Source organism: Streptosporangium sandarakinum, assembly GCF_013409935.1.
Classification (GTDB): domain Bacteria; phylum Actinomycetota; class Actinomycetes; order Streptosporangiales; family Streptosporangiaceae; genus Streptosporangium; species Streptosporangium nondiastaticum.
Genome location: NZ_JACCCO010000003.1, coordinates 1 through 57,671, shown reverse-complemented (window position 1 = coordinate 57,671; position 57,671 = coordinate 1). Strand labels below are relative to the sequence as shown.

General features: G+C 71.7%; 45 protein-coding genes and 1 pseudogene (1 of these 46 running past the window's edge). 23 read left to right on the top strand and 23 right to left on the bottom strand.

What is annotated here, in order from left to right:
• Nucleotides 1–37: the 3' end of a hypothetical protein gene (locus HDA43_RS26860; RefSeq protein ID WP_179826630.1), read on the top strand. 1,781 nt of this gene lie to the left of the window's left edge; the window shows 37 of its 1,818 coding nt (coding positions 1,782–1,818); its start codon lies beyond the left edge, outside the window; its stop codon occupies nt 35–37.
• A gap of 33 nt (nt 38–70) precedes the next feature.
• Here the strand turns inward: HDA43_RS26860 and HDA43_RS26855 are convergent, their stop codons facing one another.
• The 4 genes and pseudogenes from HDA43_RS26855 to HDA43_RS26840 all read right to left on the bottom strand — a co-directional run bounded on the left by HDA43_RS26855 (nt 71) and on the right by HDA43_RS26840 (nt 7,509).
• Nucleotides 71–1,345: a cytochrome P450 gene (locus HDA43_RS26855; protein ID WP_218912653.1), complete on the bottom strand. Its 1,275-nt coding sequence runs from the start codon at nt 1,343–1,345 to the stop codon at nt 71–73.
• Between the two features lie 1,099 nt (nt 1,346–2,444).
• Nucleotides 2,445–4,058 (bottom strand): annotated as a pseudogene (locus HDA43_RS26850) (TlrC/CarA/OleB/SrmB family ABC-F type ribosomal protection protein); the annotation flags it as partial.
• A 637-nt stretch (nt 4,059–4,695) separates the two neighbouring features.
• The gene (locus tag HDA43_RS26845; protein WP_179826623.1) at nt 4,696–5,436 is read right to left on the bottom strand and encodes a GNAT family N-acetyltransferase; all 741 of its coding nucleotides are present in this window, start codon (nt 5,434–5,436) and stop codon (nt 4,696–4,698) included.
• A gap of 531 nt (nt 5,437–5,967) precedes the next feature.
• Entirely contained in the window at nt 5,968–7,509 is a 1,542-nt protein-coding gene (locus tag HDA43_RS26840) for a GMC family oxidoreductase (protein WP_179826621.1), read from the bottom strand.
• Between the two features lie 176 nt (nt 7,510–7,685).
• Between HDA43_RS26840 and HDA43_RS26835 the strand changes: the two genes are divergently transcribed.
• From HDA43_RS26835 to HDA43_RS26825, 3 genes are all read left to right on the top strand, one after another.
• The gene (locus HDA43_RS26835; protein ID WP_179826619.1) at nt 7,686–9,221 is read left to right on the top strand and encodes a long-chain-fatty-acid--CoA ligase; all 1,536 of its coding nucleotides are present in this window, start codon (nt 7,686–7,688) and stop codon (nt 9,219–9,221) included.
• Nucleotides 9,222–9,614: 393 nt separating this feature from the next.
• Nucleotides 9,615–11,429 (top strand): hypothetical protein, encoded by a 1,815-nt coding sequence (locus HDA43_RS26830; RefSeq protein WP_179826617.1) that lies wholly within the window; start codon nt 9,615–9,617, stop codon nt 11,427–11,429.
• A complete protein-coding gene (locus HDA43_RS26825) occupies nt 11,422–12,903 on the top strand; it encodes an ABC transporter substrate-binding protein (protein ID WP_179826616.1) in 1,482 nt (493 codons plus the stop codon). Before HDA43_RS26830 ends, HDA43_RS26825 begins: the two co-directional genes overlap by 8 nt.
• A 31-nt stretch (nt 12,904–12,934) precedes the next feature.
• Here the strand turns inward: HDA43_RS26825 and HDA43_RS26820 are convergent, their stop codons facing one another.
• The 4 genes from HDA43_RS26820 to HDA43_RS26805 all read right to left on the bottom strand — a co-directional run bounded on the left by HDA43_RS26820 (nt 12,935) and on the right by HDA43_RS26805 (nt 18,345).
• Nucleotides 12,935–14,194, bottom strand: a complete 1,260-nt coding sequence (locus tag HDA43_RS26820) for an SAM-dependent methyltransferase (RefSeq protein WP_179826614.1) — start codon at nt 14,192–14,194, stop codon at nt 12,935–12,937.
• A gap of 11 nt (nt 14,195–14,205) precedes the next feature.
• Nucleotides 14,206–15,564 (bottom strand): FAD-binding oxidoreductase, encoded by a 1,359-nt coding sequence (locus tag HDA43_RS26815; protein WP_179828700.1) that lies wholly within the window; start codon nt 15,562–15,564, stop codon nt 14,206–14,208.
• Nucleotides 15,565–15,674: 110 nt separating this feature from the next.
• On the bottom strand, nt 15,675–16,661 hold the full coding sequence (locus HDA43_RS26810) for an NAD(P)-dependent oxidoreductase (RefSeq protein WP_179826612.1): 987 nt from the start codon (nt 16,659–16,661) through the stop codon (nt 15,675–15,677).
• A gap of 1 nt (nt 16,662) precedes the next feature.
• The gene (locus HDA43_RS26805; protein ID WP_179826610.1) at nt 16,663–18,345 is read right to left on the bottom strand and encodes a serine/threonine-protein kinase; all 1,683 of its coding nucleotides are present in this window, start codon (nt 18,343–18,345) and stop codon (nt 16,663–16,665) included.
• Nucleotides 18,346–18,586: 241 nt separating this feature from the next.
• On the opposite strand from HDA43_RS26805, the gene HDA43_RS26800 reads away from it, so the two are divergent.
• The 5 genes from HDA43_RS26800 to HDA43_RS26780 all read left to right on the top strand — a co-directional run bounded on the left by HDA43_RS26800 (nt 18,587) and on the right by HDA43_RS26780 (nt 22,379).
• Nucleotides 18,587–19,720: a CaiB/BaiF CoA transferase family protein gene (locus tag HDA43_RS26800; protein WP_179826608.1), complete on the top strand. Its 1,134-nt coding sequence runs from the start codon at nt 18,587–18,589 to the stop codon at nt 19,718–19,720.
• A 107-nt stretch (nt 19,721–19,827) separates the two neighbouring features.
• Nucleotides 19,828–20,670 (top strand): ABC transporter ATP-binding protein, encoded by an 843-nt coding sequence (locus HDA43_RS26795; RefSeq protein WP_179826606.1) that lies wholly within the window; start codon nt 19,828–19,830, stop codon nt 20,668–20,670.
• The gene (locus tag HDA43_RS26790) at nt 20,667–21,587 is read left to right on the top strand and encodes an ABC transporter permease (protein WP_179826604.1); all 921 of its coding nucleotides are present in this window, start codon (nt 20,667–20,669) and stop codon (nt 21,585–21,587) included. Before HDA43_RS26795 ends, HDA43_RS26790 begins: the two co-directional genes overlap by 4 nt.
• A 16-nt stretch (nt 21,588–21,603) precedes the next feature.
• Nucleotides 21,604–21,843 carry a helix-turn-helix transcriptional regulator gene (locus HDA43_RS26785; protein ID WP_346023179.1) on the top strand — a complete coding sequence of 80 codons (240 nt, stop codon included), beginning with the start codon at nt 21,604–21,606 and terminating at the stop codon, nt 21,841–21,843.
• Complete coding sequence (locus HDA43_RS26780; protein WP_179826600.1) at nt 21,843–22,379, top strand: hypothetical protein; 537 nt, start codon at nt 21,843–21,845, stop codon at nt 22,377–22,379. Before HDA43_RS26785 ends, HDA43_RS26780 begins: the two co-directional genes overlap by 1 nt.
• 52 nt (nt 22,380–22,431) lie before the next feature.
• Here the strand turns inward: HDA43_RS26780 and HDA43_RS26775 are convergent, their stop codons facing one another.
• Nucleotides 22,432–22,896, bottom strand: a complete 465-nt coding sequence (locus tag HDA43_RS26775) for a GyrI-like domain-containing protein (protein ID WP_179826598.1) — start codon at nt 22,894–22,896, stop codon at nt 22,432–22,434.
• Between the two features lie 134 nt (nt 22,897–23,030).
• On the opposite strand from HDA43_RS26775, the gene HDA43_RS26770 reads away from it, so the two are divergent.
• The 4 genes from HDA43_RS26770 to HDA43_RS26760 all read left to right on the top strand — a co-directional run bounded on the left by HDA43_RS26770 (nt 23,031) and on the right by HDA43_RS26760 (nt 28,523).
• The gene (locus tag HDA43_RS26770) at nt 23,031–24,473 is read left to right on the top strand and encodes a GuaB1 family IMP dehydrogenase-related protein (protein WP_179826596.1); all 1,443 of its coding nucleotides are present in this window, start codon (nt 23,031–23,033) and stop codon (nt 24,471–24,473) included.
• 137 nt (nt 24,474–24,610) lie between these two features.
• Entirely contained in the window at nt 24,611–25,456 is an 846-nt protein-coding gene (locus HDA43_RS26765; protein ID WP_179826595.1) for a YflT domain-containing protein, read from the top strand.
• Between the two features lie 701 nt (nt 25,457–26,157).
• Nucleotides 26,158–27,528 carry a GH1 family beta-glucosidase gene (locus tag HDA43_RS34515; RefSeq protein WP_218912652.1) on the top strand — a complete coding sequence of 457 codons (1,371 nt, stop codon included), beginning with the start codon at nt 26,158–26,160 and terminating at the stop codon, nt 27,526–27,528.
• Nucleotides 27,525–28,523: a LacI family DNA-binding transcriptional regulator gene (locus HDA43_RS26760; RefSeq protein ID WP_218912941.1), complete on the top strand. Its 999-nt coding sequence runs from the start codon at nt 27,525–27,527 to the stop codon at nt 28,521–28,523. The genes HDA43_RS34515 and HDA43_RS26760 overlap by 4 nt, the downstream gene beginning before the upstream one ends.
• A 29-nt stretch (nt 28,524–28,552) precedes the next feature.
• On the opposite strand, the gene HDA43_RS26755 is transcribed toward HDA43_RS26760, so the two are convergent.
• From HDA43_RS26755 to HDA43_RS26740, 4 genes are all read right to left on the bottom strand, one after another.
• Nucleotides 28,553–29,548, bottom strand: coding sequence for a LacI family DNA-binding transcriptional regulator (locus HDA43_RS26755; protein ID WP_179826591.1), 996 nt, complete (start codon nt 29,546–29,548; stop codon nt 28,553–28,555).
• Nucleotides 29,549–29,618: 70 nt separating this feature from the next.
• Nucleotides 29,619–30,422 (bottom strand): carbohydrate ABC transporter permease, encoded by an 804-nt coding sequence (locus HDA43_RS26750; protein ID WP_179826588.1) that lies wholly within the window; start codon nt 30,420–30,422, stop codon nt 29,619–29,621.
• A gap of 91 nt (nt 30,423–30,513) precedes the next feature.
• Complete coding sequence (locus HDA43_RS26745) at nt 30,514–31,497, bottom strand: carbohydrate ABC transporter permease (protein ID WP_179826587.1); 984 nt, start codon at nt 31,495–31,497, stop codon at nt 30,514–30,516.
• Nucleotides 31,498–31,678: 181 nt separating this feature from the next.
• Nucleotides 31,679–32,971: an ABC transporter substrate-binding protein gene (locus HDA43_RS26740; protein WP_179826585.1), complete on the bottom strand. Its 1,293-nt coding sequence runs from the start codon at nt 32,969–32,971 to the stop codon at nt 31,679–31,681.
• Between the two features lie 459 nt (nt 32,972–33,430).
• Between HDA43_RS26740 and HDA43_RS26735 the strand changes: the two genes are divergently transcribed.
• The 3 genes from HDA43_RS26735 (at nt 33,431) to HDA43_RS35415 (ending at nt 36,898) form a co-directional block, all read left to right on the top strand.
• Nucleotides 33,431–33,805 carry an FKBP-type peptidyl-prolyl cis-trans isomerase gene (locus HDA43_RS26735; protein ID WP_179826583.1) on the top strand — a complete coding sequence of 125 codons (375 nt, stop codon included), beginning with the start codon at nt 33,431–33,433 and terminating at the stop codon, nt 33,803–33,805.
• Nucleotides 33,806–34,024: 219 nt separating this feature from the next.
• Entirely contained in the window at nt 34,025–35,551 is a 1,527-nt protein-coding gene (locus HDA43_RS26730; protein WP_179826581.1) for an ATP-dependent DNA ligase, read from the top strand.
• Between the two features lie 480 nt (nt 35,552–36,031).
• Nucleotides 36,032–36,898, top strand: a complete 867-nt coding sequence (locus HDA43_RS35415) for a septal ring lytic transglycosylase RlpA family protein (protein ID WP_246424731.1) — start codon at nt 36,032–36,034, stop codon at nt 36,896–36,898.
• 169 nt (nt 36,899–37,067) lie between these two features.
• Here HDA43_RS35415 and HDA43_RS26720 read toward each other — a convergent pair whose 3' ends face one another.
• The gene (locus tag HDA43_RS26720) at nt 37,068–37,697 is read right to left on the bottom strand and encodes a DUF1707 and DUF4870 domain-containing protein (protein WP_179826579.1); all 630 of its coding nucleotides are present in this window, start codon (nt 37,695–37,697) and stop codon (nt 37,068–37,070) included.
• A 144-nt stretch (nt 37,698–37,841) separates the two neighbouring features.
• Between HDA43_RS26720 and HDA43_RS26715 the strand changes: the two genes are divergently transcribed.
• Complete coding sequence (locus HDA43_RS26715) at nt 37,842–38,180, top strand: hypothetical protein (protein ID WP_179826577.1); 339 nt, start codon at nt 37,842–37,844, stop codon at nt 38,178–38,180.
• Nucleotides 38,181–38,204: 24 nt separating this feature from the next.
• Here HDA43_RS26715 and HDA43_RS26710 read toward each other — a convergent pair whose 3' ends face one another.
• The 5 genes from HDA43_RS26710 to HDA43_RS36530 all read right to left on the bottom strand — a co-directional run bounded on the left by HDA43_RS26710 (nt 38,205) and on the right by HDA43_RS36530 (nt 43,093).
• Nucleotides 38,205–39,332 (bottom strand): DUF4192 domain-containing protein, encoded by a 1,128-nt coding sequence (locus HDA43_RS26710; protein WP_179826575.1) that lies wholly within the window; start codon nt 39,330–39,332, stop codon nt 38,205–38,207.
• A 202-nt stretch (nt 39,333–39,534) separates the two neighbouring features.
• Nucleotides 39,535–40,305, bottom strand: a complete 771-nt coding sequence (locus tag HDA43_RS26705; protein ID WP_179826573.1) for an EI24 domain-containing protein — start codon at nt 40,303–40,305, stop codon at nt 39,535–39,537.
• Between the two features lie 75 nt (nt 40,306–40,380).
• A complete protein-coding gene (locus HDA43_RS26700; RefSeq protein ID WP_179826571.1) occupies nt 40,381–40,974 on the bottom strand; it encodes a Maf family protein in 594 nt (197 codons plus the stop codon).
• A 126-nt stretch (nt 40,975–41,100) separates the two neighbouring features.
• On the bottom strand, nt 41,101–42,042 hold the full coding sequence (locus HDA43_RS26695) for a hypothetical protein (RefSeq protein ID WP_179826569.1): 942 nt from the start codon (nt 42,040–42,042) through the stop codon (nt 41,101–41,103).
• A 223-nt stretch (nt 42,043–42,265) separates the two neighbouring features.
• Nucleotides 42,266–43,093, bottom strand: coding sequence for a peptidyl-tRNA hydrolase (locus tag HDA43_RS36530; protein ID WP_312873558.1), 828 nt, complete (start codon nt 43,091–43,093; stop codon nt 42,266–42,268).
• An 801-nt stretch (nt 43,094–43,894) separates the two neighbouring features.
• On the opposite strand from HDA43_RS36530, the gene HDA43_RS26685 reads away from it, so the two are divergent.
• The 6 genes from HDA43_RS26685 (at nt 43,895) to HDA43_RS26660 (ending at nt 51,031) form a co-directional block, all read left to right on the top strand.
• Nucleotides 43,895–45,607: an ABC transporter family substrate-binding protein gene (locus HDA43_RS26685; protein ID WP_312873557.1), complete on the top strand. Its 1,713-nt coding sequence runs from the start codon at nt 43,895–43,897 to the stop codon at nt 45,605–45,607.
• Nucleotides 45,608–45,762: 155 nt separating this feature from the next.
• Nucleotides 45,763–47,271, top strand: a complete 1,509-nt coding sequence (locus tag HDA43_RS26680) for an ABC transporter permease (protein WP_179826565.1) — start codon at nt 45,763–45,765, stop codon at nt 47,269–47,271.
• A 19-nt stretch (nt 47,272–47,290) separates the two neighbouring features.
• Nucleotides 47,291–48,250 (top strand): ABC transporter permease, encoded by a 960-nt coding sequence (locus HDA43_RS26675; RefSeq protein ID WP_179826563.1) that lies wholly within the window; start codon nt 47,291–47,293, stop codon nt 48,248–48,250.
• Nucleotides 48,250–49,407: an ABC transporter ATP-binding protein gene (locus tag HDA43_RS36525; RefSeq protein WP_179826562.1), complete on the top strand. Its 1,158-nt coding sequence runs from the start codon at nt 48,250–48,252 to the stop codon at nt 49,405–49,407. Before HDA43_RS26675 ends, HDA43_RS36525 begins: the two co-directional genes overlap by 1 nt.
• Nucleotides 49,404–50,438: an ABC transporter ATP-binding protein gene (locus HDA43_RS36520; RefSeq protein ID WP_218912650.1), complete on the top strand. Its 1,035-nt coding sequence runs from the start codon at nt 49,404–49,406 to the stop codon at nt 50,436–50,438. Before HDA43_RS36525 ends, HDA43_RS36520 begins: the two co-directional genes overlap by 4 nt.
• A gap of 203 nt (nt 50,439–50,641) precedes the next feature.
• The gene (locus tag HDA43_RS26660; protein ID WP_179826560.1) at nt 50,642–51,031 is read left to right on the top strand and encodes a DUF3224 domain-containing protein; all 390 of its coding nucleotides are present in this window, start codon (nt 50,642–50,644) and stop codon (nt 51,029–51,031) included.
• Between the two features lie 96 nt (nt 51,032–51,127).
• On the opposite strand, the gene HDA43_RS26655 is transcribed toward HDA43_RS26660, so the two are convergent.
• The 4 genes from HDA43_RS26655 to HDA43_RS26640 form a co-directional block, all read right to left on the bottom strand.
• Nucleotides 51,128–54,034, bottom strand: a complete 2,907-nt coding sequence (locus HDA43_RS26655) for a DUF5682 family protein (RefSeq protein ID WP_179826559.1) — start codon at nt 54,032–54,034, stop codon at nt 51,128–51,130.
• Nucleotides 54,031–55,146 (bottom strand): ATP-binding protein, encoded by a 1,116-nt coding sequence (locus HDA43_RS26650; protein WP_179826557.1) that lies wholly within the window; start codon nt 55,144–55,146, stop codon nt 54,031–54,033. Before HDA43_RS26650 ends, HDA43_RS26655 begins: the two co-directional genes overlap by 4 nt.
• 29 nt (nt 55,147–55,175) lie before the next feature.
• The gene (locus HDA43_RS26645) at nt 55,176–56,660 is read right to left on the bottom strand and encodes a vWA domain-containing protein (RefSeq protein ID WP_179826555.1); all 1,485 of its coding nucleotides are present in this window, start codon (nt 56,658–56,660) and stop codon (nt 55,176–55,178) included.
• A partial coding sequence (locus tag HDA43_RS26640; protein WP_179826553.1) for a hypothetical protein occupies nt 56,657–57,671 on the bottom strand: 1,015 nt, incomplete at its 5' end. The genes HDA43_RS26640 and HDA43_RS26645, both read right to left, overlap by 4 nt.

The following is a 57,671-nucleotide window of genomic DNA, read 5'->3' as shown; positions in this document are numbered from 1 at the left end:
CACCGTGTTCAAGTCGATCAAGCCCGCGGCCTCGTGACCTGAAGACCCCGGACCCCCGGGGTCTTCAGGGTCAGAACTCGCAGGTCATGTGCTTGATGCCGTTGATGAAGCTGGAGTAGAGGCGCTCGGGCCTGCCGCCCTCGATGTTCGGCACCCGGCGCAGCAGCTCGCGGAACATCACGGTGATCTCGCGGCGGGCCAGGTGGGCGCCGAGGCAGAAGTGCGGGCCCGGCCCGCCGAAGCCCACGTGCGGGTTGGGACTGCGGGTGATGTCGAAGCGGAGCGGGTCGGCGAAGACGCTCTCGTCGCGGTTGGCCGCCCAGTAGTAAAGGACCACCTTCTCCCCCTCGCGGTAGAGGTGGCCGTTCATCTCGTGGTCCCGCGTCACCTTCCGGCGCATGAAGTTCACCGGCGAGGCCAGGCGGACGATCTCCTCCACCGCGCCGGGCAGGCGGCCGTCGAGGTCCGCGAGGAGCAGGGCGCGCTGGTCGGGGTTGCGGGTGAGCAGGCGCAGGCCGTGCGAGATGGCGTTGCGGGTGGTCTCGTTGCCGGCCACGACCAGCAGGATGAAGAACGAACCGAGCTCCTGCGCGGTGAGCTTCTCGCCGTCGATGTTGGCGTTGACCAGCGACGAGGTGAGGTCTCCGGTGGGCTGTTCGACCCGCGAGGCGGCGAGGTCCTGGACGAGCTGCTGCAGCTCCATCCCGGCGGTGAGCAGCTTCTCGGCGACCGAGGTCGCGTCGCCGCCGCCGTACTCGGGGTCGAAGCCTCCGAGGATCACGTTCGAGCGGTCGAAGACGAAGCCGTACCGGTCCTCCGGGATGCCCATCATGTCGCAGATGATCTTCAGTGGGAGCTTGGCCGCGACCTCGGTGACGAAGTCGCAGCCCGGACCGGTGGCGATCAGGTCGTCCACGATCCGCTCGGCGGCCGCCTCGACGTCGACCTCGAACTGTTTGATCATCTTGGGGGTGAACGCCCGGGAGACGATCCGGCGGAGCCGGGCGTGCCGCGGGTCGTCCATGTTGATCATGGACCCGAAGTACTCGGTGAACTCCGGCGGCATGTCCGGGATGTTGGTGGCCCCGCCGTCCCCCGAGCAGAAGACCTCGGGCGTACGGCTGGCCTCCAGGATGTCGGCGTGCTTGACCAGCGCGTAGTAGCCGAGACCGCGCGGCGCGAAGGAGACCTCCGGCTCCTGGTAGAACGCCGGATGAGGAAGCTCGCGCAGCAACCGGAAGGCGTGCTCCCGCTCCGCCATGGGCCTGGCCCAGAAATCGTAGTCGGAAAGATCGAAGTCGCTCGCGGAGACGATCGGCTTCCGCTCGGCTGGCGTCACGCTCATAGTGCCCATCATTTTCGCAGGTCTTGATCGGGTCAATGGAGTGTCGTCAGAAGTCGCAGGTGAAGCGCTCGACGCCGTTGACGAGGCCGGCGCGGAGGCGGTTCGGGGGGCGCGGGACGGCCCGCCGTTTCAGCGAAGCGGACCGGCGGCGGCCGGGCGCGCGGCGACGCGAACATCCCTCGCCGCCGACGACCCGGGGAAAGCGATGTCCAACGGACCGGCATCTTCCGGTGAAACCGCCACACCAGCCTCCACTAGAACAGAGTTCGGTTTTTCGATCCTGCCACACGATCTTCCGGTCGGCCAGACCGGGACGGCCGAAACCCCGAGGCAACGGGTCCCGCCCCGGCGTGACGGACGGTGGCCCGCGGGGTTCGTACGGCTTTACAGAAGCCGCCCTCATGACAGCCTTCCGCCCGCCGACGTAGGGCATATGCACGCCGGGTCGATGGCTTGGGGGGTCGCTGGTACGTGCTGCGGTGGGTGTTTCGGGCCGCTCAGGCTGGGGGTTTTCCCACTTGAGGGCGTTTCCCTGTGTTTGAGCGGGTCGGTGGTTGCCGGGTTGGTGGGTGTTTCGGGCCGCTCAGGCTGGGACTTTTCCCTGTTGGGGGGGTGTCTTCCTGTGTTTGGGCGGGTCGGTGGTTGCCGGGTTGGTGGGTGGTGCGCGCTGCGGTGGGTGGGTGTTCCGGCCGGCGTTGTGGTTGCTGTCTGGTGGTTTCCGGCCTTCGGCCTGGCCTCGGGCGCGGTGGTTTCTGGCGTTTTGAAGCCGGCCGGAACACCCACCCACCTCCGCGCCAAGACTTGCCCGGCCGTACGGCCTGCTCGCCGTAGCTTCTTCCTTTCCGTCGGCCCATGGTTCCCGCCGCCGCTGAAGCGACCCTTGCTCCCGGCCGGGGGCGGGTCGCCGTAGCCTTGCGGCCACACTGGCGGGGGAGAGCGCAGGGCCGGGCGCCGTAGTCGGTCACGTCGAGCTCAGCCTGCCCCCGCTCCCTGACGTGACCTTGTGTTCCGCCACGGCGCCTCCCCCTGTCCGACTCGCGTGGCAGGCTCGCGATACGTCCGGGAATTCCCGCCGAGTGCCCGGGGCCGGTGAGCGCCGACGTCCCTCGGCCAGTTCGAGGCGGGTGCCGGTGAACGTGGCCCGCAGACGCCGATCGTGCGTGACCACGACCAGCGCGCCCTGGTAGGACGCCAGAGCCTCCTCCAGTTGCTCCACGAGCATCGGTGACAGGTGGTTGGTCGGCTCATCGAGCAGGATCAGGTCCACGGGCTCGCTCACCAGCCGTGCCAGCTCGACCCGGCGCCGCTGCCCGTGAGACAGCTCCCCGAGGCGCAGCCCCAGGTCGGACGGCCGGAACAGGCCCAAGGCGAGCAACGCATCCGCGTGCTCATCCGGGCTTCCGGGACGCCCGTGCGCGTAGGCCTGCAGCACGGTCCGGTTCGCCACGCCGGTCGGCCCGTCCTGCCGGAAGAACCCGACCCGGCCGGCCCGTCGTACCTCGCCCGCATCCGGTCGCAGCTCTCCGGCGAGCACCCGCATCAGAGTGGTCTTGCCCGCTCCGTTCGGGCCGGTGACGAGCAGCCGCTCACCGGCGTGGATGGTGAGGGATTCCAAGCAGAGCCGTCCCGCCACCACCACGCCGTCGAGCGTGGCCACTTCGTCCCCGGCGGCGCCCGCAGTGGCGGGGATGGTGGTGAAGCGCAGCGGCTCGAGCGGCGGCACCGCCGGGTGCTCGGTGAGCCACCGCAACCGCTGCTGGGACTGCCGGATGCGGCCGGCGGCCCCGTGGGTGCGTGAACGCGCCCGCCAGGTACCGGTGCCCATCCCCGCCTTGGCCGCCTTACGCGGGATCGCGGCCAGCCGGCCCGCATTGGCCGCCACCAGCGTGGCATGCCGGTCCAGCTCCGTCTTCCATTCCTCGTGAGCCCGTGCCTGAGCGGCGCGTTCGGCGGTCTTGGCGGCGAGGTATCCGGCATACCCGTCGCCGTAGCGGCGCACCTGCCCGTCGGCCACCTCGAGGATGGCGGTGGTCACCCGATCCAGGAACATCCGGTCGTGCGTGATCGCCACGACCGTGCCCCGGTGGGCGAGCAGGCGCTGTTCGAGCCAGGCCGTGGCCTGATCGTCCAGGTCATTGGTCGGCTCGTCGAGCAGCAGCAGTTCGGGAGCGGACGCCAGCGTGGCGGCCAGGGCGAGCCTGGAGCGTTCGCCGCCGGAGAGCGTGCCCAGTGGGCGGCTCCGGTCGAGCCCGGGCAGCCCGAGCCCGTGCAGTGCGACCTCTACGCGGACGTCGGCCTCGTAACCGCCCCGCGCCTCGAACTCGGCCACAAGTTCCGCGTAGGCACGCATCGCCGCGGGCTCCTCCTTGCCCGCCGCGCCGAGCGAGCGTTCGGCCGCCCGCATCCGGGCTTCGAGCCCACGCAGCTCGGCAAGTGCCAGGTCAACGGCATCGGCGACGGTGGCGTGCGACGGTAGCGCGAGCGACTGCGGCAGGTATCCGACGCCGCCGGGTGCGACGACCACGAGCTCGCCGTTGTCCGGACGTTCGGCATCCGCCATGAGCTTGAGCAGTGTGGACTTGCCCGATCCGTTGTCGCCGATCACTCCGAGCCGCTCGCCGGGCTTGACGGTGAGCGACACCCGGTCCAGAACGACGCGGGTGCCGTAGCGCTTGGTGATCTGATTGAGTGCCAGTTGGGCGGGGGTGCGCAGAGTGCCCCACCTCCTCTTGTCAGCGCGGACGGAACATGACTGCGTACCTGGTCGGCCTTCGCGAGCCTCGTACGGTTCGACTCGGGAACCCGGGGCCGAGGTACTCCGGCCCGGCACTCCTTCACGAGGAGGGAGCCGGCGTTCTCGGCCCGCATATCGACCAGCCGGATTCGACGCTCCGGTGATGAACCGTTCGCCGGTGGTCATCAGCGATCTCCCCACTTTTAAGACGAGACGGTTCGTCTCGATAGAGAGGAGTATGGAGGCACATCGCTTCTTAGTCAAGACGAACCGGTCCGTCTCGATTGATGCCACGGTTCCGGACGTGTCCGACACCGGTGAACCGAACCCCGTACAGCGCGGCGAGCGATCCCGGCGGGCCGCGCTGACGCCTCCGCAGGGGATGGCGCGCTACGGGCCTCGTCAACAGCGGATCGGCAGGAGCGAGCTTCCGGCCACGAGAATCCTCCCCCGCGAGCACCCCGGTCAGCGGACGCGGCTCGTTACGGGAAGGGAGGGGATGCCCTGCGAGGTGAAGCCGTTACGAGGAGAGGGTCTCCGGCCGCCTACGTGCCGACCGTCCTGAGTCCGCTTCCCTCAGTGGCAGGCCGCAAGGAGAGGAGCCGGGTCCGGGAGGTCAGGACCACCAGGTGGCCTGGGTGATCACGTCGAAGCCCAGGGAGTCGTAGAGCGGCTTGCCGGCGGTGGCCGCGGTCAGGGTGACGGGGAGGCCGGACAGCCGTTCCAGTACGGCGTGCATGAGCGCCCGCCCGACCCCGCGGGACCGGTGCTCGGGCAGGGTGGTCACCCAGTAGACGCCGCCGACCGCGCCGTCGAGGATCACCATGCAGGCGCCGGCGGGCACGCCGTCCCTGGTGATGAGAAAGAACTCGACGTCCCGCCGTTCCAGCATGGTCCGGGGGAAGACCTCGCCCGGATGCCATGGCAGGAAGCCGCTCAGCGGAAATCCGTGGGCCACGACCCGCTCCACGGTCTCCAGCAGATCCGGCGAATCCGCTCGGACGACCTCCATGGCGGATGACGAGGGGGACGTACCGCCGGCACTCCCCGGCGGAGCGGTGTCGCGGATCATGACGGGCAACCGGCGGGGGGTCAGGCCCAGGTCTCCCATGTCGACCGCGCCGAACTGGTCCTCGACGACCACCTTGCCGTCACGTCGGCTTCGGACCAGCTCCGTCAGCGCGGCGAGGTCGCCCTCATCCGGGTCCGGGCCGAGCAGCAGGATCCGCGTCCCGCCGCGTTCACTTCCCCTCACCCCGACGAAGCCGGGCCGCTGAACCAACTCGTTCCCACGGGCCTGCGCGAGCGCCGTCCAGAGGGCGGCGGCGTTCCGGTTGGCCAGGAGGAGGGGGCTCATACGTCCATCGGGAGCGACATCTGTCAGCGCACTGCTCATGCCCGCAACCCTAAGGGCCCACCGAATCCAGGCTCAGATCCAATACCGAACAAGCCGAAGGGAAGGGGCGGGGACCGTGGGCGGCCCGAAAGCGAGCGGCTACGGCGCCCGGCCCTGCGCTCTCCCCTGTCAGTGTGGCCGCAAGGCTACGGCGACCCGCCCCCGACCGGGAGCAAGGGTCGCTTCAGCGGCGGCGGGAACCATGGGCCGACGGAAAGGAAGAAGCTACGGCGAGCAGGCCGTACGAATCGGTCAGTCATGGCGCGGAGGTGGGTGGGTGTTCCGGCCGGCTTCAAAACGCCAGAAACCACCGCGCCCGAGGCCAGGCCGAAGGCCGGAAACCACTAGACAGCAACCACAACGCCGGCCGGAACACCCACCCACCGCAGCGCGCACCACCCACCAACCCGGCAACCACCGACCCGCCCAAACACAGGGAAACGCCCTCAAGTGGGAAAAGCCCCAGCCCCATCGGTTCCTGTCAGGGCGGACTCAGGCGGTGGCGATCAGGTCGGCGGCCCGTTCGGCGATCATGACGGTGGGGGCATGGGTGTGGCCCCGGTTGATGGTCGGCATGACCGAGGCGTCGGCGACCCGGAGGCCCGCCACGCCGCGGACCCGCAGCGACGGGTCCACCACCGACTCGTCGTCGGCCCCCATCCGGCAGGTGCCCACCGGATGGTAGAGGGTCTCGCCGCGTTCGCGGATCCAGCGAGCGAGTTCCTCGTCTGTCTCGGCGCCCCAGTAGGGGTCCATCGGCGGTCCGGCGTACGGCTTGAGCGCCACGGTGGCGAACAGCGCCTTGGCGGCGCGCAGCCCGGCCACCAGCCGCCTGACGTCGGCCGGAGCCGACAGGTAGGCGGGGTCGATCACCACGTCGCGGCCGTCGAGGCGGATCCGCCCCCGGCTCTCCGGCCGCAGCAGGATCGCGCCGATGGTCAGGCCGTGGCCCTTGGGACGGGTCAGGCCGTGGTCGACGAAGGGGACGGGGGCGAAGACCAACTCGATGTCCGGGGCGGGCTCGTCGGGTGAGGTCCGGATGAAGGCGACGGCCTCGCCGACGTTGGAGGTGAGCATGCCGCGTCGGGCGAGCAGGAAGCGCAGCAGGTTGCCGGTGGTCTCGGCACCGGTCAGGGTGATCGGCTCGGGGCAGTGCAGGATGATCGCCGACGCCAGGTGGTCATGGAGGTTGCGGCCGACCTGGGGCAGGTCGTGGACCGGCTCGATCCCCTGGGCGGACAGCTCGTCGGCGGCGCCCACGCCGGAGAGCATGAGCAGGTGGGGCGAGCCGATCACCCCGGCCGACAGGATCACCTCCCGGCGGGCCCGCGCCACCGCGCCGTCGCCGTACTCGACGCCGACGGCGCGGCCGTCCTCGATGAGGATGCGGCGGGCGGGGGCGGCGGTCAGGATCGTGAGGTTGGGGCGTTTCGCGGCGGGTCCGAGGTAGGCGTCGGCGGCGCTGCAGCGCCGGCCGCGGTCCTGCGTGACGGGGGTGGGGCAGCAGCCCTCGTTGGAGGGGCCGTTCAGCTCGGGGAGGCGCGCGATCCCCGTCTCCTCGCAGGCGCGCAGGAACGCGGCGGTGGCCGGATTGGGGCTGCGTAACTCGGAGACGACGATCGGGCCGTCGGTGCCGTACACGCCGCCGTGGTTGGAGCCGACGCGGCGTTCGGCCCGCCGGAAGTACGGCAGGACCTCGTCGTAGGTCCAGCCGGGCACGTCCCAGCCGTCGTAGTCGGCGCGGTGGCCGCGCACCCACATCTGCGCGTTCATCGAGGAGGAGCCGCCGAGCATCCGCCCGCGCGGCCAGTACAGCCGCCTGCCGGACATGCCCGGCTGGTCGACGGTGGAGAAGTCCCAGTCGCGGGAGGTCTTGAAGAGCTTGGGGAAGGCGACCGGAACCCGGACCTCGAAGGCGTCGTCCCGGCCGCCGGCCTCCAGGAGCGCCACGGTCACCGCCGGGTCGGCGGAGAGGCGGCCGGCCAGCACGCAGCCGGCGGATCCGGCCCCCACGATCACGTAGTCGTACATCATGCGCCAGCACCCTTCGGCATACGGACGGTGTCGGCTCGCTTCCCCCGTGTGAGCGGGCTCACATCTGCATACTCCTTCGTCGATTTCCCGTCAATTTGTGACCTCGCTTACCTACCGGCAGGTATCCCGAACTGCGAGTATGGGCGCGTCAGAAGCCTGTCCGGAGGAGGAAGCCCATGCTCAATCTGTCGATCGTGTTGGAGGACAGCGCCCGGCAGCAGCCCGATCGCACCGCTCTGGTCTTCGGCGATCTGCGGCTTCCATACTCCCTGGTCGACACCATCGCCAACCAGGTCGCCAACCTGCTGGTCTCCCGCGGGATCGGCCGGGGCGACAAGGTCGCGCTGGCCTGCCCGAACCTGCCCTACTTCCCGTTCGTGTACTACGGCATCCTCAAGGCCGGCGCGGTGGTCGTGCCGCTCAACGTGCTCCTGCAGTCGCGGGAGATCACCTACCACCTGGAGGACTCCGAGGCCAAGGCGCTGTTCTGCTTCGAGGGCACCCCGGAGCTGCCGCTGGGCGCGCGCGGCCGGGAGGGGTTCGAGGGGGCGGCGGGGGCCGAGCACTTCTTCGTGCTGCCGGCCGCCGCGTTCGCCACCGAGTCCGAGTACGGCGAGACCCTGTGGGCGGCGCTGGACGGTGTGTCGGGCGAGTTCGAGACCGTGCAGACCGCGCCGGACGACACAGCGGTGATCCTCTACACCAGCGGCACCACCGGCCAGCCGAAGGGCGCCGAGCTGAGCCACCAGAACATGGTGCTCAACGCCATGGTGTCGGACGAGATGTTCCCCCGGGGCGACGAGGGCGACGCGTTCCTGGCGGCGCTGCCGCTGTTCCACTCCTTCGGCCAGACCGTCGTGATGAACCTCGGGTTCCGGCGCCGCGGCACCGTCGTGCTCATGCCGCGCTTCGACCCGGGTGAGGCGCTGGCGCTGATGCGCGCGGAGAAGATCACCCTGTTCGCGGGCGTGCCGACCATGTACTGGGGCATGCTGACGAAGATCCACGCCGACGGCGACGAGGTGCCGACCGCGCTCCGGGCGGCGGTCGCGGGCGGCGCGTCCTCCCCGGCGGAGGTGCTCAGGGACTTCGAAGCCACTTTCGGCATCGGCATCCTGGAGGGCTACGGCCTGTCGGAGACCTCTCCGGTGGCCTGCTTCAACCAGCCGGGCCGGCCGACCAAGCCCGGAACGATCGGCACGCCGATCTGGGGCGTGGACATGAAGCTGGTCGACGCCGACTGGAAGACGATCGAGGGCGAGGGCCCCGGGGAGATCGTGATCCGCGGCCACAACGTGATGAAGGGCTACTACAACCGGCCCGAGGCGACCGCCGAGGCGATGCGGGACGGCTGGTTCCGCACCGGCGACATCGCCGTCCGCGACTCCGACGGCTACTACTCGATCATCGACCGCGCCAAGGACATGATCATCCGGGGTGGTTTCAACGTCTACCCGCGTGAGCTGGAGGAGGTGCTGATGACGCACCCGGCGGTCTCCCTCGCCGCGGTGGTCGGGGTGCCGCACGAGTCGCACGGCGAGGAGATCAAGGCGTACATCATCCGCACGCCCGGCGCGGCCGTCACCGAGCCGGAGCTGTCGGAGTGGTGCAAGGAGAACATGGCGGCCTACAAGTATCCGCGGATCATCGAGTTCCGCGACTCCCTGCCGATGACCGCCACCGGGAAGATCCTCAAGCGTGAGCTCCGGTAGCCCGGCCGCCGTCCCACAGAAACCGAAACCGCCAGCCATATCCGACTGTGAAAGCATTTCTCGGAAATGTGGGTTATGCTGAAAACAGAACGCCATCGGGGGGCGTGACGGTTTTTATCGTGGGCCCCGACGCAGTCGGCCGGAGAACTCCGGAGGCGGGCAGACATGGCGAGCAGCGAGTTGACGGCCTCCTGCGAGCGGCTGATCGGCGAGTGCCTCGACCGTGAGAACGGGCCGGGAATCGGTGAGCTGCCCGTCATCGTGCTTCTCGGCCCGCGTGGGAGCGGGCGGACAACCATCCTGAAGGAGGTCGCGGAAAACGCCGCGGCCTCCTTTTCATTGCCTTTCCTTCATTTCGACTGCGCCCGGCAACCCGGCATGCGGCCATGGGAAATGGCGGCGCAGATCGCCAAGTGCGTCATGGGTGATCGGTGGCCGCAGTTCTCCCCCGTCAAACTGCCGCGGGTGGTGCTGGGAAACCTGGTGCTCTCCCTGGATCCCGAACTGGAGCCGGAGGAGGCGGAGCGCAAGCTCTACGACCTCATCCGCGGCCGGCGCGGGATCCCGGACAACGCCAGGACCCTTCAGGAGATCTTCGACCTGCTCGGCGGTGTCCTGCCGGTGCCGCCGGTCGGCTCGGTGGTCGCCGGGCTGATCGACCGGGTGGCGCGGGGGCGGCGGCTGGTGGAGCTCCTGGAGCGCAGGGCCATGGACTGGTACCGCGACCGCCTCGGCTCCGGTGGCGCGCTGGGCCTGCTTCGGGCGGGCGAGACCGAGGACGGGTTCCCGCTGGCCGCGCAGATCGTCTGCGAGGCGCTTCTGGAGGACCTGCGGGAGGGCTGGTCGCGCGGATGGCGGCCGCGCAACTGCCTGCTGCTGCTGGACGACGTCGACACCCCCTGCGGACGGGACTTCCTGCGGGCGCTGACGGCCGCCAGGGCTCACCGGGCCGACCTGCCGGAGCCGCGGGGGCATGACCCGCTCCTGGTGGTCGCCGCCTCGCGGACATGGCCCGCCCTCGGTCCGCACTGGAACCTGCCGGGGACGCCCGAGTACCTGACGGCCGGCGGCACCCGGTATCCCCCGCAGGCCCGGCGGGCGAGCCACGGCGACTGGCTCGCCGGCCGCGCGCCGAGCAGGCGGGACCGCTGGTGGTACCCCGTGCTGCTGCCCGATCTCAGCCGCGCCGAGGTGGCGCGGATGCGGGAGACGACCCGGCAGCGGCCCGGCCCGAGCCACGCCGGGTTCGTGTACGCGCTGACCGGCGGGTATCCGCCGGCGGTCGAGCACCTGCTGGCGGCCATGGCCGACCGGGAGCGCGGCTGGGACGCCCGGCAGGAGAACGACGGCTGGACGGAGCAGGCGCTGCGCGCCCTGCCGTCCCTCGACTGGAGGAGTCATCCCAGGCACCCCTTCCGGGACTTCTCCCACGACCTGGACGACCTGGCCGCGAGTTCCGCCGCGGCCAACCTGGCGGACGCCGAGGACGCCGGTCTCCTGTCCCGCCCGTGGCGTTCGGTGCTGGAGGAGCTCGACGAGCGCATGTGGCTGCGCACCGATCCGGCGCAGGACATGGCCCCGGTGTTCCACCCCTGGCTCCGGCGGCTGCTGCTCCTGGAGCTCTCCCGCCGCCGGCGCCGCGGGAGACCGCTGTGGGACATCGCCCACGAGAGCCTGGAGAACCTGTACGGCTCCCCCCGCGAGGGGCCGCGTGACGGGCTGGCCATGGTCATGTACCACCGGCTCGCCCGCGTCGGCACGGAGCCCGCCGGCCTGGAGCGCCTACGGGAGGTGGTGGAACTCCTCGACGGCCGGTTCAACCGGATCGACATGGCCGAATGGGTCAGGCAGTACAACTGGATCACCTCGGCGCCGAACCGGCTCCCCACCGGCGTACCGCTGGACGACCTGTACGGCGAGCTGAACCGGGAGCCCGGGGAACCGGCCGGCGGCACGGGCGGAGAGGAGACGGCCGGGACGGACGCCGGCCCCCGGCGGGACCGGCCGGCCGGAACGGACCGGGCCACCGTCGTGCGCGGCCTGGTGATCGACCGCTGGTTCCTGTCCGATCCCGCGACGGATCCGCTGCGCGACAGGCGCCAGAGCGTCAAGGAAGGACTGAAGCTGCTCGCCCGGTACGCCGCCACGGGCCGCGCGGTCCTGGTGAACGAGGCCCGCCGCTACGACCGGGAGGACGACGATGAGTGAACCACGACGCTCCGGCCGGGGCTTCAGCGGCAGGGCGCCCCTGTGGAAGGCACACCCCTTCTGGTTCTGGCTGCTGTGCGTGCTGCTGGTCTGCGCCCTCGTCGCCGTCCTGGTGGTCGTCCTGCGGCCGCGCCCCACGGTCACCGACGGGTCGGGGAGGTATCCGGAGAACCTCTCCTCCGTCGCGGAGCTGATCCGCCGGGAGAACGAGTGGGTGCGCGCGCAGGCCGCGCCGTACGTGAGCATCGCGGCGATGCTGCCGCTGGACCCGGCCGCGGGCCCGGCGAGCACGCAGAGCGCCGAGAGCGTCCGGCACGCCGTGCAGGGGGCCTACCTCGCCCAGTACTGGAGCAACCACAATGAGGGGAACGCGAGCGCGCCGAACGTGCAGCTGCTGCTCGCCGACACCTCCGGCGACGCGGACGCCTGGCGGACGACGGTGCGCGAGCTGAAGGAGAGCGCGACGGGCCCGGACCACCTGGTGGCGGTGACCGGTCTGGGCTCCAGCCTCGGCGGGACGAAGCGGGCGATCGACGAGCTGTCCGCCGCCGAGATCGCCCTGGTGGGCGCCGTCATCACCTCCGACGAGCTGTCCGGCAAGGCCACCCTGGTGCGGGTGGCGCCCTCCAACAACGCCGAGGCCCGGGCGCTCGCGCACTTCCTCGGCAGGCGCGGTTCCTTCACCGCGGTCATGGTGCAGGACGAGGACGAGGACGACTCCTACACCAGGACCCTGGCGAGGTCCTTCGCCGCGGCCTTCGGGGACGTCCTTCCCGCCGGGAAGGGGGCCCCTCGCCTGCTGGACGTCCCGCTCACCTACAACTCCGCGCTCGACGGGGCGGACACGGTGCTGGCGCAGATGACCGAACGGATCTGCAACAGCGGCGCCGGCGTGGTCTTCTTCGCCGGGCGCTGGGGGAACCTGCCCGCCTTCCTGCGGGCGCTGACACGCAGGACGTGCGTCGACCGGAAGCTCACCGTCGTGACCGGCGACGACGCGAGCAACCTCAACCGGTCCGGGCAGCAGATCTGGGACGACACCGGAGCCGGCCTGGAGGTCTACTACACGGCGCTGGCCCATCCCGCTTCCTGGAGCGCCGTCCCGGACGCCGTCCACCAGGTCGTCGCCAACCGCTTCAGGCAGGGGGCCGACAGCTTCCCCGCGCTGTTCCCCGGCGAGAGCCTCGACGACGGGCAGGCCATCATGCACCACGACGCGATGCTGACCGCCCTCACGGCGGTGGACGTCCTGGCCGCGCAGGGGATCACGCGGCCCTCGGCGAGCGCCGTCGCGAACATGCTGACGAGTTCCTCGCTGAGCGTTCCCGCCGCCAGCGGGTGGATCACCTTCGACCGGCTCGGCGAGCCCGTCGACAAGGCCATGCCCGTCGTACGGCTCCTGCCGGACGGCCGGGTCCGGTTCACCGAGCTGACCTCGGAGGCCGGCCGGCCGCCCGGGAGGCCCACCCGGTGAGGACCGGGCGGGCCTCCCGGGCGAGACCGGATCAGGGCCAGTCGAGGGCGGGGCGCAGCGGCACGCCGGACTTCCCCCGCGGGCCGAGCTTCACGCCGAGCACCTGGTGGAGCTGGACCTTGTTGCGCTCGAAGCCGACGATGCAGCCGGCCATGTACAGCCGCCAGACCCGGGCCGTGCCCCGGCCGACCTCGGCGACCGCCTCGTCCCAGTGCGCGTCGAGGTTGTCGCACCAGTGGCGGAGGGTCCTGGCGTAGTGCTCGCGGAGGTTCTCCTCGTGGTGGATCTCGAAGCCGGTGTCCTCCATCTGGCGGATGAGGTAGCCGACCGACTCCAGCTCCCCGTCGGGGAAGACGTAGCGGTTGATGAACCCGCCCCCGTTGAACGTCTTCTCGGTGCCGGTGGGCCGGGTGATGCAGTGGTTGAGGAGCCGGCCGCCGGGGAGGAGCTTGTCGTACAGGAAGCGGAAGTAGTTCGGCAGCTGGTCCTTGCCGATGTGCTCGGTGAGGCCGATGGAGCTGACCGCGTCGAAGCCGCTCTCGGTGACGTCGCGGTAGTCCATGTGGCGGACCTCGGCCAGTTCCTCCAGCCCGGCCTCGGCGATGGCCTTCTGCGCCCACTCGGCCTGCTGGCGCGAGAGGGTGACGCCCAGCGCCTTGACGCCGTACTCGCGGGCGGCGTGCATGACCATGCCGCCCCAGCCGCAGCCGACGTCCAGCAGCCGCATCCCGGGCTTGAGGCCCAGCTTTCGGGCGACGAGGTCGAACTTGGTGAACTGCGCCTCCTCCAGCGTGGCGTCCTCACGGGGGAACGTCGCGCAGGTGTAGGCCATGGAGGGGCCGAGCACCCACTCGTAGAAGGTGTTGGAGACGTCGTAGTGGTGGTGGATCGCCTGGGCGTCGCGCTCCTTGGCGTGCCTGCTGCCCATCTTGGCCAGCATGCTGCGGCGTACCTCCTGCGGGGGCGGGGGCACGCGCATCAGCAGGGGCTTGAGGCCCAGGGCGCGGACGGCGGCGATCTTCTCGCTCACCGGGATGTCGTCGAGCGTGATCGACCACATCCGCGACAGCAGCGAGTACATGTCCCCGTGCACGTCGATGTGGCCCGACACGTAGGCCCGCGCGAGGCCGAGTTCGCCCGGGGCCTGCGCCAGGTAGGCGACGGCGATGGGGGACCTGATGTCGATGGTGATGTCGGCGCTGGCGGGGCCGGCCTTGCTGCCGTCGTAGGCGGTGAGGCGGACGTTCGCCTCGGGCCCGACGACCTTTTCGAAGATCTCTGCGAGTTTCACAGAATCAACTCCTAACGCCCCCGTACACACTTGTCGTAGAGGTCGAGCAACCGGCCACCGGCATCGTATGCCCGCTTTACCGGCCAGTAGATAGGACCGTTATAAAACTTCCAGAACTCGTCCCGGTCGTAGAAAGACGTGGAGTACAGGGACTTGTGGCCGTCGAGCCGGTGGACCGCGTTCTCGATCATGCGGTTGTAGTAGCCGTCGAACTGGCCGCGGGGCAGCGGGACCGTGCCCCAGAACCCGAAGTTGACGTAGAGGCGGCCGGGCTCCAGCGGGTAGAGGGGCCACTCTTCGGACGACTTCAGCGGGCACATCCACACCGGGGTCATGCCGACCTTGTCGTGGAAGAACTCCAGGAACTCCGCGCCGCGTTCGACGGGCACCTCGATGTCCTGGATGACCGACTCCTGCACGGGCCGGCCGCGCCAGCGGTCCACCCGGGCGGTCAGGCCGTACCTGCGGTCCAGGCCGACGAGCTTGCGGTAGACGTCGGAGCGCATCCACTTGCGGGGCATCAGCGAGCGCACCAGCGCGCCCTGCACGCCGAAGGCCCGCGAGCACCAGAACCAGTCGGTGTCCCAGCGCCACAGGTAGTCGCGGACGGTCAGCCAGTCACGCGTCCGGGTCTGGATCGACCGGTAGTAGATGCGCATCCCGGTGTAGTCGGACAGGTAAGGCGCCTTCTCCGCGAACTGCCCCACGGTGATGTAGAGCTCGTTCGGCCCGAAGTAGGTGCCGTCCACGAAGTCGGCCCGCTCACCCTCGTACTGGCCGCTCTCGCAGATCTCCCGCATGGCGACCATGCACTTGTCGGCGTCGGCGAAGGGGATGTGGGTGAGCCGGACGTACGGCTGGACGGGCTTGAGCTTGATGCGGATCCGCAGGGCGTATCCGAGCGTGCCGTAGGAGTTGGGGAAGGCCCGGAACAGGTCGCGGTGCTCGTTGTCGTCGCGCGCCACGACGATCCGGCCGTCGCCGGTGAGGATCTCCAGCTCCTCCACCGACTCGTGCGGCAGCCCGTCGCGGAAGCTGGTGGACTCGATGCCGAGCCCGGTCACCGCGCCGCCCAGCGTGATCGTCTTCAGCTGCGGCACGACGTACGGCATGAGCCCGTGCGGGAGGGTGGCGTCCACCAGGTGCTCGTAGGTGGTCATGCCCTGCACCTCGGCCGTCATGGCCACCGGGTCGACCTCGATGACCCTGTCGAGGTCGCGGGCCGACAGTTTGGCCGCACGGGAGGAGTCGCGGAAGCGGAACAGGTTGGTCGTGGCCTTGGCCAGCCGGGGAGCCGCGTCCTCGGGAATCTCGGCGTAGGCCTGCCTGATCTGCTCGACGGCCCGGCGGTGCGCCGCCATCTCCGTCATCTGTTCCACAGGACATCCACCCCCGGAGCACTCATAGGAAGATCGCCTCTAGCACGGTATATCTCACCTGTCATCGGAGCCAGACGGGACACGTTAAACGCGCGGAAACTCTACGCCCGGCCCGTCCGGCGGCGGACAACCGCCCCCGTCCCATTGACCACATCGGTCACAGGGCGGCCGTCGAGGGCGGCGCCGAGGTTGTCCAGGACCCGCCGGACCAGCCGCCCGGTGACCTGGGCGGTCACCCCCGCCACGTGCGGGGACAGCAGCACCCGGGGGTGGCCGCGCAGCGGGTCGTCCGCGGGGAGCGGCTCGGTCTCGAACACGTCGAGCGCGGCGCCGCCCAGGTGCCCGGAGGACAGGGCGGAAAGCAGGGCCGCCCCGTCCACCACTCCCCCGCGGGCCGCGTTGACCAGCAGCGACCCGGCGGGCATCCGCAGCGGGTCGACCAGGCCCCGGGTCTCCTCCGTCAGCGCGACCACCACCACCAGCACGTCGGAGGAGGCGACCAGCTCCGGCAGCGGCCGGTGGGCGTAGGGGGCCTCACGGGGCCGCCGGGTCCAGTAGGACACCTCGCAGCCGTGCGCGGCGAACATCCGCGCGCACTCCTGGCCGATCGGGCCGAAGCCGACGATCCCGACGCGCGAGCCGTACAGTTCCCTGGGGCCGAGGTCGAGCTGCGGCCAGCCGCCGGCGCGGACCGCGGCGTCGGCCTCGGGCAGCCGCCGCGACAGCGAGAGCGCGGCGGCGAGGCACCACTCGGCCACCGCGACGGCGCTCACCCCGGCGGTGTTGGCCAGCGGCACGCCGGCCGCGGCCAGCGCGGCGAGGTCGTGGCCGTCCACTCCCACCGAGGGCTGCTGCACGAACGCCAGCCTCGGGGCGGCGCGGACGGCCTCGGCGTCGAGCGCGAGCCCGCCGCTCCAGTCGCCGACCACGATCTCGGCGCCGGCCAGCGCGGTGAGCAGGCCGGCGCGGTCGCGGCTCTCCGGGACCGACACCTCCACCCGGTCGCCGAGCGGGCCGAGCAGGCCGCGCAGCGCCTCGGCGGGCAGCGGCGGCAGCGCCAGCACCTTCCAGGGCGCCTCACCGGTCATGTCACTCGCCTCCCCGCGGGTGGAAACTCGTGAAGATCTTCTCCATGAGCCCGGGACGCCCGTTCCACTTCTCGGCGGCCGTCCAGCTCAGCACGAAGACCGTGTCGCCGACCCCGACGAACCGGCGTGTCTCGCGGTAGGTCACGCCGGGCCTGGCCCACGGCGCGCCCCCGATCTGGTCCGTCTTCCAGGTGAACTCCCAGTCGAGCCCGGAGCCGTAGGCGAGCGGGACGTTCACCGTCTTCTCGGTGAGGATCTCGCTCCACTGGGCGGTGTCGTCCCGGACGGTCTCCTGGAGCGCGCGCAGGTTCCCGGCGTTCTCGGGGAGCACCTCGACCCCGAGATGGGCCTGGCCGTCGGGGCTCAGCCACTGGGTGTAGTTCGTCTCGGCGGCCCAGTCGCCCCGCCAGCCGGCCGGGTAGCCGATCGTCCAGTTGTCCGGCGCCTTGGCCTGCCAGAGCCTGAGCTGCGGGGCGGGTTTCCTGGTCCTGGTGGGGGTGGGGCTCGGCGTGGGCGAGGCGCTCAGCGTCTCCGTTTCGCCGAGCGTCCCGGTGCCGGCCGGCTCCCCGGTGTCGGCCGGCGCGGCCGTCAGCGCCACGCCGGGGTCCGGCTCGTCCCCCTGGGACATCGCCAGGGCCGCGGCGCCGCCTCCGGCGAGGAGGACCACGGCCGCCGCGATCAGCGTGATCCACCCGGTGCGCCGCCGCTCCCGGGCGGGGCCGCGCGACCCGTGGGACCCGGTGGCCCCGGTGATTCCGGTGGGCCCGGTGGCTCCGGTGGGCTCGGTGGCTCCGGAGAACGCGGAGGTCTCCGCCGTACGGTGCCGGTCGGTACGGCGGGGCCCCGTCGCGGCGCGGCGCGGTCCCGCGGGCGCGGCGCCGCTCGCCTCGGCCAGCAGCAGGTCGGCCTGGTCGGCGGTGAGCCGGTGGGCCGGGTCGCGCTGGAGCATGCCGGTGAGCACCTCGCGCATCTCCGGCGGCACCCGGCTGAAGTCGGGCTCCTCGGTGATGAGCGCCCCGAGTGTGGCGATGGCGGTGGGGCGCTCGAAGGGGCCGTGGCCCAGCAGCGCCGCGTACAGGGTCGCGCCGAGCGACCACAGGTCGGACCAGGGACCGGAGGGCCCCGCGGTGGCGCGCTCCGGCGGCAGGAAGCTGGGCGAGCCGGTCACCATGCCGGTCTGGGTCAGCGAGGTGTCGCCTTCGAGGGTGGCGATGCCGAAGTCGGTCAGCACGGCCCGGCCGTCGTCGGCCAGCAGGATGTTGCTGGGCTTGACGTCGCGGTGCAGGATGCCGGCCTCGTGGGCCGCCCGCAGCGCCGCCAGCACCTGGCGGCCGATCCCGGCGACCTGGTGGACCGACAGCGTGCCCACCTGGTCCAGGCCCCGGGCCCGGACAAGCTCCATGACGATCCAGGGGCGGCCGTCCTCCTCGGCGACGTCGTAGATCGCCACGATGCCCCGGTGGTTCAGCCGCGCCGCCGTCCTGGCCTCGCGGGAGGTGCGGGCGAGCTGGCGCTCGCGCTCGGCCGGGGGGAGGTTCGGCGGCAGCAGCACCTCCTTGACCGCGACGGGCCGGTCGAGAAGGGTGTCGTATCCCTCCCAGACCACGCCCATGCCGCCCCTGCCGAGCTCCCTCAGCAGCCGGTAGCGCCCGGCGACAACCCGTCCACCGTCCGGATACGTCATCACGTGACCCCTAGATCCCATCGGATAAGCCGCAAGTTTCCCACACCGACCGGCCGCCGGCGGTCCCGAACGGACGACGGGACGGGGGCCGCCGCCCGGGGCTCGCGGGCCGGAATCCCGGTCACCGCCCGGCTCCGCACGCGGCCCGCATCCGGCTCGCACGCGGCCCGCACGGCCCGGCGCGGACGTCTTGCCACCCGGAGCCGAATGTTGTTCTACTTGGCCCCGGAGAGGAGATCGCATGGAGCGCGTGACCAGGAGCGGCCCGCTGTCCGGAGTCCGCGTGCTGGAGCTGGCCGGCCTGGCCCCCGGCCCGTTCGCCGGGATGATGCTGGCCGACCACGGTGCCGAGGTGCTGCGGATCGACCGGGTGGCCGCGGTCGCGGCGGCCGGGGACCGGCCCCGGCGCGACGTGATGGACCGCGGCAAGCGGACGATCGGGCTGGACCTGAAGTCGCCCGAGGGGGTGGCCGCGTTCCGGGAGCTGGCCGCGCACGCCGACGTGGTCATCGAGGTCTTCCGGCCGGGCGTCGCCGAGCGCCTCGGCATCGGCCCCGAGGACCTGCGGGCCGTCAACCCCCGGCTGGTGTACGGGCGGATGACCGGCTGGGGCCAGGAGGGCCCGCTGGCCACGACCGCCGGGCACGACATCGACTACATCGCCGTCGCGGGCGTGCTGTCCCTGCTGGGCCGCGAGGGCGGCAAGCCCACCCCGCCGATCAACATCCTCGGCGACTTCGCCGGCGGCGGCCTCATGCTCGCCTACGGCGTGCTGCTCGCCCTGTTCGAGCGGGAGCGGACCGGCCGGGGCCGGGTGGTGGACGCGGCCATGGTGGACGGCGCCGCGGCCCTGTTCGCCATGTTCTACCAGGGTGTGCAGAGCGGCTTCTGGGGGCCGCGCGGCACCAACCTCCTCGACACCGGCGCGCCCATGTACGACACCTACGAGACCGCCGACGGGGGTTTCGTCGCGGTGGGCGCGCTGGAGCCGCAGTTCTGGGCGGAGATGGTGGCCCTGATGGGCCTCGCCGACCTGCCCGACCGCGACGACCGGGCGCGCTGGCCGGAGCTGCGCGAACGGCTGGCCGAGGCGTTCCGCTCCCGGACCCGCGCCGAGTGGGAGGAGGTGTTCGCCGGGTCGGACGCCTGCGTCGTGCCGGTCCTGGATCCGGCCGAGGCCGCCGAGCACCCGCACAACCGGGCCCGCGGCACGTTCGTCGAGGTCGGCGGGGTCCGCCAGCCCGCGCCCGCGCCACGGCTGGAGGGCGCGGGCGAGCCGGACCTCTCCCCCGCGACCCTCCTTTCCGACCTGTCGGACTGGGGCCTGGACCGGGGGACCGCCGAACGGCTGCGCGCCGCGGGCGTGCTCGCCTGATCCGACCCGGCCCGGTCCTTACCCGAGGGCGGCACGCCTGTAGCGGATGTGCCGCCCTTTATCATGCGTGTTGTGTGAAATGTAGTAGTTGTACTACATTCCATGGCATGAGTACTGCGGTGAGCGTCCGCAGGTTGCGGATGGCGTACGGCACGGCCGAGGTGCTGCGAGGCGTCGACCTCGACATCCGGCGCGGCGAGATCTTCACGCTGCTCGGGCCCAACGGCGCGGGCAAGACCACCACGATCGAGATCCTGGAGGGCTTCCGAAACCGGTCGGCGGGCGAGGTGAGCGTGCTGGGCGCCGACCCGGCCCGCGGCGGCGACGCCTGGCGGGCCAGGCTCGGGATCGTGCTGCAGAGCTGGCGCGACCACGGCCGCTGGGGCGTCCGGGAGCTGCTGGCCCACGTCGGGGAGTTCTACGACCGTCCCCGCGACCCCGACGAACTGCTGGCCGCGCTGGGGCTCGCCGAGCAGGCCGCGCAACGAGTGAGCCGCCTGTCCGGCGGCCAGCGCCGCCGCCTCGACGTGGGGCTCGGCATCATGGGCCGGCCGGAGCTGCTGTTCCTGGACGAGCCGACGACCGGTTTCGACCCGGAGGCGCGGCGGGAGTTCCACCTGCTGGTGGAGAGGCTCGCCGCCGATGGCATGACGGTGCTGCTGACCACGCACGACCTCGCCGAGGCCGAGAAGCTGGCGCACCGCACCGCCATCCTGGTCCGCGGGGAGATCGTCGCGTGCGGGAGCCCGGCCGAGCTGGCCGACGCCGTACGGGCCGAGTCGCAGGTGCGCTGGCTGGAGGACGGCCGCGAGCGGGTCCTCACCACGGCCGACCCGTCGCGGGCGGCGTGGGAGCTGCACGAGCGGTTCGGCGGCCCGGTGCCGGGCCTGCAGGTCCGGCGCCCGTCACTGGAGGAGAACTACCTGAGCCTCGTCGGGAGGGCGGCATGACCGGCACAGCGACCACGACGACCACGGCGGCCCTTCCGGACGGCGCGACCACCGGGACGCCCCGGGCCAAAGGGGGCGGCGTGAACGCCAGGGGATTGCGCATCGGGCTGCGACGGGGCTGGACGGAATACCTGCACCTGGTCAGGGACCGCAGAGAGCTGATCAACAGCACGGTCGGCACGGTCGGGATCTTCGCGTTGCTGATCCTGTGGATCGGCGACGGCCCGGTGGAGGGCACCGGCGTCTCCCAGTCGACGTTCATGACCATCGGCTTCCTGGCATTCACCGTCTTCTCCAACGGGCTCATGGCACTGCCGATGGCGCTGACCACCGACCGGGAGGACGGGACGCTGCTGCGGCTGCGCACCCTCCCCGGCGGCATCACCGCCTACCTCACCGGGCGGGCGGTGACCTTCCTCTGCCAGATCGTCGTGCAGGGCGTGCTGATCCTGGCCACCGGCGTGGTCGTCGGCGACGCCGGGCTGCCCCGCGACTGGCTGACGCTGGCCTGGGCGCTGCTGCTCGGCACGGTCGCGGTGGTCCCGCTGGGCGTCGCCATAGGCTGCCTGCTGCCCAACCCGAAGACCGCCGCGGGGGCCGTGGGCCTGCCGATGATGATCCTGATGGTGACCTCCGGCGTCATGATTCCGGTGACCTTCATGCCCGAGCCCGTCCAGTGGATCTCGCAGGCGTTCCCCCTCTACTGGCAGGGGCTCGGACTGCGGGCGGCGTTCATGCCCGACAGCATGCTCGCCGCCGAGATCGCCGGCAGCTGGCGGTTGCCCTGGGTGGCCTTGGCGCTCGGCGCGTGGGCGGTCGCGGGGATGCTGCTGGCCCCGGTCATGGTCCGCCGGGTGACCCGGCGGGAGTCCGGGTCCCGGCTCGCCGATCGGCGACCGGCCGCGCAGGCGCCCTGAGAGCTGGGAGACTACCGTGGTGGCCACGGAAGACGTCTACAACAGGATCTCGGTGCTGCGGGCCGAGCGCGGCGTGTCACGCAAGGACCTGGCCACCGCGCTGGGCGTCCACTACCAGACGGTCGGCTACCTCGAACGCGGCGAGTACAGCCCCAGCCTGCACCTGGCCCTGCGCATCGCCGCGTACTTCGAGGTGCCGCTGGAGGTCGTCTTCTCCCTGAAACCGTTCCCCCGACTCGGCAGTGAGGTGAAGTGATGGGCGGCCTGACCCCCGAGCAGGTGGAGAGGCACTATCGCACCTGGCCGCCCCGCTCCTGGTACGCCACCCGCCGGAGCCGCCGAGTCCTGGCCGGCGTGGGCGCCGCCTCGGCCGCGCTGGGCTGGGTCAGCGCGGTCGTGTGCTGGTACCTCGCACCGAGCTCCCTGGCGATGTGGACCACCTTCGCCCTGTGGGGAGCCGCACTGGTGATCTACGCGGTGGTCTACTCGGCCCTCGTCGGAGCCACCCGCGGCGTCATCGGCCTCGCCGGGCGGCACCTCGACGAGCGGCAGGCCCTCGAACGCCTGCGGCTCCAGGCCGGCTCCCGCCGGGGCACCACGATCATGCTCTGCGCGGTCCTCGCGCTCGTCCTCCTCGCCGACGGGGACAGGTCGGTCGTCGAGGTCCCGACGACCGCGATCTTCCTGCTCGTGTACGCCATGATCGCGACGCACCTCATCCTGCCGTCCCTCCTGGCGGCCTTGCGGATGCCCGACCCGCCACGGGACGACGACGAGGACGAGGACGACTGAGGGACGGCCGAGGCGCGGGCCGGACGGCCACCGGGTCCGGCCGCCCGCCCCGTCAGCCCATCGAGGGGAAGACCGCGGCGTAGACGTCCACGCCCTCGGCGTGGTGGACCTCAAGGTCGGTGGTGAAGGCGCGGGGCGGGGTGCCGCCCGACTCGGTGTGCTTCCACAACCGCTGCCAGGCGTCCAGCAGCGCCTCGGGCAGCTGCCCGCGGGCCTCCAGCTTCAGGCACGGCACGGCGGGCACCCGTACCGCGACCATCCCCTCGGGCATGGCGGCGGCGCTGCGCACCGCCGCCCCGACGACCACCGTGTAGGCGCCGTGGTGACCGCTCTCGTAGTCGGTGTACACCGCGTAGACGTTCTCGTCCACCCGGCCCGGGACGTGGGCGAACGCTCCGGGGACCCCGACCCGCGCCCACAGCGCGGCCAGCCTTCCCCGGCCCTCCCCCTCCTCGGCGTTCGACGTCCGTACGGCACGGCCGACGACCAGCAACTCGGGCCGATCAACGACGATCACAACGCCTCCCATGGCCATCCCGCTTGATTCGCGCAAACGGGATCCTAGCTGTAGCCCGGAGTGACGGCCTCCGTTCCCGATCGCCGGAACGGGGAGGTCTCCTGCCGCGTCATCACCGGATAAGGTGGACGAACGTGAAGTTTCTCAATGGGATGACCCCGGCCTACGACCTCACGTACAGCGACGTCTTCATGGTCCCGTCGCGCTCCTCGATCGGCTCGCGCCTCTCCGTCGACCTCGCCGCCCACGACGGCACCGGCACCACGATCCCGATCGTCGTGGCCAACATGACGGCGGTCGCCGGGCGCCGCATGGCCGAGACCGTCGCCCGCCGCGGCGGCATCGCCGTGATCCCGCAGGACATCCCCATCGAGGTGGTGGCCGACGTCGTCGACTGGGTCAAGCGGCGTGACCTGGTCCACGACACCCCGCTCACCCTCACCTCGCACGACACCGTCGGCGAGGCGCTCAACCTGCTCCCCAAGCGGGCGCACGGCGCGATCATCGTCGTCGACTGGGACAACCGCCCGATAGGCGTGGTCACCGAGGGCGACTGCGGCGGCGTGGACATGTACACGCAGCTGTCACAGGTCATGTCCTCCGACCACCTGCTCACCCTGCCCGCCGGCCTGGACCCGCGCGAGGCGTTCGACCGGCTCCACGAGGGCCGCCACCGGCTCGCCCCGATCGTCGACGGCGACGGCCGGCTGGTCGGCATCCTCACCCGCACCGGCGCGCTGCGGGCCACGCTCTACAAGCCCGCCGTGGACGCCTCGGGCAGGCTGCGCGTCGCCGCCGCCGTCGGCGTCAACGGCGACGTGGCCGCCAAGGCCGGGGAGCTGCTGGAGGCCGGGGTGGACTGCCTGGTGGTGGACACCGCCCACGGGCACCAGGAGAAGATGATCAGCGCGCTGAAGGCGGTCCGGGCGCTCGACCCGGGCGTGCCGGTCGCCGCGGGCAACGTCGTCACCGCCGCCGGGGTGCGCGACCTCGTCGAGGCCGGGGCGGACATCCTCAAGGTCGGCGTCGGACCGGGCGCCATGTGCACCACCCGGATGATGACCGGCGTGGGCCGTCCGCAGTTCTCCGCCGTGCTGGAGTGCGCGGCCGAGGCACGCCGCCTGGGCCGTCACGTCTGGGCCGACGGCGGCGTCCGCCACCCGCGCGACGTGGCCCTCGCCCTGGCCGCCGGGGCGTCCAACGTGATGATCGGCTCCTGGTTCGCCGGCACGTACGAGTCACCCGGCGACACCCGCACGGCCGCCGACGGCCGCAGGTACAAGGAGAACTTCGGCATGGCCTCGGCCCGCGCGGTGAAGCTGCGCACCGCCGAGGACTCCCCCTTCGAGCGGGCCCGCAAGGCGCTGTTCGAGGAGGGCATCTCCACCTCCAGGATGTACCTCGACCCGGTCCGGCCCAGCGTCGAGGACCAGATCGACGCCATCGTGGCGGGCCTGCGCTCGGCGTGCACCTACGCCGGGGCGTCCGACCTGGAGGAGTTCCACGAGCGCGCGGTCGTCGGCGTGCAGAGTTCCTCGGGCTACACCGAGGGCATGCCGCTGCACCAGAGCTGGTAACCCGCGCTCTCCGCCCGTGTCCTTCTCGCGCCCGCCGTACGGTCACACACCTGTACGGCGGGCGCACGCATTGTCGCCGCGCGCCGGGGTAGTCGCCTGTCCGATCACCCACTGACACAGCGGGAAGGCGAGCGGACATGACACACGTACCCACCGCCACGACGACGCCCGCGGAGCGGCTCGTCGTCGTGGACCGGAGAGCGCTGGTCGGCTACGACAACTACGCGGCGGCCCAGCGGACCGTGGACATGCTCTCCGATGCGGGATTCCCCGTCGAGCACGTGGCGATCGTCGGCAGCGACCTGCGGCTGGAGGAGACCGTCACCGGCCGGATGACCAACGGCAGGGCCGCGCTGCGGGGCGCCGGCAACGGCCTGGCGTTCGGCGCCGTGGTGGGGGCCTTCCTCGGGCTCTTCACCTCCACCACGATGTCGTTCGTCGTGCTCGTGCTCTGGGCCGCGCTCTGGGGCGCGGTGGTGGGGGCCGCGTTCGGGTTCGTCAACCACTTCTTCACCGGCGGCAAGCGGGACTTCGTCTCGCGCAGCGCGATCGTCGCCGGCCGCTACGACGTGCTGGTCGCGGCCTCGCATCTGGACGACGCCCGTGCCGTGATCGAGGCCGCCAGCGGCCCCGCCGACACCGTCGTCGTCGAGGTGCCGCCGTCGGCGGGCATCTACGACCCGGACGCCGTACGGCCCACCGCCCCGAGCGTCCGGTATCCCGGCGCCGCGGCCGGACGGCCGGCGGACGAGCACCCGGCGACCGAGCGGCCGATGGACGAGCAGGCGGCGGACGAGCACCCCATGGCCGGACGGCCGGTGGACGAGCAGGCGGCGGACGGGCACCTCGTGACCGAGCGGCCGGCGGACGGGCACCCCGTGACCGGACTGCCGGTGGACGGGCGGCCGGCGGACGGGCGTCCTTCGGTTCCCGCGCAGGCTCCCCGGCCCGACCGCGACACGGCCGACCCGAGCCGCTCCTAGGTTCTGTTCCGCGGATCTTCGCCGCGGATCTTCGCCGCGGGGGATCCGCGGCAGGTCCCGGCGGAGCCGACGAACACGGAGGGCGCGGGGGCCACGGCGAGCACCGTGGCCCCCGCGCCCTCCGTCGTTCCGGCTCACGGCGACGACCCGCCGCCCGGTCTCCCCTCCGGCCAGGCGGCCGACGGTGGTCCCCACGGGGTCGTCCCCCACGTGGATCACCATGGTGATCTCGCCGGGGCGGCCGTCGGCCACCGGCACGGTGCCCTCGCCGGACGCGGTGACGTAGGCGGCCTCCGGGGCCCGGACGAAGTGGCGAGCCTGTCTCGACGTCCCGGACCGGGGAGTGGATACTGACGGTCCCGCCCGCCGGCGGCCCCGCCGTCGCGCTCGCCGTACCCGGTGGAGGCCGCGCGCCGGGACGGCGGTTCCGCCGCCCGGGGACCCGCACGCGGTGACGGCGAGCGCCGAGCCGGGCCACGCCCGCCGACGGGACGGCGGCGGAGCCCGGCCACGCGTCCTCCCCCGGACGATCCGTCCGAAGCTGTGAGAGCGCTCTCTGGAAGATTTGTCGGCCCTTTCCGCCGGGGGCGATATCCGTGACAGTACGGTTACCGTCGGGTTCTTCTTGACACGCCTTCTCCGGAACGGGATTCTCGGGAGAGCGCTCTCACGCGTGTGACCGACAGAACGGAGCCCCAGAGATGACCACGTCCGCCACAGGGTCCAGCGACACCGGCCCGCTGACCTTCCCCGAGGGGTTCCTGTGGGGGGCGGCGACCGCCGCCTACCAGATCGAGGGCGCGGCCGCGGACGACGGCAGAGGTCCCTCCATCTGGGACACCTTCTCCCGGACCCCCGGCAAGGTCCGCGCCGGACACACCGGCGACGTGGCCTGCGACCACTACCACCGCCGCAGCGACGACGTCCGGCTGATGCGCGACCTGGGCCTGGCCGCCTACCGCTTCTCCGTCTCCTGGCCCCGCATCCAGCCCGACGGGTCCGGCCCGGTCAACCCGCGCGGCCTCGACTTCTACGACCGCCTGGTGGACGAGCTGCACGAGGCCGGCGTCACCCCGATCGTGACGCTCTACCACTGGGACCTGCCGCAGAGCCTGGAGGACCGGGGCGGCTGGATCGCCAGGGACACCGCCGAGCGCTTCGCCGACTACGCCGCGATCATGCACGCCCGCCTGGGTGACCGGGTGGAGACCTGGACCACCCTGAACGAGCCCTGGTGCTCGGCGTTCCTCGGCTACGGCTCCGGCATCCACGCCCCCGGCCGCGCCGAGCCCGAACTGGCCTTCACCGCCGTCCACCACCTGCTGCTCGGCCACGGGCTCGCCGTCGGCGCGCTGCGGGCCGGCGGGGCCGCGAAGGTCGGCATCACGCTGAACCTCGCGCCGGTGATCGGCGACGACCCCGTCGCGGTCTCCCTGGTGGACGGCCTGCAGAACCGGATCTTCCTCGACCCGGTGCTGCGCGGCGAGTACCCCGCCGACGTGGTCGAGCGGGCCCGCCGCTTCACCGACTGGTCGTTCGTCGAGGACGGCGACCTGGAGACCATCAGCCGGCCGATCGACCTGCTGGGCGTGAACTACTACACCCCGCAGACCGTCGCGGCCCGCCCCGGCGAGCCCGCCAGCCCGGTCTTCCCCGGCAGCGAGGGGATCGCCTTCGGCGGCGCCGACGCGCCGAAGACGGCGATGGGCTGGGCCATCCAGCCGTTCGGCCTGACCGACCTCCTCGTACGGCTGTCGCGCGACTACCCGGGCACCCCGCTGGTCATCACCGAGAACGGCGCGGCCTTCGACGACGAGGTGAAGGACGGCGCGGTCCACGACCCCGACCGGGTCTCCTACCTCGACGCGCACCTGCGCGCCGCGCACGCCGCCATCGAGCAGGGGGCCGACCTGCGCGGGTATATGGTGTGGTCGCTGATGGACAACTTCGAATGGGCCGAGGGCTACGGCAAGCGGTTCGGCGTCGTGCACGTCGACTACACCACCCAGCGCCGCACCCCCAAGGACAGCGCCCTGTGGTATCGCGACGTCATCCGGCGGAACGGCCTGTGAGGGCACGGCCGACGCTGGAGAAGGTGGCCGCCCGGGCCGGAGTGTCCCGGGCGACCGCCTCCCGCGTCATCAACGGCTCCACCCGGGTGGCCCCGCAGATCCGCGAGGCGGTCAACCGCGCCGTGGACGAGCTGGGCTACGTCCCCAACCAGGCGGCGCGAAGCCTGGTCACCCAGCGCGCCGACTCGATCGCCCTGGTCTTCCCCGAGCCCTCCACCAGGGTCTTCTCCGACGACCCGACCTTCGGCGGGATCATCCGGGGCGTCAGCATGGAGTTCGAGGAGGCCGACAAGCAGCTCGTGCTGATGCTCGCCGGCACCGAGGGCAGCTACCGCCGGGTCGAGCGCTACGCCACCAACGGGCACGTGGACGGCGTGATCGTGGCGTCGATGCACGGCTCGGACCCGCTTCCGGCGATCCTCGCCCGCCGGGGCGTCCCGGTGGTCTGCAGTGGACGTCCCACCATGGCCGGCGAGCTGCCGTACGTGGACATGGACAACGTCGGCGGCGCCGAGCGCGCGGTGCGGCACCTGCTGGAGCGGGGCCGCCGCCGGATCGCCGCCATCGCGGGTCCCCAGGACATGGTCGCCGGTATCGACCGCCTCACCGGCTACCGGAACGTCCTGCGCGACTCCGACCGCCGCTCCATCGTCGCGGTCGGCGACTTCACCCGCGAGTCGGGAACGGCGGCCATGCGTCACCTGCTGGCCGACGACCCGGAGCTGGACGCGGTGTTCGCCGCCAACGACCTGATGGCGCTGGGAGCGCTGCGGGCGCTGCGTGACGCCGGCCGCTCCGTCCCCGGTGACGTCGCGGTCGTCGGCTTCGACGACATCCCGGCCGCCTCCTACGCCGAGCCGCCGCTGACCACGGTCCGGCAGCCGACCGAGGAGATGGGGCGGTGGCTCGCCCGGATGGTCCTGGGTCTGGAGGAGCGGGGGCCCGTGGTGCTGCCCACCGAGCTCGTCGTGCGGGAGTCCACGAGGGCCGCCTGACCGCCTTCGCGTGGACCGCCTGGCCGCTGCTATGTGGACTGCCTGATCACGAGATCGGCCGGCATGATCACCGGCTCGGCCGGTCCTCCCTCCATGAGCGCGAGCAGCAGCCGCACCATGGTGGCGGCCTGCTCGGCGTGCGAGGCGCGGACCGTCGTGAGCGGCGGGTCGGTGTAGCGGGCCGCCTCTATGTCGTCGTAGCCGACGACCGCGACGTCGCCGGGGACGGAGCGGCCGGCCTGGCGCAGCGCGTACATGGCCCCGATCGCCATCAGGTCGTTGGCCGTGAACACCGCGTCCAGCTCCGGATCGTCCTCCAGGAGCTGCCGCATCGCCGTCGCGCCCGACTCGCGGGTGAAGTCGCCGACCGCGATGATGGAGCGGCGGTCGGCCTCCCGCAGGGCGTCCCGGTACCCGGCGAGGCGGTCCTGGCCGGCGACCATGTCCAGCGGCCCGGCGATGGTCGCGATCCGGCGGCGGCCCCGCTCCAGCAGGTGCCGCACCGCGTGCTCGGCGCCCGCCGCGTTCTCGCCGTCCGCGTAGGGGATCTCGACCGGCACCGCGGGCCTGCCGTACGACACGACCGGGACGCGCAACCGGGTGAGCGCGCCGGGCAGCGGGTCGGCGCTGTGGCTCGACACGAGCATGACGCCGTCCACGTGGCCGCCGCCGATGTAGTTCTCCACCCGGGCGTGGCTCTCCGGTGACCCGGCCAGCAGCAGCACCGTCTGCCTGCCCGCGGCCTCCAGCTCCAGGCTGGCCGCGCGGATGACCGTGGAGAACATCGGGTCGTCGGAGAACACCCGGTTCGGCGACTCCGACACCACCAGCGCGATCGAGTTGGTCCGCTGGGTGACCAGGTTCCGCGCCGCGCCGTTGGGGACGTAACCCAGCTCGCGCACCGCCCGCATCACCGTCTCGCGGATGTCCGGGGTGACGGTGGCCTGGCCGTTCACCACCCGGGAGACGGTCGCCCGGGAGACTCCGGCGCGGGCGGCGACCGCCTCCAAAGTGGGTCGTCTCATCTGCCACTCCCCCAGCAGTCCTTTTTCCGTCGGGCGGACCCGGGCGCCGCGGCACGCCGCCCGGCGCGGCTCACCCCTTCACCGCCCCCTGCATGATGCCTCCGATGATCTGCTTGCCGAGCAGCGCGAACACCAGGAGCAGCGGCAGGGTCCCCAGCGCGGTCCCCGACAGCCCGAGCACGAAGTCGTTGACGTACCCGCTGGCGAGCGTGGACAGGGCCACCTGCACCGTCGGGTTCTCCGGGGTCAGGACGACCAGCGGCCAGAAGTAGTCGTTCCAGGCGGTCATGAACGTGAGCATGCCGAGCACCGCCGCCGCCGGCCGGGCCGCCGGGACCACGACGTGGCGGAACAGCCCCCAGGTGGTGCAGCCGTCGATCCTGCCCGCCTCCAGCAGCTCCGTCGGCAGCGCGCGCTGCAGGAACTGGGTCATGAAGAACACGCCGAACGCGTTGACCAGCGCCGGGACCACCAGCGCGTACATGGTGCCGGTCCACTCGACCTTCACCATGAGCATGTACAGCGGGATGATGCCGAGCTGGGCCGGGACCATCATGGTCGCCACGGTGATCAGCAGCATGGCGTTCCTGCCCCGGAACCGCAGCTTGGCGAAGGCGAAACCGGCCAGCGTCGAGAAGAACATCACGGTGAGGGCGATCGAACCGGAGACCACGAACGAGTTGAGCAGCGCCAGCCCGAACGGGACGGTGTCGAAGACCCGCTGCACGTTCGCGAGGAAGTTGCCGCCGGGCAGCAGCGGGGGCGGCACCTGGGCGAGCGCGGCGTTGTCGCGGGAGGCGACGACCACGCTGTAGTACAGGGGGAACGCGGAGAAGAACGCCACCGCGGTCAGCGTCAGATAGCGCAGCCTCACCGGCCGCTCACCCCCTTCCGCCCGTCGCGCCGGTCGTCCCGGACGCCCGGGCCGTTCCGGTCGTCCCCGGATCCTCTGTGCGCCGGCCAGGTCATGTCAGGTCTCCCCGCGAACGGCTGATGAACAGGTAGTTGACGGCCGCGGCGACCACCACGAAGGCGAACATGACCCACGAGGCGGCCGAGGCGTAGCCGAAGTCGAAGTTGACGAAGCCGCGCTCGTACACGTAGAGCGCGAGCGTCTGGAACTGCCGGTCCGGCCCGCCGGTGACGATGTTGCCGCCGTTGGTGCCCGCGCCGAACAGCAGCGGCTCGGCGATGATCTGCATCGCCCCGATCGTGGAGACGATCACCACGAAGATGATCGTCGGCCGGATCATCGGGATGGTGATCCTCCGGAGCTGGGTGTACGGCGACGCCCCGTCGAGGGTCGCCGCCTCGTAGAGCTCCCGTGGCACGGCCTGCATGGCGGCGAGGAAGATCAGGGCGTTGTACCCCGTCCACCGCCACATGATCATGACGGAGAGGGCGACGTGCGAGGAGAGGGTGCCCTCGCTCCAGGCGACGCCGTCGCCGCCGAACCAGGAGAGCATCCAGTTGATCAGACCGAAGTCGCGGCCGAACAGCTGGCTGAAGATCACCACGACCGCGACCACGCTGGTCACGTTGGGCAGCAGCAGGGTGATCCGGAAGAAGGTCTGCGCCCGCAGCGGGCGGTTGAGCAGGCTCGCCAGCCAGATCGCCATGATCAGCTGCGGGACGGTGGACAGCACCCCGATGGACAGGGTGTTGAAGGTGGCGTTCCAGAAGTAGCCGTCGCCGAGCAGCGTGGCGAAGTTGTCCAGGCCGATGAACCTGTGGACGTCCGAGAGCAGGGTCCACTCGTGCAGGCTCACCCAGGCGGTGTAGACGAGGGGGAAGACCCCGAACGCGCAGAACAGGACGAGGAACGGGGCGACGTAGGCGTACGGCGAGACTTTCATGTCGAACCGGTGGCTCAGGAAGCGCCGGGGCGGGCGGTGGGACGCCCGCCCCGTGATCGTGGCCGCCGGCCGGTCCGGGGCACGAGTGGCCATGGCTGGGCCTTTCGGGAGGTCGGGGGGTCGTTTTCGAGGGGCCCGGGGGTCGCTTTCGGGGGCCGGCGGGTCAGGGGACCGGGGCGTCGGCGCGGGACCGAGCGCGCCACGCGGGGTCGGGGCCGGGGGCGTCGGCCCGGGCCGGGGGCGCCGGCCCGGTCGTCCCGGGCCGGCCGCGCCGTCACTTGACGGTTTCGGCGTCCTTGAGGGCCTGGTTCCAGGCCTCCTCGGGCTGCTGCTTGCCCTGCTCGACACGGCCGATGCCGTCACCGAAGGCCGCGCGGACCAGGGCCTCCTTCGGCCCGAGGTGCTGGGGCTTGAGCGCCTTGGCGGCCTCGGAGTAGATCTTGCCGACCGGGGCGTCGTTGAAGAACGGCTTGGTGAAGCCCTGGATCGACGGGTCGTCGTAGAGGGCGGGGATGGAGGGGAAGCTGCCCGTCTCCTTGAAGACCTTGACCTGGTTCTCCTTGGAGGTGAGGAAGTCGATCAGCTCGGCCGCCTCCTTGGGGTGCTTGCTCTGCTTGGGCACCATGAGGTGCGAGCCGCCGCTGTTGCCGGCGCCGCCGGGCACCGTGGCGATGTCCCACTTGCCCGCGGCGTCCTTGGCCTGGTCCTGGATGTAGGCGGTCATCCAGGCGGGGCAGATGATCGTGGCGAAGGAGCCCTTGGCGAAGCCGGTGTTCCACGGCGGGGAGAAGGCGGCGAGCTTGGCCGACAGCCCGTTCTGGACGACCTTGACGGAGGTGTCCCACGCCTTCCGCACGTCCGGGTTGCCGGCCGCGATGAGGTTGTCCTGCTGGTCGTAGAAGCCGGTCGGGGCCTGGTTGACCATGGCCCGGAACAGCTCTCCCGGGCTGTCGACGAACTTGGCGCCCGGCACCTTGGCCTCGGTGAACTTCTTGCCGGTCTCGATGTAGGCGTCCCACGTCGGCCAGAGCTCGGAGACCTTCTCGCGCTCGGCGGGCAGGCCGGCCTTCTCGAACAGGTCCCTGCGGTAGCACATGGCCAGGCCGCCGACGTCGGTGCCGAGGCCGAGCAGCGTGGAGCCGTCCTTCGACAGGCCCTGCTGCCACTTCCAGTCGAGGTAGTCGCTCTTCCGCCGGTCCAGCCCGAACTCCTTGAGATCGCGGAACTTGGCGGGCTGGGCGGTGAAGGTGCTGATGAAACCCACCTCGACGGCCTCGACGTCGGCGGCGCCCGCGTTGGTGGCCAACTGCTTGACCAGGTTGTTGTGATGGTCGTCGAACTTCGTCACCCGCTCGACGATCTCCACGTCGGGGTGGGTCTTCCTGTACTCCTCGTACAGCGGCTTGAAGCCGAAGTCGCCGAAGAGGGCGACCGTCAGCTTGATCTTCTCCCCCGGCTTGGCGGCGTCCGCGCCGTCGGTGGCGGCACCGCCGCCACAGGCGGCGAGGCTCAGGGCGAGTGCGGACGCGGTGACCACCGGGGCGAGCAATCGGCGTGGGGTGCTCATGGAACCCTCCCTGGGTCCTCAAGATGATCATGAAGAGAGCGCTCTCAGGGAGAGAGGCTGATGGCACATGGGAGGCGTGTCAACATCTCCGGGGATAACGATCGCCGTTACCGAGCCGCGCGGGCGAGGGCGGCGTCTCCGGCGCCCCGATCTCTTCTGATTTGAATCAGAGCAGCTCAATACCATTCCGGAGAGATCCCCAAAGGTCTGTGGGAGCGCTCCCCCAGAGGCGTCCGCACACACCGGAATCTTGTTCTGTCTCCGGCCCGGAGGCCGGAGGGAGCCCGGCCGGGCCCCGATGGGAAATCGCTCTCTCGCGTTCACCGGGTGACCCGCCCGCCCGCGGCGCCACGCCCGGACCGGGAGGGGGTGCCTCCGTCCCTCGCGTGCCCGCCGGACCCCGTAGAGTCGTCCGGTCGGCCGGAAACCGGTCGGCGCGCAACCGATAAGGAGAACCACGTGGCACTGGAGAAGCCGGAGATCGACTTCCCCGAGGGTGCGGCCCCCTCGGAGCTGCAGATCACCGACATCGTCGAGGGAAGCGGCCAGGAGGCCAAGCCGGGTGACATGGTCACCGTGCACTACGTCGGCGTCGCCTTCTCCACCGGCGAGGAGTTCGACGCCTCGTGGAACCGCGGTGACACCTTCCAGTTCCCGCTGGGGGCCGGCCGGGTGATCGCGGGATGGGACCAGGGCGTCGCGGGCATGAAGATCGGCGGCCGCCGCCGGCTCGTCATCCCGCCCCACCTCGGCTACGGCAACCGCGGCGCGGGGCCCCTCATCAAGCCGGGTGAGACGCTCATCTTCGTCGTCGACCTGCTCGGCGTGAACTGACGTCACCGCGGGCGGCCGTCCGTCCCCGGGCGGCCGGCCCCGATCGGTCACCCGCTTCCGGACGGCCGCCCGTTCCCGGACCGCCACGCGTTCCCGGGCAGAGCCTCGTTCCCGGACCGCCACGCGTTCCCGGGTAGAGCCCCGTTCCCGGGCAGGACCCCCGGAAAAGCGGCGGCCCTCGTCGCCGGAACACCGGCCGCGACTCGTAGGGTGATGGCTGTGTTGCTGATCGAGCTCGCACGCACCTCGGCCGCCGTGGCGGCCACCCCGGCACGCCTGGCGAAGATCGCCCAGCTCGCGGAGCTGCTCGGCAGGACCGAGCCCGGCGAGGCCGAGATCGCCATCTCCTACCTCTCCGGCGAGCTGCCCCAGCGCAACATCGGCGTGGGCTGGGCCGCACTGCAGGACCCGCCCGAGCCCCGCCTGGTCGCGACCGCCACCCTGCGCGAGGTGAACGGCCTCCTCGACCGCATCAAGGCCCAGGCCGGTCCCGGCTCCCAGCTCGCGCGCAAGGCCCTGCTCGACGAGTTGTTCGGCGCGGTCACCCGCCAGGAGCAGGTCTTCCTGTCCAGGCTGCTCCGCAGCGAGCTGCGCCAGGGCGCGCTGCACGGGGTGATGACGGAGGCCGTCGCCAAGGCCGCGGGGGTCCCGGTGACGGAGGTCCGGCGGGCGCTGACCCTGCGCGGCTGGCTTCCCGCCGTGGGCGCCGCCGCGCTGGCGGGCGGGGTCGAGGCCCTGCGCGCCTTCCACCTGGAGGTCGGCCATCCGGTCGCCCCGATGCTCGCCCAGAGCGCCGCCTCGATGGCCGCCGCGCTGGACAAGCTGGGCGGGCCGGTCGCGCTCGAATGGAAGCTCGACGGCGTCCGGGTGCAGGCGCACCGCTCCGGCGACGAGGTGACCGTCTTCACCCGCACGCTCGACGACATCACCGCCCAGGTGCCCGAGCTGGTCGAGGCGGTCCGCGCGCTGCCCGCCGCGGACCTGGTCCTGGACGGCGAGGTCATCGCTCTGCGGCCCGACGGCCGCCCCCAGCCCTTCCAGGTCACCTCCGGCCGCGTGTCGAGCCGCCTCGACGTGCCGGGGATGCGCGCGAAGACCCCGCTGAGCGTGTTCTTCTTCGACGCGCTGCGGGTGGACGGCGCCGACCTGCTCGACCTGCCCGGCGAAGCCCGCCACGCCGCCCTCGCGGCGGCCGTCCCCGCGGAGCTGGTGACCCCCCGGCTGGTGACCGACGACCTCGCGAGCGCCGAGGCGTTCTTCAAGGACGTGCTCCGGAGCGGCCACGAGGGCGTGGTGGTCAAGTCCCTGCGGGCGCCCTACGCCGCCGGGAGGCGCGGCGCCGGATGGGTCAAGGTGAAGCCCCGGCACACCCTCGACCTGGTCGTCCTCGCCGCCGAATGGGGTCACGGCCGGCGTCAGGGCAGACTCTCCAACCTTCACCTGGGGGCGCTCGATCCGCGCACCGGTGGTTTCGTCATGCTCGGCAAGACCTTCAAGGGACTGACCGACGAGCTGCTGGCGTGGCAGACCGGCCGCCTGCTGGAGATCGCCGATGGTCCCACCGACGGCTGGGCGGTCACCGTCCGCCCCGAGCTCGTGGTCGAGATCGCGTTCGACGGGGTCCAGCAGTCGAGCCGCTACCCCGGTGGCATGGCGCTGCGTTTCGCCAGGGTGATCCGCTATCGCCCCGACAAGAGCGCCGACGAGGCCGACACCGTCGAGACGGTGCGCTCCCTCATGCTCTGACCGCCGCCAGAGCCCCGAACCGGGGAAACGATCCGGAGACATGAGCGGCCACGGCGCCTCCCCGGGGGTTCCCCGCCCCGCCCCGGCACGCCGCCGGACGGATCATCGCGTTCGACGCGTGCGGCAGGCCGCCTGCGCGCCGGACGGGAATCCGCATTTCGCCGGTATTTCCAAGATTCACCGCGTACGCTCGCAACCCTGCGGGCCAATCCGGAGATCGCGGATCCGGACGTCGGCATGATCCCTCGTGACCTGCGCACGATCATTTCTTGGCGCATTCATCAAGATTCATTGGCACAGTGAGATGAATCACTTGTAGCGCTTTAAGTTTCCTTTGCCAGTTCTTTGTCGCATATGTTCGACCACATTACGTGGGCGACATTCCGTCTCCCCGCCTACGAGAACGGCCTGCACCCCCCTGGTCCCCCGTGCCCCACGGCCGTCTCGCGTCCTGTCCCCGACCTTGGACCGTGGTTACCCTTGGGCCTGCATTCCGCTCCCCCGTCCGACAAGACACTCCCCTTCCGGAAGCCGGAGGCGAACCGGCGCCGCCTGGCGGTCATGGCCGCCGGCGCCGCCGCGGTGGTCGCGGTGTCGAGCACCGCCTGGGCGCTCTCGGCCGACGATCACGCCTCCCGGGCGTCCGCTTCGGCCGTCTTCACTCCCCGGCAGGCCGGCGGCCCCGACGACGCCGCGCCGGGCGTCCTCGCCTCCCCCTCGGCGTCCCCCTCGGAGAAGTCCTCCTCGGGGACGCCCCGTCCGAACGCCTCCGCGGCCGCCGACGAGGTGAGCCCCCGTGTCTCCCCCTCGCCCGCGGCCTCCCCCGGGACCTCCGCCACGACGGGAACATCCTCCGTAACGCGCCCCACCGCCAAGGCCGCCCCGCGTCCGCGGTCCGGGGGTGGGCGGGACACCGCCTCCACGTCGAAGGACACCGGGAGAACCGCCAGGCACACGACCGAGAGCACCGCGCGGAACACGCCGAAGGGCGACAAGACGGCCAGCAGACCGAAGACGCGGCGGTCCGGCACCCGCGACACGTCGCGCGCGGGACGCGTGATCTCCAGCGGCACCTGCGGCGCCTCCTACTACGACGAGCCGCAGATGACCGCCAGCGGCGAGCGCTTCGACCCGGACGCGATGACCGCCGCCCACAGGACCCTCCCCCTGGGCAGCAAGGTCCGCGTGACCAACCCGGCCAACGGCGAGTCGGTGACGGTCCGGATCAACGACCGCGGCCCCTACACGGGCGGACGCTGCCTGGACCTGTCCAGGGCGGCCTTCTCCGCCATCGGCGACACCGGCGCGGGTGTCATGCGGGTCGAGTACGAGGTCCTCGCCACCTGACCGGTCCCCCGACCGGCCGGTGAACTCCCCGTGACCGCCCGCCCCCCGCTGCCCGTCGGTGACGCCTGCCGGTGGGATCCCGCCCCCGGCCCCCTCCCGCCCGCCCGGGTCCCTCCCGCGCGGTGAAGCCCTCATGTCCGGCCGGCCCCCTCCCGGCCGGCGGGGAGGTTTACTTCACCGGGCGCATCGTCAGCGGGTACCGGAAGTCGTCGTCGGCCAGCGCCCTGACTCCGCCGACCACCGACAGCACCACGGCGCCGATCCAGGCCACCGGGATCAGCACGGCGCCCACGACGGTGATGGCCAGGAGGACGGTCGCCCCCAGCAGCGTCAGCTGGAAGTTGAGCGCCTCGACCGCGTGCCTGCGGATGTAGGGCGAGGTCCTGCCGGCGGCGAGCAGCATGATCAGCGGGCCGATCGCGAGCAGGCCGGTCAGCGGCAGCAGGTGCGCCGCCGCCGCGCCCACGCGGTCGCCCCCGTCCTTCGCCCGCGCGGCGGGATGAGGGAGGGATCGCCCGCCCGCCGGCGGGTGGTACGCGGGTACGGCGGGGTGGGAGCCGTACAGCTCGTACATGATCGGCATGAGGTCACCGTGGACGCGGGCCGTCATGGCCCGGTCCAGCCGGTCGTCGAACTCGAACTTGTCGAGCCGTCCCTCGGCATAGGCGGCCTTGACGTGCTCGACGACCTGCTCCCGGTCCTGGTTGCTGACCCGCAGACCGGCATAGCCCGGCCCCGGAGCGGGGGACGCCCCGGTTTCGCGCCACGGGTTCGCCCCCGGTGTCGCTGTGCGTTGCATGAGACCGACATACCTTTCGTCGCTGGCTTACCTCCATGATTGTGGCGAGCTTTCGGGCGGTCCATCCGGATAAACCCTTGGATATCCCCTAGGGATCACCCTGGCATCACACCGCCGGACCCCTGGGAGATGTATATAAGAGGCATGAGATGGCGGGATCGCTACGGATTGAGGCGGCGAGGCGGCCCTAAGATCGCCAAGTTCGATCGTGAGGCCACCGACGCCGACATCGAGGCGCTCATCGCCTTCGCCAAGTCACGCCGGGGTGTCGAGTTCTACGTCGAGCCGGAGACCTTCGCGACGGACACCACGGCGATGGCCATCGCGGACGACGGCGAGTGGACCAGGCGCCGGGTCGGCTCCCCCGCGGTGATCCGCAAGGTGGCCCGCGACCTGTCGCTTCCGGTCTACGACGTGCAGCTGACCGGTTACCCGCCGCGGATGCGGGCCTACAACGAGCGCCGCAAGCTCGCCGAAGACTGACGGTGGTGGCGCCGGACCGGCCGGTCATCCGGCCGGCGTCCCGGCTTCCTCCAGCAGAGAGATCATGGGCAGCAGCCACGCGGCCCGGGGGCTGCCCATCTCCTGGTCCAACTCCTCGGGACTGGGCATCCTGTCCTTCAGCGCCTGCGGCGGAACCAGGTGCCGCAGCGCGTGCATGAGCAGGTTGGCCATGGAGTAGCCGGGGTCGGCCTCGTGCGCGCGGGTCAGGGCGATCCCGGCCAGCGCGGAGTCGCCCTCCCGCCAGGCGACCACGCCGAGCAGGGAGGCGGCCGGTGGGACGAACCGTGGCTCCAGCCGCAGGGTGAGGTCCTGCCAGAGCCGGCGGTGGACGTCGCAGGAGTCGTCGGTGACGAGCGCCCACGCCTCGTCGCGGACGCGGACCACCGCCAGGTCGAGCCCCAGCCTGGCCGCCTGCTCGTCGTCGAGCCGCCCGCCCGCGGCGTAGGCGCCGATGGCCGCGCGGACCCGGGCCACGCCGTCGGCCACGAACTCCGCCGCGAACCCATCGACGTCGCCGCAGACGGCGAGCCTTTCCCCGATCTCCCTCGCGACCCGGGCCGTGGCCTGCCGCATGGCCTCCCGCGCGGCGCCGCCGACGGGGTCGAGCGACCTGGCCAGGGACTCGCGGTCGGGGAAGGCGACCAGCCCCCGCACGGTCGCCCGGGCCGCGATCTCCCCGGCCCGGGGATCGTACGGCGTGCCGTCCGGAGGGCAGCATCCGGACCGGGAGCAGAGGTAGGACCAGTAGCGGCCGTCCTCCACCCGCAGGGCGTCGACGACGACGAGGCCGCCCCGGCGGAAGGCCGCGACGGTCTCGTCCATGGAGGGGGTCACCAGGGGGCCGGTGCCGTATCCGGCCAGGATGACCTGGGTGACCCCCTCCCGGCGGAACACCGCGGCGACCTGGGCGGCGTCCGGGTCGACCGGCGGCAGGTCCCAGCGGACGGTGAGATGCAGCCGTCCCCGAGGAGGACGGCCCTGCAGTCCGATCGCGACGAGGCTGTCGGCCGGGTGGAACCCCAGGAGGTACGGCACGGCGCCGAGGATGTCCTCGGTGGACCTGAGCAGGAGGCCGGGCCGGTCGGCGAGGGAGACGGGCTGGACGGGCGAGGCCGGGAGGTCGGTTGTCATGGCCCAGAGCCTCGCGCGTTCCGGGTCTCCCCCGTCGGGTCGAATCCCGTTCTGTGGACGGCCGGCCGGGATCGGGCCGACCTGTGGAAAACCCTCCGCCGCCCCGGAACGCACCGCGCGGAAGTCCCGGGACATGTCGCCGGGGCCCGGGGCGTGCCGCACGGGTTCCAGGACGCATCGCGTCCGGCACGGAGGCCCGGTGTCAGTCCCGCCGGTGGAGAGGCTCCGCGGGCACCAGGCGCGTCCGCACCATGACCGTCGCTCCCGCCACGGCGGCCGGCATCGCGACCACCGCTGCCAGCGGGATCAGGAAGATGAGGAAGAGCAGCACCCCGAACCCGAACACGGCCGCCTTGTCCGATTTGAGCAGGGCGAAGCGTGTCCCGCGCCGCATGCCCCTGCGTTCCATGGCCAGCGTGGTGAGCTCGGCGGTGAGGAAGAAGCCGGAGACGAGCGCGCCCAGGACCGGCGCCACCGTCTGACCGACCACCGGCACGAAACCGAGGAAGAACAGCGGGATCGTGAACAGCAGCGTGTAGCCCAGGATGACCAGACTGTCCCCGATGGAGCGGGGGATCGACTTCCAGAGCGGGACGTCGGGCCCTTCCGGCAGCTCCCCGTGACTCTCCTCGACCTTCTCGGAGAGCTTCTCGTAGAAGGGCCCGCCCAGGATCAGGGTCACCGCGGTGAAGGTCACCACGGCCAGGACCACTCCGGCGCCGAAGAGGGCCACGCCGAGCAGGGTGTACAGCGCGGTGCGCGCCGCCTCCCCCCACCCTGCGGCGAACGGCGTCATCCATTCGGCGATGTCCCGCGCGTTGGAACCGAGGAAGTAGAGCGCGACGGCGTAGAGCGCGAACGCGATCAGCGCCGGGACCAGACCGAACAGCCACCACCGGGGATTGCGCGCGACCCAGCGCAGTCCCTGGAGGAAGAAACCGGCGCCCTTCGCGAAGGAGCGGAAATGACCCATGGCCGGAAGATTAGCGGGAGTGGCCGATCACCGTACGACGCCGTCGTCTCCGGCCGGAGCGTCCCCGGCCGAAGGTCAGGCTTGCCGCCACAGGCCCGGCACGGAGACCCCCAGCGTGGCGAGGAGGCGGCGCAGGAGGGGCAGGGAGATGCCCAGGACGTTGCCGTGGTCGCCCTCGATGCCCTCGACGAACCAGCCGCCGGGGCCGTCCAGGGTGAAGGCGCCCGCGACCCGGCAGGGCTCGCCGGTGGCGACGTAGGCGGTGATCTCCTCGTCGGAGGGCGCTCCGAAGCGCACCACCGTGGCCCCCACCTCCGACACCTGCGCGCCGCTCGCGGTGTCGATCACGCAGTGGCCGGTGAGCAGGCGGCCCTCACGACCGCGCATGGACCGCCAGCGGGAGACGGCCTCCTCGGGCGAGGACGGCTTGCCGTAGGCCCGGCCGTCGAGCTCCAGCATCGAGTCGCAGCCGATGACCAGGCCGTCGGTCACGTCACGCGCCACGGCCGCCGCCTTGGCGCGCGCCAGGGTGAGGCAGAGCTCGCCCGGGGTGTCGGCCGTGACGGCCTCCTCGTCGACGCCGCTGACGATGACTTCGGGGTCGAGCCCCGCGCTGCGCAGGAGGGCGAGACGGGCGGGCGAGGCTGAGGCGAGAACGATCCTGGTCACGTCTGCCGAGCCTAGCGTCCGCCGTGACGGGCGAGGGACGGTCCCTTCCGCGGGCGGGCACGGCGCCGGCGGGAGGCGCCGGATCCGGAGCGGACGGCCGCTCCCGCGCGGACGACGCGGCCGGGCCTACTCCGGCTTGACCGTGGAGATCGAGGAGATCGCGGTGTTGATGTCGCGCCAGCGGGAGCGCTGGGCGTCGGGGATGGTCACGAAGACGAGGGCCGGTTTGGCGGCGCCGGGGATCTCCTTCACCGCGACCGCGGCCATGGAACGGCGGGACTTGCCCTTGACCTTGTATCTCACCTGGTAGGCCAGCATCCAGCCGTCCTTGATCGGCTGGGATGCCGTCCAGGTGATCTTCCCGCCGCGGGGGTGGTGGTTGAGCGTCCAGCGTGCGGCCAGCAGCGCGGTGTCCTTGACGGTCTCCTGCACGTTGATCGGCACCGGGCAGCTCACGAGCATCGCGCGGGTGGCCGCGCCCCTGGCCTTCGGCAGGACCTGCTTGGTGGCGAACGGCGCGGTGCCGTAGCCCTTCCACGGCTTGCCGAAGCGGACCAGCGACACCCCGGAGCGGGTGTCCCGGATCCGGCGCTTGGTGGCGTGCGGCTTGCCGGGCAGCCGGCCGAGCCGTTTGTCGTCCGGCAGCTCGGGGACGCGGGGGTCGGCCAGGGCGGCGAGCACCGCGGCGCTCCGGGGCGGCGTGGCGGGGGTCGCGCTCGCGGTCGGCGCGGCGGACGGGGAGGCCGACGCCGAGGAGGACGCCGACGGCGGCTCGGGCGATGAACTGGGACCGGGCTGGGGCGTCGCGGCAGATGGCGCGGCGATCGGCCCCGGCGCCTCTCCGCCCGGTCGGTCTGAGGAGCCGGACGACATGAAGCCGATCACCGCCGCCACGGCGGCCACGACCACGGCGACGGTCACGGCCAGGAACCGGTAGATCACCCGCATCGGCAGGTCGCCGATGCGGGACCGCTTCACCGGTGAGACCGGAGGGTGCTTGGGCCCGGGCTCGACGACGATCTTCGGCAACTCGGAGGTCTCCGCCTCGGCCACCACGTATGTCGGCACGGAACCCGTCCCACGGGTCCCTCCGGTCCCACCCACCCCATCGAGCACGATCGGGAGCGTACGACAAATCGGCTTATCCCGTGCGGGATACCCATCACACTTAGAAAACGAGTGGTTTTTTCACGTTTGGTACGGCACCTGCCCAAAGGCGGGCCACCGCACGGACCCGCTCCGGGCCCCCGCTCCGCCTCCCGGTTCCCGGGATCTCCGGGCGGGTCGCACATCAGGACCGTCCGGACGGCCTCGCACCCGCGGGGTACGGCTCGCCTCGGCGCAGCCACGGGACGTCCGCGACGACCGTGCGGGAGCCGGGCTCGATCTCGGTGAACCCGGCGTCCCTGACCACGGGCAGGCCGGAACCGGCCAGTGCCTCCCAGGCGCCGGGCGCGGCGGTCCGCACGGCCACCGCCAGGCCGCGCTCCCGCCAGGCGTGGCGCGCGGCCTCGTCGCCGGCCCACCAGGCGAGCTGGGCGGCGTGCCCGGCCTGGGCCATCGCCTTGCCCGCCGACATCGAAAGGCCCGGGTTCACCCACAGGACCGGCTCCCCCGGCTCGGGCGGTGCCGGTTCGGCGGAGTCGGACAGGTCGGTGCCGGAGACCTGGAGACGCGACAGGTCCCTGGGCCAGGCGTCGAGCGGGACCGGCGGGTGGACCCGGACCTCGGCGGTGCCGTGGGTGACGGTGAGGCCGGGCAGGGCGAGCACCCGGCGCCACTCGGCTCCGCGTGCCCGCCGTACGACCTTCCTGATCCGGCCGTCCTCCCAGGCGCGGACCGCCTCGGCCCACTCGCCGCCGGGGGCCGCCTGCGGGGCGTCGAGCAGCGTCAGCACGGCCAGGGCGGCCGCCTCCAGGGCGTCGGTGCGCTCGGGCGGGGTCGCCCGTTCGATCCGGACCACGAGCGGGAGCACCCGCTGCCCGGCCGCGTCCTCGTCCCGCCGTGGCCGCCCGGCCGCCGCGGCCGTCTCCCCGCCGTCCGCGGCCCCCGTGGTCCCCGCGACCTCGATGTCCTCCGCGGCGCCGTACCCGCCCCGCTGTCCGTTCGACTCGTTCACGCCTTCCAGGGTGCCCGCCCGGCGAGGGTGCCGGGACCGGGGATCCGCCCGGCACGGCGGGATGCCCGGGCGTCGGACCGCGAAATCCGGACGAAAGAGTCATAAGACACAAAGGATATTAACGGCGCTTAATAGCAGAAAGGGCCGAAGGAAAGCGGCGATCACGGATCAGGCGCGGACCGGAAAGAAGAAATCCTTCCACAGACCGGTTCGACCGCTTGTCATCCCCCGAAAAGGTCGGACGGAAGGAAATCCTGCACCTTCCGGCCGCGCGCGCCGGACTCCACCCGGAAGCCCTCCCCCCACCACACCCGAACTCCACCGACGACCCCTCCCGCGCCCGAAGCGAGTCCTTCCGCGCGTTCCGCCGGGGATCACCCCGACCCCGTCGGGTCCACACCGGCGGAACGGAGACCCGGCACCCGCCCGGTCACGGAAAGTGAGCGAGATCGACCTCACCGACACCCCGACAGACCGTCCACCTGGGACTCCTCCACCACCGCCCTCCCGCCGCACCACAGTCGAACACCATGCGTTAGGGGATATAACGGACTTTTCAGACAAAGGGAACTTTCCGCCCTATTTTCGCAATTGTGTAGTTTCCCGATTACCGGCCTGCTTTGTTACAAGATGGGACGTCGCCGGTATCAGGTCTGCAACACCCAAGTCGCCCCACTTGTCCAGGGGAGACTCCCGGTGCTCAGCTTTGTTCGACCATTGCTGGCGGCTGACCCCAGACCGGACAATTAAAGGAGTGCTGCCGTGTTCCATGCGCGGACATCTGGCAAGTTTCTAGTAGCAGTGGCAGGAGGTGCACTCCTGCTGAGCGCCTGCGCGGGCACCGACTCGGCGAGCAAGCCCACCACGTCGGGCTCGGCCGCAGCCTCGTCGTCCTCCGGCGCGGGGAAGACGATCACCTTCGCCTTCGACCAGGAGTTCAGCTCCTACAACGGCAACACCGGCGCGGAGAACTCCTCCCGCAACAACCTGCCGCTGCAGCGCGTGCTGACCGGCTTCTGGTACTACGGCGGCGACGGCACGGTCACCCCGGACAAGGACTTCGGCACCTTCGAGAAGATCTCCGACGACCCGCTGAAGGTCAAGTACACGATCAACCCCGCGGCCGTCTGGTCCGACGGCACGCCGATCGACTGCGACGACCTGATGCTGGCCTGGGCCGCCAACTCCGGCAAGATCAAGGGCTTCTCCACCGCCGGCACCACCGGCTACGAGCTCACCGACGTGCCGAACTGTGAAAAGGGCGGCAAGGAGATCACCCACACCTACTCCGAGCCGTTCGGTGACTGGGCCGGCGCGCTGTACTCCGTGGGCCAGATCATGCCGGCCCAGGTGGTGGAGAAGAAGGGCGGTCTGTCGGAGGACGAGTTCATCGAGGCCGTCAAGAAGAAGGACGCCAAGAAGCTCGCCGACGCGATCAAGTTCTACAACGACGGCTGGGTCATGAAGGGCCAGCTGCTCAGCGAGGACCTGATCCCCTCCTCCGGCCCGTACAAGCTCTCCAAGTTCGACGCCGGCCAGTCGCTGACCTTCGTGGCCAACGACAAGTACTGGGGCCCCAAGCCGCAGGTGCAGACCGTCGTCGAGCGTTTCATCGCGCTCGACCAGCAGGCCCAGGCGCTGCAGAACGGCGAGGTCAACATCGCCGTGCCGCAGCCCGGCCCGGACGTGCTCAACCAGCTGAACGCCCTTGAGGGCGTCACCGTCAAGACCGGTCCGCAGTACTTCTACGACCACCTTGACTTCAACATGGACTCCAGCCCGTTCAAGGACCGCACCCTGCGTGAGGCCTTCGCCAAGTGCGTCCCGCGGCAGCTGATCGTCGACAACCTGATCAAGCCGCTGAACCCGAACGCCGCCATCCTCCAGACCCGCCTGGTCGCCAGCGTCCAGCCGAACTACGCCGACGTCGTCAACGGCATCGGCGGCGAGGACAAGAAGTACGACCAGGTCGACATCGAGGGCGCCAAGGCCCTGCTGAAGAAGGCCGGCAAGGAGGGCCTCGAGGTCAAGATCGGTTACCAGTCGCCGAACCCCCGCCGCACCTCGGTCGCCCAGCTGATCAGTGACTCCTGCAACAAGGCCGGTTTCAAGATCAAGGACAACGGCGACGAGAACTTCTTCGGTAACGGCCTGACCAACAACACCTACGACGTGGCCCTGTTCGGCTGGATCGGCTCCGACCTGATCAGCGGCAGCACCTCGACGTACACCTCGCCCAGCAAGTGCGACAGCGAGCACAAGGGCAACAACAACGGCTGCTACTCGAACAAGAAGGTCGACGAGCTGCTGAAGAAGGTCAACGCGACCACCGACAAGGCCGCGCAGACCCCGCTCGTCGCCGAGGCCGAGAAGATCATGTGGCAGGACCTCGCCACGATCCCGCTGTACGAGAACCCGAACCTGACCGCGTGGTCCGAGGGCGTCAACAACGTCGTCCCGAACCCGACCCAGGCCGGCATCAGCTGGAACATGGACAAGTGGACGATCGAGTAGTTCCACCCGCTCTGACCGCGGGCCACGGCCACGGCCACGACCGCGGTTGACGGAAAACAGCAGTCCCCACGGGGCCGGGACCGGGAAGGCCACAAGCCCTCCCGGTCCCGGCCCTGATCCACGCAGTCCCTCTTCCATGAACGGGAGGTGACGAAGTGATCGTCTTCATCGCGCGGAGACTGGTCATCTCGTTCTTCGTCCTCCTGGCGGCGACCTTCATCATCTACGTCCTCACCGCGTTCGCGGGCGACCCCCTTGAGGACCTCCGCCAGGACAACAGCCCCCAGAAGCTCACCAAGATCGCCGAGCGGTCCGAGCGGATGCAGCTCGACGTCCCCGTCGTGCTCCGCTACCTGGGCTGGCTGGGCCGGATCGTCCGCGGCGACCTCGGCGTGAACCGCGACGGCCAGGCCCTCGCCCCCATCCTGAGCGACGCGCTCTCGGCGACCCTGCAGCTCGTGCTCGCCGCGACCGTGCTGGCCATCACGGTCGGCATCGTCATCGGCATCATCTCCGCGCTCCGGCAGTACAGCGGTTTCGACTACACCGTCACCTTCGCCGCCTTCATCTGCTTCTCCCTGCCGCTCTTCTGGGTGGCGGTCATGCTCAAGCAGTACGTCGCCATCGAGTTCAACAACTGGCTGAAGGACCCGGTCATCCCGCCCGTGGTGATCGGCGCCCTCGCCCTCCTCGGCGGCCTGATCTTCGGCGCGCTCACCGTCGGTGACCGCAGGCGCCGGCTCGTCGCCTTCGCCGTCGGCCTCGTGGTCAGCGGCGCGCTGTTCACCATCCTGTCGGTGACCCGCTGGTTCGCCGATCCCGGTCTGGGCACCCCGCTGATCCTGGCCTTCGGCCTGGCCACCGCGGTCGGCTTCACCGCCCTGGCCGCCGGCCTGCAGTACCGCGGCCCGCTGTACGCCGCCCTCGCCGCCGCCGTGATCGGCGCGATCTGCTCGCAGGTCCTCGGCCCCGTACTGGCCGACCCGACCTGGCTGGAGATCGGCGGCCTGCTGCTGCTGACCATCGCCGTCTGCCTCGGCCTCGGCTACGCCCTCGGCGGCCTGCAGCGCCGCCAGGCGATGACCGCCGCCACGCTGACCGGCGTGTTCACCGGCGCCATGGTCTTCCTGGACCGGATGCTCCAGGCGTTCGCCGGCTTCAGCGCCTCCGTGCGTCACCGCCCCGTCTCGACGATCGGCGCCCGCACCCCCAACTACCAGGGCGACTTCTGGCAGACCGGCCTCGACAGCGCCGGCCACCTGCTGCTGCCCACCCTGGCCCTCATCCTGATCTCGCTGGCCACCTACACCCGGTTCAGCCGGGCCAGCATGCTGGAGGTCATGAACCAGGACTACGTGCGCACCGCCCGGGCCAAGGGCCTCCCCGAGCGCACCGTCGTCCTCAAGCACGCCTTCCGCAACGGCCTGATCCCGGTCACCACCATGATGGCCTTCGACCTCGCCGGCGTGATCGGCGGCGCGGTGGTCACCGAGAACGTCTTCGGCTGGCGCGGCATGGGCTTCATGTTCACCAAGGGCCTCCAGGAGGTGGACCCGGGGCCGGTCATGGCGTTCTTCATCGTCACCGGGACCGCGGTGGTCGTGTTCAACATGATCGCCGACATCCTCTACGCCTACCTCGACCCGCGCATCCGGCTGTCGTGAAAGCATCGGAGACCCACTCATGACACTCAGCGCAGACACGCAGGCACCGGACGGCGCCGTCGAGCAGGGCATGACGATCGTCGCCCGCACCCAGGCCCAGATGGTGCGCCGGCGGTTCTTCCGGCACCGGGCCGCGCTGGCCGGAATGATCGTCTTCGGCCTGGTCCTCGTGCTGGCGTTCAGCTCCATCGGCTTCGCCGGCATCCCCGGCTGGTGGGACCAGAGCTACATCACCACAGGGGCGCTGGTGAACCAGGGCAAGCCGACGCTCAGCCTGTCCCCGTTCAGCATCGGCGACCACCCCTTCGGCCAGGACGACATCGGCGTCGACTACTTCGCCAAGACCATGCGCGGCGTCCAGCAGTCGATCATCGTGGCCTTCCTGGTCGGCATCGTGGCCACCCTGGTCGGCGCCATCGTCGGCGCGGTGGCCGGCTACTACCGCGGGCGCGTCGAGGCCGTCCTGATGCGCGTCACCGACGTGATGATCACCATTCCGGTCCTGGTCATCGCCGCCGTCCTCGGCCGCAGGTTCGGTGACGCCGGCGTGGTGCCGCTCGGCATCGTCCTCGGCCTGACGATCTGGCCCACCATGGCCCGTCTGCTGCGCGGCGAGTTCCTCTCGCTGCGGGAGAAGGAGTTCGTGGAGGCGGCCCGCGCCGTCGGCACCCCGGCCCGCCGGATCATCTTCCGGCACATCCTGCCCAACACCATCGGCGTGATCGTGGTCAGCGCGACGCTGGCCACCGCGAACGCGGTGCTGCTGGAGTCGGCGCTGTCGTTCCTCGGCCTGGGCGTGCAGGCCCCCGACACCTCTCTCGGCCAGCTGATCAACGAGTACCGCACCGCGTTCAGCACCCGCCCGTGGCTGTTCTGGTGGCCGGGCATCTTCATCATCGCGATCGCGCTGTCGATCAACTTCATCGGCGACGGCCTGCGCGACGCCTTCGATCCACGACAGACCCGGGTGCGTGCCTGATGACGACTCCTCCCAACGTGCCGATCGAACCCCGCAAGGGCGACGTTCACACCTACGACATCCCCAGCACCATCCTCGACTCCGCGGGCGACGTGCACGTCGGCCTGCAGCGGGACGCCGTACGGCCCCCGTCGGAGGACGAGATCCTCCGGGTGCAGGACCTGACCGTGGAGTTCCCCACCGAGGACGGCGTCGTGCACGCGGTCCGCGGCGTCTCCTACAGCCTGCGCGAGCGCGAGGTGCTGGGCATCGTCGGCGAGTCGGGCTCCGGCAAGTCGGTCTCCTCCATGGCGGTCATGGGCCTGCTGCCCAAGAGCGCCCGGATCAAGGGCCAGATCCTGTTCCGCGGCGACGACATGCTCAAGATGTCGCCCCGCAAGCAGCGGAGCCTGCGCGGCCGCAAGATCGCGATGATCTTCCAGGACCCGATGACCGCGCTCAACCCGGTGCACACGGTCGGCGACCAGCTCGCCGAGGCGGTGCTCGCGCACGAGCTGATGCCGCGCAAGACGGCGCTGGCCCGTGCCAAGGAGATGCTCGACCTCGTCGGCATCCCGCAGGCCGAGGCGCGGCTGCGCAGCTACCCGCACGAGTTCTCCGGCGGCATGCGCCAGCGCGCGATGATCGCCATGGCGGTCATCAACAACCCGGACGTCATCATCGCCGACGAACCGACCACGGCCCTCGACGTGACCGTCCAGGCGCAGATCCTGGAGAAGCTCCTGGAGGTCAAGGACGCGGTCAACGCGGCGATCGTGCTCATCACCCACGACCTGGGCGTCATCGCGGGCATGGCCCACCGGGTGCTGGTGATGTACGCCGGGCGGCCGGTCGAGATCGGTGAGACCGACCCGGTCTTCGAGGAGCCCCGCATGCCGTACACGGCGGGCCTGCTGGGGTCGATCCCGTCGCTGGAGAACTCCGGTAGCCGGCTCCGGCCGATCAAGGGCACTCCCCCGTCGCTGATCAACCTGCCGACCGGCTGTCCCTTCTCGCCGCGCTGCCCGCTGGCCGACGAGGTGTGCCGGACCGCCGAACCGGAGCTGGCCGAGACCGACGGCGGCGGGCACTTCGCGGCCTGCCATCACTGGGACCGGCTGGCCGCGGTCGAGGATCCGACCGTGTTCTTCCGCACCGAGAGCGAGACCAAGGCATGAGTGTGACGACCGAGGAGACGCCCGCCCCGCAGCGGGAGCCGGACAGCGGTGACCACCTGCTCAAGGTCGAGGACCTGGTGATGAACTTCCCGGTCCGCGGCGGCGGCTTCCTGCGCCGGGTGGTGGCGCAGGTCCAGGCGGTCAGCGGCGTGTCCATGCACGTGGACGAGGGCGAGACCCTCGGCGTGGTGGGCGAGTCGGGCTGCGGCAAGTCCACGACGGGCCGGGCGATCCTGCAGCTGCACAAGCCCACCTCGGGCTCGGTGCGTTTCCAGGGCCAGGAGCTGACCACCATGTCGGTCAAGGAGCTCCAGCCCGTGCGGCGCGACATGCAGATCGTCTTCCAGGACCCCTACGCCTCGCTCAATCCGAAGATGCCGGTCAACGACATCATCGCCGAGCCGCTGAAGGTCCACGACCGCTGGAAGGACGGCGGCCCCGACCGGGTCGCCGAGCTGCTGCGGCTGGTCGGCCTGAGCCCCGAGCACGGCAACCGCTACCCGCACGAGTTCTCCGGCGGCCAGCGCCAGCGGGTCGGCATCGCCAGGGCCCTGGCCCTGGAGCCGAAGCTGCTGGTGCTCGACGAGCCGGTGTCCGCGCTCGACGTGTCGGTCCAGGCGGGCGTGGTGAACCTGCTGGAGGACCTGCAGGACGCGATGGGGCTGGCCTACATCTTCATCGCCCACGACCTGTCGGTGGTGCGGCACATCTCCGACCGGGTCGCGGTGATGTATCTCGGCAAGGTCGTGGAGACCGGCCAGCGGGACGACCTGTACGACCGTCCCGCCCACCCCTACACCCAGGCGCTGCTGTCGGCTGCCCCCATGGCCAACCCGAAGGAGGAGCGCGCCCGCGAGCGCGTCATCCTCACCGGTGACGTGCCGAGCCCGCTGAACCCGCCGAGCGGCTGCCGCTTCCGGACCCGCTGCTGGAAGGCGCAGGACATCTGTGCCACCGAGGAGCCCGCGCTCGTCGACCGCGGCAACGGCCACCCCGTGGCCTGCCACTTCGCCGAGGTCACCGGGTCCTGACAGAGCACCCCGGGAATCTCCCGGCACCCCCCACAGACGCGCGAGCCGTACGGGACGCCCCCCACCCGTACGGCTCGCGCCATGTCCGGGCCCCGCGCGGCCCGTACCTGACAGGGATTGGCAGGTACGGGCGGCAGGATGGGTGCCGTTCCACGGGCGCGGAAGACCGGGCCCGTGCCGTACGACGACCGAGGAGCCCATCCATGCCCCGCGCCACCGGCACCTTCTCCATCGACAGCTGGGAGCCCGACCCCTACGACGAGGCGGAGGGGGCCGCGCTCTCCCGGGTCCACATCGTCAAGACCTTCGACGGCGGCCTGAAGGGCACCAGCACCACCGACATCATCACCGGCGTCGTCAGTGAGGACTCCGCGGCCTATGCCGGCTTCGAGCGGTTCACCGGCGCCCTCGACGGCCGCGAGGGCACCTTCGTGCTGCACCACAACGCCACCTCCCACGCCGGGGAGTCGGCCCTGAGCTGGACCGTCCTCCCCGGCTCGGGCACCGGCGGGCTGGCCGGCCTCCGCGGCGGAGGGCAGATCGTCAACGACGACGGCGCCCACTCCTACCACCTGGACTACGAGCTCGGCTGAGCCGCGCGGGCCGCACCGTCGTGAGACCCGCGCCCGCCGCGATCACCCGGGCGGTCCCCGCCACCTGAGCTCCCGGGGACGACCGGACCCGGAAGCTCAGCCGCCGAGCAGCGCCGCGACCGCGCCGGCCGTCGCCGGATACCGGCCGAGCAGCGCCCGCACCCGCTCCTCCCCCGCGTCCGGCACTCCGCCCGCGGGCCACCCCGGCCAGTCGGCCGGGCAGCCGAGCAACCCGGCCACGGCGTCGCACGCCGCCGGATGCCGGGCCAGCAGACCGGTCACCGGCCCGCTCGGCGCCGGCGCCGCCCGGACGGACCGGGCGGGCGCGGCCGGCCGCTCCCACGGCGGGGTCCACCCGTCCAGCTCGGCCAGCCCGCCGGGGAAGGTACGGCCCGCCTCCCGGACGAGCACCGGCACCAACTCCGGCACGTTCCGGCGCAGCGTCGTGATCAGCGTCGGCAGCCATGGCAGCAGGACGGGGTCGGGCAACCGCGCGAACGCCTTGGACAGCGCCTCCACCACGAACGGCGCCAGACCCGGAACGGGGTCGAGCGCCTGGACGAAACCGCTCAGGTAGAGCGGGAAGGCCGGGACGACCAGCGGGTTGTCCAGCAGCCCGTCGCACCGGGCGCGCAGCTCGTCCCGCGGCAGCAGGCCCAGCTGCGTCTCGGCCGCCCACAGCAGCGCCACCTTGGCCGGGGCCTCCGGGTGCGACTGCCGTACGGCCAGCTCCAGCTGGGTCCGGTCGCAGCCCAGCGACAGCGCCAGGCCCTCCATGGAGAACAGGAAGCCCAGCATCGCGCCGACCTGGCGGACGCCGGTGTCGTCGGCGAAGGCGGACGGCAGCAGCGTGCAGTAGTGGGCGTACCCTGCCGTGACGAACGCCTCGCACCAGGCCGGCAGGCCCGGCCCGGTGGCGCGGTAGTGGGCCAGCAGCCGCCGGATCCGGCGCAGCACCTCGGGGGCGTCGTCGACGGTGCGCTCGGCGGCCAGCAGCTCCACCGCGCGGGCGCCCAGCTCGTCGGCGAAACGGCCGCCGCCCAGGTAGAGGATGGCGTCCTCCACCGCCTCCAGCGCGGTCCCCGCGGTGGCCCGCGGGTCCCGCACCTTGCGGCGCAGCCGCTGCTCCAGCACCTGCTCGATGGTGACGCCCTCGTAGCCCAGCTCGACGATCGACCGCTGGTGGCGGCCGATCGCCAGGTCCCAGCTCTCCTGGATTGGCCGCTCGCCGAGGCGCCGCGCCCCCATGATGGGCCGGACCGCGTCGTCGGGCAGCAGGTAGCGCAGCATCCACAGCAGGTCCGAGCACGGCCGGAGCTCCGGGTTCGCCGTCAGGTCCAGCAGCACCCGCTGCTGGGTGCGCCGCCCCAGGTCGATCCCGAGCGGCTCCAGCCGGTCGTACACGTCACGGGCCAGCGGGGGAAGCGCCTCGTAGCCGACCACGCCGACCCGGTCGCCGCCCAGCAGGATCTCGCACAGGCGGCGGACGTCGCGGCGGCCCGGCACCGCGTCCTTCTCGATGCAGGTCACCGCGGCGTCGGCGAAGTCGTACGGCGTCGGCCTGGCCCGGCCGCGCACCCCGGCGAGCAGGATCGACGTCTCGAACACCGCGATGGCGTCGGCCGTGCTGGCGAGGTAGCCGTTGCGGCGGGCCAGCCGCACGATGTCCACGCACCACCCGCGCAGCTCGTCCTCGTCCAGGCCGTCCAGCGCGGGCGGGGCGGCCAGGAACCCCGACAGCCGGTCGGGGGCCGGCTCCGGCGTGACCGGATTCCCGCTCTTCCCGGCCTTCCCTGCCTTCCCGGTCCTCCCGGATCTGGCGCGGCCGCCCTGCTGACCCGCCAGCCGGTACGGTGTGACGCCGCCGCGGGCCGTGGCCTTGGCCCAGGTCGCCGCGGCGATCGACACCGACCCCTGGGCCAGGCCGAACTGGGCCTCGATGGCCGAGTGGCTGGAGGGGATGAGCCCGTACAGCCACTGGGTGGCCGTGCGGGGGGTGACGGTGTAGGGAGGCGCGGCGGACTCCAGGCCGAACTCGGCGACCCGGCTGACGGCGTGGAAGGCGCCGCACACGTACAGGCACTCCGCCGGGTCGGCGCCGGACGCGGCGAGGTGCTCGCGGATCCGGGCCCACATGTAGCGCTCGCGTTCCTCGTCGACGGCCAGGCGGTCGCCGGACGAGGGGCGCAGCCGCCGGAACAGGCTGCCGACCAGCGCCATGGCCTGGCGGTAGGTGTCGTGGTCCGCGCCGGCCAGCGGCTGCTCGACGTACTGGTCCCACCACTCCGACCAGTGGCGGACCTTGCCGTGGTGCAGCAGGTACGCCTCCAGTTCGGCGAAGCCGGGCCGCAGGTCGCCGATCTCCACGCCCACGGCGTCGCCGTGCAGGGCCGCCTCCTCGTCCTGCCCGTCGTCCGCCTCACCGACCAGGCCACCGGCCGGGGAGGCCGTAGCGCCCGAAGGGGCGGGGGAACCCGGGGATGCCGGGGAAGTACGGCCGTCCGGAACGGTCCCGGGCCCGGCGTCGGCCGGCTCCCGGGGCAGCCACTGGAAGACGTGGTCCACCGAGCGGTCCACCAGCACCAGCTCGGCGCCGGGGGTGTCGAGCGCGTAGGCGATGGCCTGGTACTCCGCCGACGCCTCGGTCACCGGCGCCACCACGCTGAGCGGGCCGGAGCCGGCCGGGAAGCCGTCCAGCCGGGTGGCGAACGCCTGCAGCGCCACCGGCAGCCTGCAGTTGCGCAGCTCGGAGAGCAGCGGCTGCAGGTCCTCGCACAGCTCCAGGTAGACGACCTTGGGCCGCTTGTCGCGCAGCCGCCGCGTCATGGCCAGCGCGGAGGCCGGCGAGTGGTGACACACCGGGAAGATCTCAAGCTTCTCGCCCAGCATCCGGTCGACGTCGTCGACCATGCCGGACAGGATGCCGGACAGGGCGTCCCCGCCGCCGGAGAACGCCTCGGCGGCGTCGAGGAGCTGCTCGCGCAGCGCGTCGAAGGTGCTCATGACAGCGTCGAGATCGCCTGACGGCCGCCCTCGAGGAAGCCGGTCCACTCCCCGCCGTCCTTGCGGCTGCGCGGCTCGACGACGCCGTGCCAGTACTTGTTCAGGATGGCGAGGTCCTCGGGGGAACGCCTGGCCAGCGAACCCACCAGGGCGCCGCCCAGCGTCTCGGCGCGCAGCGCGCGGTCGCCGAAGAAGTGGCTGTGCAGGATGGCGTCCTCCAGCACGCCGATCTGCTCGGCGGTGGACAGCGCCGACTCCAGCTTCTCGTCCTCGCTCGCGGCCGACGCGGCGGCGGCGCGCAGGTCGGCGAAGCTCTGCAGCAGGACGTCCAGCAGCGTGGGCGGCACGTCCAGCTCGATGCGGTGCCGGCGCAGCAGCTCCGTGGTGCGGAAGCGGACGATCTCCGCCTCGCTGGTCCTGTTCGTCACCACCGGGATCCGGACGAAGTTGAACCGCCGCTTCAGCGCCGAGGACAGGTCGTTGACGCCCCGGTCGCGGCTGTTGGCCGTGGCGATGATCGAGAAGCCGGGCCGGGCGAACACGGTGTTGTCGGTGTCGAGCTCGGGGATGGACACGTACTTCTCGGACAGGATCGAGATCAGCGCGTCCTGCACGTCGCTGGTCGAGCGGGTCAGCTCCTCGAAGCGGCCGATCATGCCCCGCTCCATCGCCGTCATGATCGGCGAGGGGATCATCGACTCGCGGGACTGCCCCTTGGCGATGACCATGGAGACGTTCCAGGAGTACTTGATGTGGTCCTCGGTGGTGCCCGCCGTACCCTGGACGACCAGGGTGGAGTTGCGGCAGATGGCGGCCGACAGCAGCTCGGCCAGCCAGCTCTTGCCGGTTCCCGGGTCGCCGATCAGCAGCAGGCCGCGGTCGGAGGCGAGCGTCACGATGCTGCGCTCGACGAAGCTGCGGTCACCGAACCACTTCTGCGGGATCTCCCGGTCCAGGCCGTCGGAACGCTCGGAGCCGAGGATGAAGAGCCGGACCATCTTGGGGCTGAGCCGCCAGGAGAACGGCTTGGGCCCGTCGTCCACGGACTCCAGCCAGTCGAGCTCCTCGGCGTACTTCACCTCGGCGGGCGCGCGCAGCATCTCGTTGTTCATCAGGGGGTTCTCCTAAACGGGAAAAGTTCTCAGGCGAGGAAGTTCTTCAGCTCGAGGACGAGCTTGCGGATGTGGCCGGAGATGACCGGCGTGCCGAGGTTCTTGAGCTTCTGCCGGAACCACGGGTTGACGCTCTGCTGGCCGCCGCTGTTCACCGAGCCCACGGGGATGATCCGGACGCCGGAGCGGTGCAGCGCCTCCATCCCGGCGAAGACGGCGTCGCAGTTCCACTCGTAGAAGTCCGAGATCCACACGACCACGGTGTTGCGCGGGTCGGCGACCTTCGGCTGGGCGAGGGCCAGGGCGGCCGTGCCGTCGGTGCCGCCGCCGAGCTGGGTGCGCAGCAGCACCTCGAACGGGTCGTGCACCCAGGGGGTGAGGTCGAGCGCGCGGGTGTCGTAGGCGATGAGGTGCACGTCCACCTTGGGCAGCCCGGCGAAGATCGAGGCCAGGATGGTGCAGTTCACCATGGCGTCGACCATCGAGCCCGACTGGTCGACGACCACGATCATCCGGGCCGGGGTGGTGCGCTTGGCGGTGCGCCGGTAGTACAGCCGGTCGACGTAGAGCCGCTGGTCCTCGGGGTTGTAGTTGACGAGGTTCTTCCAGATGGTGCGCTCGACGTCGAGGTTGCGGAACACCCGCTTGGGCGGGATCGACCGGTCGATGACGCCCGCGCTGGCCTTGGCGACCTGCGTGCGCAGCACCTCGGCGACCTCGTCGACGAACCTGCGGATCAGCGCCTTGGCGTTGGCCAGCGCCACCCCCGACAGGTTGGCCTTGTCGCGCAGCAGCTGCTCGACGAGCGACATGCTCGGGGTGAGCCGCCTCGCCAGGGCGGGGTCGGCCAGGACCTCGCGCAGCCGCATGCGGCGGACCAGGTCGGCCTCCAGGTCGGCCAGCACCCCGGACAGCTCGCGGCCGCTCTCGCCGTACCCCGTGCCGGGGCCGTGTCCCGCGCCCGCGCCGTAGCCCGCGCCGGGGCCGCCGCCGGGACCGGTCCCGGAACCCGCGCCGGAGCCGGTGCCGGGCCCGCCGGAACCCGCCGCGGCACCCGGAGCGCCGCCCGGAGCACCGCCCTGGGCGCCGCACGCCCCGAGGGCCTGCGTCAGCCAGCCGGCGTCCTGCTGCCAGGCCGCCAGCTGCGTCGCGGTGACGTCGCCCGTCCCGGTGCCGAAGACGTTGAGCAGCAGCTTCGACACCAGGGCGGCCCTGCGCACCTCGTCACCGGGCACGTCCTCCCCCGCCGCGAGCAGGTTCCGGAACTCGCCGGCCAGCTCGGGGAAGCGCTGCACCAGCGTGTCGACCGACACCGAGGGGTCGAGCAGCGCCGCGGGCAGGCCGAGGTCGCCGACGACCGCCATGCTCGCGTTCTCCAGCGCGGGCTGCTCGTCGTGGTCGAAGAGGCGGGCGAGGAGCCGCCAGTAGAGCACCTGCCGCCGGTTCCGCGCGGCGCCCGCGGGGAGGCCGTCGTCCGTGAGGATGTCCTCGTCCGTGAGGATGTCGTCGCTCATTTCCGCAGCAACCGCCCGGCTCGCTCGCGCAGCACCGCGACCGGGTCCCCGGCCCTGGCCTCGGCCTTGACCGCCTTGGGGTCGGTGGGGCCGAGCGCCCAGTCGCCGGTGGCGACCTCGACCGTCTCCTTCTTCACCTTCGCCTGTACGGCGAGCGGCTGCAGCAGCCAGCGGCCGCCGTCCCAGCGGATGAGCCCGACGCAGGCCGTGGAGCCCGCCACCAGCTTCGGGGTGAGCGGGCCGCAGGCGGGCAGCCGCTCGGTGTCCACGGCGAGCACGCCGCCGCCCAGGTCGAACGAGCCGTCCTTGGTGACCCGGTAGTCCTCCACCAGCACGGGTTCGGCGACGCGCACCGGGACGCGGTCCAGGGGCGGCACCGCCGGGGCGAGCGCGCCGGCGAGGTGCAGCCGGGCGGTGGTGAAGGGGTCGGCCGGCTTGCCCAGCAGGGCCCGGTCGTCGTCCCAGAGCAGGTCGCCGCTGTCGAGCAGCGGCAGGTCCGTGACGTCCAGGCAGCGGCGGTCCGCCAGCGCGGCCAGCAGCGCGCCGTGGCGGTGCGGCAGCTTCCACACCGCGGGACCGGTGATGGTGTCCACCTTCGCGACGGTGACGCCGGTCCGCACCAGCCTGGGCCGGCCGCCGCCGGCGGGTTCCAGGACGGCGTGGACCTGGAACTGGACGGCGGTGCCGTGCTCGTGCACGTCGACGCCGAGGATCAGCAGCCGCCCCGACACCGTCTCCGCGGGCCGGGGGGCGCCGGACGGGACGGCGTCGTGCGACAGCAGCACGGCCCGGGTCCACAGGTCGGCCCAGCGGCGGACCGGCAGGTGCTCCATCGTGCCGACCGGGCAGGAGGCGCGCAGCTCGGCGGCGAGGCCGTCCAGCAGCACCGCGAGCCTGCGCCGCCCCGGTACGGCCAGCAGCGCCTCGACGACCTGGTCCGCGGCGGAGACGAGGTCGTGGTCGACGCCCCGCCATCCGGTGATGGCCAGTTCGCGCAGCCAGGAACGGGCC

Bases quoted from the DNA above. Each gene is read 5' to 3' on its own strand.
- HDA43_RS26755 (WP_179826591.1), bottom strand. From the start codon at position 29,548: ATGAGACGACCCACTTTGGAGGCGGTCGCCGCCCGCGCCGGAGTCTCC.
- HDA43_RS26830 (WP_179826617.1), top strand. From the start codon at position 9,615: ATGGCGGCGCAGATCGCCAAGTGCGTCATGGGTGATCGGTGGCCGCAG.
- HDA43_RS26825 (WP_179826616.1), top strand. From the start codon at position 11,422: ATGAGTGAACCACGACGCTCCGGCCGGGGCTTCAGCGGCAGGGCGCCC.
- HDA43_RS36525 (WP_179826562.1), top strand. From the start codon at position 48,250: ATGACGACTCCTCCCAACGTGCCGATCGAACCCCGCAAGGGCGACGTT.
- HDA43_RS26765 (WP_179826595.1), top strand. From the start codon at position 24,611: ATGACACACGTACCCACCGCCACGACGACGCCCGCGGAGCGGCTCGTC.
- HDA43_RS26705 (WP_179826573.1), bottom strand. From the start codon at position 40,305: ATGGGTCATTTCCGCTCCTTCGCGAAGGGCGCCGGTTTCTTCCTCCAG.
- HDA43_RS26780 (WP_179826600.1), top strand. From the start codon at position 21,843: ATGGGCGGCCTGACCCCCGAGCAGGTGGAGAGGCACTATCGCACCTGG.
- HDA43_RS36520 (WP_218912650.1), top strand. From the start codon at position 49,404: ATGAGTGTGACGACCGAGGAGACGCCCGCCCCGCAGCGGGAGCCGGAC.
- HDA43_RS26795 (WP_179826606.1), top strand. From the start codon at position 19,828: ATGAGTACTGCGGTGAGCGTCCGCAGGTTGCGGATGGCGTACGGCACG.
- HDA43_RS26810 (WP_179826612.1), bottom strand. From the start codon at position 16,661: ATGACCGGTGAGGCGCCCTGGAAGGTGCTGGCGCTGCCGCCGCTGCCC.
- HDA43_RS34515 (WP_218912652.1), top strand. From the start codon at position 26,158: ATGACCACGTCCGCCACAGGGTCCAGCGACACCGGCCCGCTGACCTTC.
- HDA43_RS26740 (WP_179826585.1), bottom strand. From the start codon at position 32,971: ATGAGCACCCCACGCCGATTGCTCGCCCCGGTGGTCACCGCGTCCGCA.
- HDA43_RS26710 (WP_179826575.1), bottom strand. From the start codon at position 39,332: ATGACAACCGACCTCCCGGCCTCGCCCGTCCAGCCCGTCTCCCTCGCC.
- HDA43_RS26715 (WP_179826577.1), top strand. From the start codon at position 37,842: ATGAGATGGCGGGATCGCTACGGATTGAGGCGGCGAGGCGGCCCTAAG.
- HDA43_RS26845 (WP_179826623.1), bottom strand. From the start codon at position 5,436: ATGAGCCCCCTCCTCCTGGCCAACCGGAACGCCGCCGCCCTCTGGACG.
- HDA43_RS26675 (WP_179826563.1), top strand. From the start codon at position 47,291: ATGACACTCAGCGCAGACACGCAGGCACCGGACGGCGCCGTCGAGCAG.
- HDA43_RS26660 (WP_179826560.1), top strand. From the start codon at position 50,642: ATGCCCCGCGCCACCGGCACCTTCTCCATCGACAGCTGGGAGCCCGAC.
- HDA43_RS26840 (WP_179826621.1), bottom strand. From the start codon at position 7,509: ATGATGTACGACTACGTGATCGTGGGGGCCGGATCCGCCGGCTGCGTG.
- HDA43_RS26800 (WP_179826608.1), top strand. From the start codon at position 18,587: ATGGAGCGCGTGACCAGGAGCGGCCCGCTGTCCGGAGTCCGCGTGCTG.
- HDA43_RS26790 (WP_179826604.1), top strand. From the start codon at position 20,667: ATGACCGGCACAGCGACCACGACGACCACGGCGGCCCTTCCGGACGGC.
- HDA43_RS26720 (WP_179826579.1), bottom strand. From the start codon at position 37,697: ATGCAACGCACAGCGACACCGGGGGCGAACCCGTGGCGCGAAACCGGG.
- HDA43_RS26645 (WP_179826555.1), bottom strand. From the start codon at position 56,660: ATGAGCGACGACATCCTCACGGACGAGGACATCCTCACGGACGACGGC.
- HDA43_RS26855 (WP_218912653.1), bottom strand. From the start codon at position 1,345: ATGAGCGTGACGCCAGCCGAGCGGAAGCCGATCGTCTCCGCGAGCGAC.
- HDA43_RS26650 (WP_179826557.1), bottom strand. From the start codon at position 55,146: ATGAACAACGAGATGCTGCGCGCGCCCGCCGAGGTGAAGTACGCCGAG.
- HDA43_RS26745 (WP_179826587.1), bottom strand. From the start codon at position 31,497: ATGGCCACTCGTGCCCCGGACCGGCCGGCGGCCACGATCACGGGGCGG.
- HDA43_RS26655 (WP_179826559.1), bottom strand. From the start codon at position 54,034: ATGAGCACCTTCGACGCGCTGCGCGAGCAGCTCCTCGACGCCGCCGAG.
- HDA43_RS26805 (WP_179826610.1), bottom strand. From the start codon at position 18,345: ATGACGTATCCGGACGGTGGACGGGTTGTCGCCGGGCGCTACCGGCTG.
- HDA43_RS26835 (WP_179826619.1), top strand. From the start codon at position 7,686: ATGCTCAATCTGTCGATCGTGTTGGAGGACAGCGCCCGGCAGCAGCCC.
- HDA43_RS26815 (WP_179828700.1), bottom strand. From the start codon at position 15,564: ATGACGGAGATGGCGGCGCACCGCCGGGCCGTCGAGCAGATCAGGCAG.